The organism is Lentimicrobium sp. S6, assembly GCF_013166635.1.
GTDB lineage: Bacteria > Bacteroidota > Bacteroidia > Bacteroidales > UBA12170 > UBA12170.
Genome location: NZ_JABKBZ010000038.1, coordinates 1 through 51918 on the forward strand (window position 1 = coordinate 1; position 51918 = coordinate 51918).

General features: G+C 34.5%; 41 protein-coding genes and 1 tRNA gene. 21 read left to right on the forward strand and 21 right to left on the reverse strand.

Annotated elements, in window-relative coordinates:
- Positions 1–153 precede the first annotated feature (153 nt).
- Positions 154–1650 (reverse strand): polysaccharide biosynthesis C-terminal domain-containing protein, encoded by a 1497-nt coding sequence (locus tag HNS40_RS23725; protein ID WP_172281502.1) that lies wholly within the window; start codon positions 1648–1650, stop codon positions 154–156.
- Between the two features lie 97 nt (positions 1651–1747).
- Between HNS40_RS23725 and HNS40_RS13050 the strand changes: the two genes are divergently transcribed.
- Entirely contained in the window at positions 1748–2746 is a 999-nt protein-coding gene (locus HNS40_RS13050) for an NAD(P)H-dependent glycerol-3-phosphate dehydrogenase (protein WP_172281504.1), read from the forward strand.
- 8 nt (positions 2747–2754) lie between these two features.
- On the opposite strand, the gene HNS40_RS13055 is transcribed toward HNS40_RS13050, so the two are convergent.
- The 6 genes from HNS40_RS13055 to HNS40_RS13080 form a co-directional block, all read right to left on the reverse strand.
- Positions 2755–4050, reverse strand: coding sequence for a glycosyltransferase family 4 protein (locus HNS40_RS13055; RefSeq protein ID WP_172281506.1), 1296 nt, complete (start codon positions 4048–4050; stop codon positions 2755–2757).
- The gene (locus HNS40_RS13060) at positions 4051–6537 is read right to left on the reverse strand and encodes a YfhO family protein (protein WP_172281508.1); all 2487 of its coding nucleotides are present in this window, start codon (positions 6535–6537) and stop codon (positions 4051–4053) included.
- A 4-nt stretch (positions 6538–6541) separates the two neighbouring features.
- The gene (locus tag HNS40_RS13065; RefSeq protein ID WP_172281510.1) at positions 6542–6811 is read right to left on the reverse strand and encodes a DUF4834 domain-containing protein; all 270 of its coding nucleotides are present in this window, start codon (positions 6809–6811) and stop codon (positions 6542–6544) included.
- 99 nt (positions 6812–6910) lie between these two features.
- Entirely contained in the window at positions 6911–8413 is a 1503-nt protein-coding gene (locus tag HNS40_RS13070; protein ID WP_172281512.1) for a DNRLRE domain-containing protein, read from the reverse strand.
- A gap of 152 nt (positions 8414–8565) precedes the next feature.
- Positions 8566–9999, reverse strand: a complete 1434-nt coding sequence (gene hydG / locus HNS40_RS13075) for a [FeFe] hydrogenase H-cluster radical SAM maturase HydG (RefSeq protein ID WP_172281514.1) — start codon at positions 9997–9999, stop codon at positions 8566–8568.
- A gap of 126 nt (positions 10000–10125) precedes the next feature.
- A complete protein-coding gene (locus HNS40_RS13080) occupies positions 10126–11682 on the reverse strand; it encodes a response regulator (RefSeq protein ID WP_172281516.1) in 1557 nt (518 codons plus the stop codon).
- A gap of 232 nt (positions 11683–11914) precedes the next feature.
- On the opposite strand from HNS40_RS13080, the gene HNS40_RS13085 reads away from it, so the two are divergent.
- The 5 genes from HNS40_RS13085 to HNS40_RS13105 are packed head-to-tail and all read left to right on the forward strand — an operon-like array spanning position 11915 to position 15788.
- A complete protein-coding gene (locus HNS40_RS13085; protein WP_172281518.1) occupies positions 11915–12784 on the forward strand; it encodes a DMT family transporter in 870 nt (289 codons plus the stop codon).
- Positions 12785–12786: 2 nt separating this feature from the next.
- Positions 12787–14067 carry a S28 family serine protease gene (locus HNS40_RS13090; protein WP_172281520.1) on the forward strand — a complete coding sequence of 427 codons (1281 nt, stop codon included), beginning with the start codon at positions 12787–12789 and terminating at the stop codon, positions 14065–14067.
- Positions 14060–14470, forward strand: a complete 411-nt coding sequence (locus HNS40_RS13095; protein ID WP_172281522.1) for a thioesterase family protein — start codon at positions 14060–14062, stop codon at positions 14468–14470. Before HNS40_RS13090 ends, HNS40_RS13095 begins: the two co-directional genes overlap by 8 nt.
- Positions 14460–14951, forward strand: a complete 492-nt coding sequence (locus HNS40_RS13100; RefSeq protein WP_172281524.1) for an HAD family hydrolase — start codon at positions 14460–14462, stop codon at positions 14949–14951. The genes HNS40_RS13095 and HNS40_RS13100 overlap by 11 nt, the downstream gene beginning before the upstream one ends.
- Before the next feature lie 3 nt (positions 14952–14954).
- Positions 14955–15788 (forward strand): hypothetical protein, encoded by an 834-nt coding sequence (locus tag HNS40_RS13105; protein WP_172281526.1) that lies wholly within the window; start codon positions 14955–14957, stop codon positions 15786–15788.
- 334 nt (positions 15789–16122) lie between these two features.
- Here HNS40_RS13105 and HNS40_RS13110 read toward each other — a convergent pair whose 3' ends face one another.
- The 4 genes from HNS40_RS13110 to HNS40_RS13125 form a co-directional block, all read right to left on the reverse strand.
- Complete coding sequence (locus HNS40_RS13110) at positions 16123–17103, reverse strand: chorismate synthase (RefSeq protein WP_172281528.1); 981 nt, start codon at positions 17101–17103, stop codon at positions 16123–16125.
- A gap of 176 nt (positions 17104–17279) precedes the next feature.
- Positions 17280–17792, reverse strand: coding sequence for a hypothetical protein (locus HNS40_RS13115; RefSeq protein WP_172281530.1), 513 nt, complete (start codon positions 17790–17792; stop codon positions 17280–17282).
- Positions 17793–18133: 341 nt separating this feature from the next.
- Positions 18134–18271 (reverse strand): hypothetical protein, encoded by a 138-nt coding sequence (locus HNS40_RS13120; protein ID WP_172281532.1) that lies wholly within the window; start codon positions 18269–18271, stop codon positions 18134–18136.
- Positions 18272–18622: 351 nt separating this feature from the next.
- Positions 18623–19960, reverse strand: coding sequence for an RHS repeat domain-containing protein (locus HNS40_RS13125; protein WP_172281534.1), 1338 nt, complete (start codon positions 19958–19960; stop codon positions 18623–18625).
- A 1011-nt stretch (positions 19961–20971) separates the two neighbouring features.
- On the opposite strand from HNS40_RS13125, the gene HNS40_RS13130 reads away from it, so the two are divergent.
- From HNS40_RS13130 to HNS40_RS13150, 5 genes are all read left to right on the forward strand, one after another.
- Complete coding sequence (locus HNS40_RS13130; RefSeq protein ID WP_172281537.1) at positions 20972–21601, forward strand: NAD(P)H-dependent oxidoreductase; 630 nt, start codon at positions 20972–20974, stop codon at positions 21599–21601.
- Between the two features lie 146 nt (positions 21602–21747).
- Positions 21748–22965 carry a dicarboxylate/amino acid:cation symporter gene (locus tag HNS40_RS13135; RefSeq protein WP_172281539.1) on the forward strand — a complete coding sequence of 406 codons (1218 nt, stop codon included), beginning with the start codon at positions 21748–21750 and terminating at the stop codon, positions 22963–22965.
- A 290-nt stretch (positions 22966–23255) separates the two neighbouring features.
- Positions 23256–24155 (forward strand): anti-sigma factor, encoded by a 900-nt coding sequence (locus tag HNS40_RS13140; RefSeq protein WP_172281541.1) that lies wholly within the window; start codon positions 23256–23258, stop codon positions 24153–24155.
- Between the two features lie 504 nt (positions 24156–24659).
- Positions 24660–25238 carry a hypothetical protein gene (locus HNS40_RS13145; protein WP_172281544.1) on the forward strand — a complete coding sequence of 193 codons (579 nt, stop codon included), beginning with the start codon at positions 24660–24662 and terminating at the stop codon, positions 25236–25238.
- A gap of 31 nt (positions 25239–25269) precedes the next feature.
- Positions 25270–26919 (forward strand): flotillin family protein, encoded by a 1650-nt coding sequence (locus HNS40_RS13150; RefSeq protein ID WP_172281546.1) that lies wholly within the window; start codon positions 25270–25272, stop codon positions 26917–26919.
- Between the two features lie 134 nt (positions 26920–27053).
- Here HNS40_RS13150 and HNS40_RS13155 read toward each other — a convergent pair whose 3' ends face one another.
- Positions 27054–27536, reverse strand: coding sequence for an Lrp/AsnC family transcriptional regulator (locus HNS40_RS13155; RefSeq protein WP_216663689.1), 483 nt, complete (start codon positions 27534–27536; stop codon positions 27054–27056).
- A 155-nt stretch (positions 27537–27691) separates the two neighbouring features.
- Between HNS40_RS13155 and HNS40_RS13160 the strand changes: the two genes are divergently transcribed.
- Both HNS40_RS13160 and HNS40_RS13165 read left to right on the forward strand, forming a co-directional pair.
- Positions 27692–28900, forward strand: a complete 1209-nt coding sequence (locus HNS40_RS13160; RefSeq protein ID WP_172281548.1) for an aminotransferase class I/II-fold pyridoxal phosphate-dependent enzyme — start codon at positions 27692–27694, stop codon at positions 28898–28900.
- A 131-nt stretch (positions 28901–29031) separates the two neighbouring features.
- Positions 29032–29949, forward strand: coding sequence for a DMT family transporter (locus HNS40_RS13165; RefSeq protein ID WP_172281550.1), 918 nt, complete (start codon positions 29032–29034; stop codon positions 29947–29949).
- Here HNS40_RS13165 and HNS40_RS13170 read toward each other — a convergent pair.
- The 5 genes from HNS40_RS13170 to HNS40_RS13190 form a co-directional block, all read right to left on the reverse strand.
- Positions 29946–30809, reverse strand: a complete 864-nt coding sequence (locus HNS40_RS13170) for a transglutaminase-like domain-containing protein (protein ID WP_172281553.1) — start codon at positions 30807–30809, stop codon at positions 29946–29948. The two genes, HNS40_RS13165 and HNS40_RS13170, sit on opposite strands and share 4 nt — an antisense overlap.
- 100 nt (positions 30810–30909) lie before the next feature.
- Positions 30910–32268: a sigma-54 dependent transcriptional regulator gene (locus HNS40_RS13175; protein WP_172281555.1), complete on the reverse strand. Its 1359-nt coding sequence runs from the start codon at positions 32266–32268 to the stop codon at positions 30910–30912.
- The gene (locus tag HNS40_RS13180; protein ID WP_172281557.1) at positions 32261–33394 is read right to left on the reverse strand and encodes a sensor histidine kinase; all 1134 of its coding nucleotides are present in this window, start codon (positions 33392–33394) and stop codon (positions 32261–32263) included. Before HNS40_RS13180 ends, HNS40_RS13175 begins: the two co-directional genes overlap by 8 nt.
- Positions 33395–33624: 230 nt before the next feature.
- Positions 33625–34965, reverse strand: coding sequence for an NADP-specific glutamate dehydrogenase (gdhA, locus tag HNS40_RS13185; protein ID WP_172281560.1), 1341 nt, complete (start codon positions 34963–34965; stop codon positions 33625–33627).
- A gap of 25 nt (positions 34966–34990) precedes the next feature.
- Positions 34991–35248 carry a hypothetical protein gene (locus HNS40_RS13190; RefSeq protein WP_172281563.1) on the reverse strand — a complete coding sequence of 86 codons (258 nt, stop codon included), beginning with the start codon at positions 35246–35248 and terminating at the stop codon, positions 34991–34993.
- A gap of 601 nt (positions 35249–35849) precedes the next feature.
- Here HNS40_RS13190 and HNS40_RS13195 point away from each other — a divergent pair.
- From HNS40_RS13195 to HNS40_RS13215, 5 genes are all read left to right on the forward strand, one after another.
- A tRNA-Ser gene (locus HNS40_RS13195) sits at positions 35850–35937 on the forward strand.
- Between the two features lie 118 nt (positions 35938–36055).
- Positions 36056–37522: a GWxTD domain-containing protein gene (locus HNS40_RS13200; protein ID WP_172281565.1), complete on the forward strand. Its 1467-nt coding sequence runs from the start codon at positions 36056–36058 to the stop codon at positions 37520–37522.
- Between the two features lie 24 nt (positions 37523–37546).
- Positions 37547–38566 (forward strand): glycosyltransferase family 2 protein, encoded by a 1020-nt coding sequence (locus HNS40_RS13205; RefSeq protein ID WP_172281567.1) that lies wholly within the window; start codon positions 37547–37549, stop codon positions 38564–38566.
- 26 nt (positions 38567–38592) lie between these two features.
- A complete protein-coding gene (locus HNS40_RS13210; RefSeq protein WP_172281569.1) occupies positions 38593–39006 on the forward strand; it encodes a hypothetical protein in 414 nt (137 codons plus the stop codon).
- A gap of 118 nt (positions 39007–39124) precedes the next feature.
- Complete coding sequence (locus HNS40_RS13215) at positions 39125–40591, forward strand: C1 family peptidase (protein ID WP_172281572.1); 1467 nt, start codon at positions 39125–39127, stop codon at positions 40589–40591.
- A gap of 7 nt (positions 40592–40598) precedes the next feature.
- Here the strand turns inward: HNS40_RS13215 and HNS40_RS13220 are convergent, their stop codons facing one another.
- The 4 genes from HNS40_RS13220 to HNS40_RS13235 all read right to left on the reverse strand — a co-directional run bounded on the left by HNS40_RS13220 (position 40599) and on the right by HNS40_RS13235 (position 44697).
- Positions 40599–41810, reverse strand: coding sequence for a hybrid sensor histidine kinase/response regulator (locus HNS40_RS13220; RefSeq protein WP_172281574.1), 1212 nt, complete (start codon positions 41808–41810; stop codon positions 40599–40601).
- A 107-nt stretch (positions 41811–41917) separates the two neighbouring features.
- Positions 41918–43231 (reverse strand): 30S ribosomal protein S12 methylthiotransferase RimO, encoded by a 1314-nt coding sequence (gene rimO, locus HNS40_RS13225; RefSeq protein WP_172281577.1) that lies wholly within the window; start codon positions 43229–43231, stop codon positions 41918–41920.
- Positions 43232–43237: 6 nt separating this feature from the next.
- A complete protein-coding gene (locus HNS40_RS13230) occupies positions 43238–43651 on the reverse strand; it encodes a tetratricopeptide repeat protein (RefSeq protein WP_172281580.1) in 414 nt (137 codons plus the stop codon).
- Positions 43651–44697, reverse strand: a complete 1047-nt coding sequence (locus tag HNS40_RS13235) for an endonuclease/exonuclease/phosphatase family protein (RefSeq protein ID WP_253916349.1) — start codon at positions 44695–44697, stop codon at positions 43651–43653. Before HNS40_RS13235 ends, HNS40_RS13230 begins: the two co-directional genes overlap by 1 nt.
- Before the next feature lie 127 nt (positions 44698–44824).
- On the opposite strand from HNS40_RS13235, the gene HNS40_RS13240 reads away from it, so the two are divergent.
- The 3 genes from HNS40_RS13240 (at position 44825) to HNS40_RS13250 (ending at position 51219) form a co-directional block, all read left to right on the forward strand.
- Positions 44825–47350: a TonB-dependent receptor plug domain-containing protein gene (locus HNS40_RS13240; protein ID WP_172281582.1), complete on the forward strand. Its 2526-nt coding sequence runs from the start codon at positions 44825–44827 to the stop codon at positions 47348–47350.
- Positions 47351–47373: 23 nt separating this feature from the next.
- A complete protein-coding gene (locus HNS40_RS13245; RefSeq protein WP_172281584.1) occupies positions 47374–49896 on the forward strand; it encodes a DUF5689 domain-containing protein in 2523 nt (840 codons plus the stop codon).
- Between the two features lie 180 nt (positions 49897–50076).
- Positions 50077–51219 carry a Fic family protein gene (locus tag HNS40_RS13250; protein WP_172281585.1) on the forward strand — a complete coding sequence of 381 codons (1143 nt, stop codon included), beginning with the start codon at positions 50077–50079 and terminating at the stop codon, positions 51217–51219.
- Positions 51220–51918: the final 699 nt, after the last annotated feature.

Genomic DNA, 51918 nt, shown 5'->3' on the forward strand with positions numbered 1-51918 from the left:
TTTATTTAATCCGAAAACTAATTTCAACTATCTGTAAAACAAGTATGTAAACACCAATATGTAAGGAACGTTGCTGTAATTGCGAGTGCAAAAGTACTGCTTTATTTCGCTTTTCCTAATGTTAATTTCGCATTGTTTGATATTTACGGTGATTTACTTAGGTTGTTTTACCTTGTTTTTGATGGTGCTATATATCTTGTTAAGCCATTGGTTGATGTCTGATGATACTTGAAACCAAATGATTGGAACAAGAAACAGTATAGAAGCAATCGTAGATCGTGAAATGATGTCAATGATGAAATTATTTTGTTTTGGTAGTAATAATTGTATTACATAAACAATAATAATGATGATAATTGGAATAATTGTCTTCCAGGTATAGGGACTATAGCCTAAATTCAACTTCACAAATACCACTTTTATTATCATATATATTGTCTTAGATAAAAATGTAGCTAAAGCAGCGCCTATTATTCCATATTGTGGAATAAGAATAAGATTGCTTATTACTACAAGAATAACAAAAATAAATATAAAATGTGATGAGTATCTATAGTATTTTGAATTGAAAAGTATGAGATTGACCACTCCAGTTGATAATTCAAGGACATTAGAAAGGCCAATAAAAAAAATGACATATAAACCAGGTCGGTAATTCTCACCTATTATAAAGAGAATATTTTCTTGATTTATCATTAATCCTAGGAAAACCCATGAGGCAATTGTAAGTAGCGTAATACTACTTTTCTTATAAATTGAATCTATATTTTCATTATCGTTAATTTTAAATGATTCCGCAATGACTATGCCGCTAATTCTTGTTAAAGGTCTTGCTGGTATTTTGATCAGTGTTCCAAAAAAGAAAGTAATAGTATATATACCTACATCGGAAAGGGTCATGTATTTTTGTATCATTAATACATCGATGTTTAATACTAAGATACCTGAGAAACTAGTTAACATTCCAAAAAGTGCAACGCTTCCTATTTGTTTCCTTAATACAGGGTTTAGAAATTTGAAATCAGGAATGAGTTTGAGCTCATTTTGCTTCCATAGGGTATAGAACATTATTAGTGGTGGTATTGCAAAAGCAAATATATAATATTGGACAAGGTTTGAGAATGGGAATATATTAAGTATATATAGGATCAGTGCAATTAGGATAAATATCTTTTGTATCACTTCTTTCAGAAATGCTCCTTTTAATGCATTGTATAAAGAGCGATAATAGGCATCGGTAATATTGTAGAGAAGAATAAAGAGGGATAATGGAATGATCCAAATAAAATATTTGCTTAGGAGAGGGGACGCCATAAAATCTTTAACCATGAATAGTTTTTCATAGAAATGAAAAAGGAACATAATAATAAACCACCCCACCATTGAAATAATTAGGAATAGGCCAAGAAAACCATGGTGATTGGTTTTGGGATTTCGAAAATAGGGGAACATTCGTACTGCAACAATAGAAAAGCCTAATCCTGCAAATTGCGCAACCAAGGTAGCATAAGATACAAGGACTCTTAACAAACCAATATCTTCTTCAAGTAAGAATTTTGGCATTAAGTATCCAGTGGTGATGAATCCTAAAATTACTCCTAGGTAAGAAAGGACTAGACCATATATGCTTTGTTTTTGAATTATTCCCACTTCTTATTTTTTGGCTAAAGTAAAAATAAATGTTTAAGCATTGATCACTGCATTTTCTATTAATTCTTTATATTTGCTGATTAACTAAAATTAAATAATGGAGAATAGGACAAAAGTCTGCATTATAGGAGGAGGAACCATGGGAACTTCTTTGGGTAATGCATTGGCAATGAAGCCAGAATTAGAAGTGACCATTATATCTATTGAAGAAGATGTTGTTGACTCTATTAATAAGGACCAACTAAATACCAAATACTTTCCTAATACTAAACTTACTTGGAGATTACGAGCCACTTTAGATGTTAAAGTATTATCCAATTTTGAATTTGTTTTTTTGGCCATACCTTCTTCGGTCATATTTGAGTTTATTGAACAACATAAAGGATTGTTTCATCCGGAAGTAGTATTAATTAATTTGGCAAAAGGTTTAAGTAAAGATGAACATTATACTATTGCAGAAAGCTTAATCTCAAGAACGGATTATAGAATTGCGACTTGGAAAGGACCTACATTCGCTCGAGAACTAATTAATAACATGCCAACTGCTTTTACGGTAGGGGCTGCAGATATTACTTTGTTTCCAATTTTCAGAGACTTAGTAAAAGGTACATGTATTCATTTGGATTATTCTACAGATATAAGAGGAGTAGAGTTGCTAAGTGTATTGAAGAATATCTATGCTATTGCTTTAGGTATTGTTGATGCTCAATATGATTCTCCAAATCTTCGTTTTTTGTTTCTGACAAAGGCTTTCAATGAAATGAGAGCTATTCTTTTAAAATTTGGTGGCAGAAAAAAAACAATATTTAAATATTGTGGATATGGTGATTTTGGTTTGACTGCTTTGAATGATTTAAGTAGAAACAGAACTTTAGGTCTTTTAATTGGTAAGGGTTTTTATAGTGAAAGCAATTCGAATCTGGTTTTAGAAGGGAAGATGGCTGTTGATGTATTTTGTAAAATGATTGCTGAAGGAAATTTTGAAGAGGAGTATCGTATTATTAAAGAATTAAGGATAGTTTTATCTGGGAAATACGATATAGCAAACTTTATTCACGAAATATTATCAGAGACGGAAGAGCTTCCTATAGATTAGAGAAATACTTATAAGCTTAAGATTATTTTAGATAAATTTTGACTTAGGTTCTGGCGGCTGTAGCTTTCTATATTTTGACTTTGGAAAGGAGTTTGATTTAAAAAGTATTCCTTATATAGAGAATCAATTTTATTCTTCATTCCATCGGAATCATCATAGCCAAATAGCTCACCAGCTTTTGTCTGCTTTAGAATATCATCAATATCCCCATTTTTTGGACCATGGGCTAGTATTGGCTTCATGGCTGCCAAATATTCAAAGAATTTACCTGTTAGTATTCCTTTGGAATCTTTAGTGTTGGGGATGAGTAATAGTAAGATATCAGCAGATTGCATATGTTGGATAGCTGCGTCATGGGTTACTTGTCCTACTATATTTACATCTTTGCTCCAACTTCTATTTCTTAATGCTTCTAATATGGGTGGTGAAACTTTGCCTACGAGTTTTAATTCTAAAGGAATTCCGTTTTGTAGACTCCTCTCAAAAGCATCGAAAAAAGGAGTAGGCTCATATATTTCTGCCATAGTTCCCACATATGCGATAGTCAGTGTCTCGTTTTTTTTATAAAGGCTCATTTTGAAGTCACTTTCATCATAACCATTTGGGATAATATGGATTTTATCTAATGTGATCTTCTCCGATTTATGGGCGAAAATATTTTTCAAACCTGAGCTAACCGTGACAATTTTGTCACATTCAGTTAGTACTTTTTTCTCAAGATTGGCATCCATTTTCTTAACAAATGGAATATGCAATAAATCTTTATAATAATAAATATCAGTCCACGGATCTCTCATATCGCAAATCCACTTGAGGTCGTATTTCTTTTTCAGTTTCAAACCAATTAGATGAGTAGAGTGGGGAGGCCCCGTGGTAATGATTATGTCAATATTTTCTTCTTTGATTAAAAGTTCTGCTTTATTTAAAGCGTATCTATTCCATCCTTTACGAGGATCGGGAATAAAGAAGTTTCCTCTAATAAAGCGAGAGATGGTTTGCATGGTTGTCTTTTTGTTCACATTGGCAAAACCAGCATAAGGTACATTTTTCTTTCCTGCAAAGAAGGAAAAGATATTCAATGGCTCAAAAGAATTGGTTTTAATGATTCTCTGATTTTCTTTGATTTCTAGGTTAAGAGATTCGTCTATTTGAGCGTATGAAGCCTGTTTCTCATCAACTGTGATAATGATGGGTTCAATATTAAAGTCATGAAGGTATTTGGTGAATTTCAACCAACGCTGAACACCTGCGCCTCCTGCAGGTGGCCAATAATATGTGAATATCAACACCTTCTTTTTGGGCATTTATTCTTCTTTTTTGGTTTTACAATATTTAATCTCTTTTCCAATGATGGCAAGGAAAGCAAGAATAAGAAGAATAGAGCCCACTAATGCTATTTTCTCTCCAGTATAATAACTTTCTGGAAGAAATTTAAATTCAACTTTATGTTTCCCGGCTGGAATTATCAAGGCTCTTAAGGTGTAGTTAGCCCTGAAATGAGGTGACAATTCACCGTCGATATATGCATTCCAACCTTTATCATAATATATTTCACTAAAAATAGTTAATTGCTCAGTTGTTGAATTAGATTCGTAGACGAGATGGTTTGGCTTGTAGTTTAATAATTTAATGGTATTACCAGCAAAAGAAGACGATTTGTAATCACCGATTTTAGATTGGTATCTCTTATCAATGATGGCTGTGGTTTTGGTATTGATGCTAGCTAATTTGTCAATTTCTTCATTGGCATTATCAGCCCATTCAATATGTTCTACAAACCATGCATTACCATTGGCGTAAGGATTTGGGATAGGTTGCGCTTGGGGATTGTAGATGATATACTTGGTATTAAGCATATTTAATGTGGGTACATTTTGTAGGGCTTTATTTACTTCGGTAAAACCTCCTGCACTTTGTAATGTGGAAATAATATCATTGACTTCTTTTTGCAATCGTAAATCGATTAAATCTTGGTATCTACCCAGTTTAGCGGAATGATATCCTCCAATTGATTTGTGAAAATAACTTGTCGCTCCATCGTTGAATGGGTTTCCTAAATTCAAGACACGATAATCTAGACTCTTGTCGGCTAGTATTGCTTTGTCAGCTGTGGAAGCAACATAAGGAGTGTCTATTTTTCTTGATCTTTCAAAATGGCTATCATTGATATATCTTCTATTTATGGTAAACATATCGGCCAGCAAGAGTACAGCGAAAATGGCTAAGAAAATGGTTTTATTTATTTTCTCCAAAGAATAAACATAAAGGGCAGAAGCTATTAAAAGAATGAAAATAAAACTTCGCATTACATCAGCTTTGAAAATACTAATCCTTGCCATTTCAATATTTGCAACTAATTCTGCAGCTCTTGGATTGTCGCCAAATGCATCGATTTCCATTTGACTTAAGAAACTGAAAAATACAGTTGGAAGAATATAGAATATTAATAATAATCCTCCTGTTGCTCCAAATGCTATAAAGAATTGCTTCTGCTTTTCTTGAATAATTCTTGGCTTTAATATGATTTCCTTCACTGCCAAGATTGCCAAAATAGGAATGGTGAGTTCTGCGAGTATTAAGATCATGCTTACAGCTCTGAATTTATTATATAGAGGAAAATAGTCGAGGAAGAAACTGGTTAAAGGCATGAAATTCTTTCCCCAAGCTAAGGTCAGGCTGAATATTGTTCCTGTCAGTAAAGCCCATTTCATCCATCCCTTTACATAAAATAATCCCAATACAAATAGAAAGATAATAATAGCTCCGGCATAAGTTGGCCCAGACATGATGGGTTGATCGCCCCAGTATGAGGAGATTCTGTTTTGGGAAACCACTTGTCTCATTTGTGGCTCCATAAGCTCCATAGCTTTTTTATTTGCTGCTAATGCGCCAGAACCACCACCTTTAACATTTGGGATTAATAAACTCCAGCTTTCCCCAATACCATAACTCCATTGTGTGGCATAATCTTTATCTAATCCACTCGTTTGAATATTTCCATCTTTTACCAATTCTGATTTTCCTCGCATAGATTGGGCAGAATATTCTGAAGTGACCAGAAGGTTAGTGATATTTGGCATAACAGCCAAAATGGCTGCAATAATTAATACTGCAGTAGCTTTGAAAAATTGAGGAAGCTCGTTTCTTTTAATATGGTCTATAAGTATAAATACTCCAACGATTATAAGGAAAAGTAAGAGATAGTATGTAATCTGGAGATGATTTACAGAAATTTCAAGAGCAGCAAATAGTGCAGTTAATATTCCTCCGAGTAAGTACTTCCCGCGATAGGTCAAAATAATGGAGCCTAGAAGTGGCGCCATATAAGCTAATGCCAGTGCTTTGGTATTGTGGCCGGCTTGAATAATAATGATGAAATAGGAGGAGAAAGCAAAGGCAAAGGAACCAATTAAGGCCAGCCATGGATCAACTCGAAGTATAAGTAGAAGGATAAAGAAACCTATAAAGTAAAGAAATAGGAAATTGACAGGACGGGGAAGTCCTAGTTGCAATATTTGATGAATATGCTTTATCCAATTGTTAGGATATTTAGTAGAAATCTGATAAGCAGGCATTCCTCCAAACATGGAATTAGTCCAAAGTGCTTCTTCACCAGTTTCAGCTCTATGATCTTTTATTTCTTTCGAAACTCCTTTATAAACTTTTATATCATGCTGACTCAATTGCTTCCCCTCTAATATAGGGTTCATAAATATGAAGCTAATGATAACAAAAGATATAATAGCTACTAAATATGGTAATGCTTTCTTGAATAGGTTTTGATTATTCATAGATTTATGGCTTATTGGTTTCTTCTTTTACTTCTTCAAAATCTACATAATCTCCCAATTCTTCTTTGGCTGGATTATTTGTTGTTTCTTGTTTTTGACTTGAAGTATTGGAATTAAAATCTTGCTGATTGAAATTGTTATTGGCTTGATTCATATTCTGTTCCATGTTTTTTTGCACTTTTCTGAAGAAGTATTTCATAATATATGGAGCCAAGAACCTCACTATATAAGGAGTGATAAATATAATGAGTAAAATAATAAATAAGGTATTCATGTTTAAATAATTTTTTGCGAATTTACTGAATACCCACTAATCCCCAAAATTGGAGAGCTAATTATTGTTAAATGATGTAAAACAATCGATAAATTGTATTTATTGAATGATAACTTTCTGGTGTGAAATATATCCATAACTAATAAAACTGAATAGGTAAACTCCTTGAGGATATTTAGTCATGTCATATTCTATTATTTCATCTGCATTGGTGAATTCATCAATCAAACTCCCATTCATATTATAGATTTTGATATCAAAGTTGATCTCAGTCTTAGAATCAATTTGTAATTTATTAGTAGCAGGGTTTGGGTAAATAATAAAACTATCTTTAAAGTCAATATTGCTAGTGTTATTGACTTGAGGGTCATTTGTTTCTTCATAAAGCTCACAAAACACTTTTAATTGAGGCCTAAGTTCAGGATTGCTATGATCAGATGAGCAAAAATTCATCATTCGGTAGTATTCTTCTGTTTCTAATTTTAATAAAAAACCAAAACTCTTTTTTGGCATTGCCACCATGTCCTCAACTAATTCAGTAACATCAATATTTGGATAGTTTTGAGTGGGAAAATCGGAGTAGGGTATGGTGACTTTGTTCTTGTCTGTATATTCAGGATGGGTATTCCAAGTGACTTTATTTTCTTCCCAAGGCGAAATTACTCGATGAAGAATGCAAGCATTTGATCCAGATAAAGTAGAATGCTGACCAAATTCTTTATTTACATGATCCCAGGCATAGAGTGATAAGATGGCTTTTTTAATTTTTGCATTTGAAGGTAATTTTTTCAAATCAAAGTCAATAAGGTTTCTTACTACTCCAGGTGTTCCTCCAAAAGTCCATGCATTGGCTGCAATTTGAGGATTGTCCCCATAGTTGTTATTAATCTCACTAATTAATCCATGAAGAATGGCGTCTTTTCCTTCTCTTGACCCAGGTTGAAAAACAAAGCAGGTATCTGAGGTTGGGTTGGTTTCTTTGTATTGAATGATTAATTGAGGATGTTTTTTACTATTTTCGTGGTCACTGGAACAAAAACTCATCATTCTATAATAGCTTTCTTCTTTTAGTTTGATAAGGAAACCATAGTTGTTATAGTTTATTTGCTTTTTTACCATATTTGTGACATCAATTCTAAGGTAATCTTGATTTGGATAAGTAGAAGCTGGAATATAAACTTTTCCAATGTCAGCAATAGAAGGTTGGGTATTCCAAGTTACTTCTTGCTCATTCCAGTCTGATGTAACTTGATAGAGGAAACATTCATTGGATCCACTAATAGTGGAATGTGGTCCAAAACCATTTTCTGCAGCCCAAGCATATAAAGATAGGTGAGCACTAATGATGATGGCATCCTCAGGGATTTCAGAATAATCAAACCGAATGATACTTCGAACAATACCAGAAGTTCCTTGATAGGTCCAAGTATTAATATTAAAACTGGGTGTGTTTCCCCAGTTTTTATTCATTTCACTTTCAAGTCCATGAATTATGGCATCTTGACCAACTCGAGCATTGGGTTGTAGAATTAGTGTTGTTTGTGCAGAAACAATAAGAGGTAATAACCAAACGATGATTAATGAGAATATAGCATTTTTCATATCGGTATGATTTTCATACAAATATATAATATTTTGCAAGTTATTGCAATTTAATTTATCAGTAAAAGGACAATGGGCCCTTTTTGAATGGTTGATTCATAAAAAAAGCCTAGAAAAATCTAGGCTATTGCATGATGTATTTTTCTCACGAACTAAAAATACAGGTCGCGTTCACCTTTTTTAATTCTTTCAATTCTATCTTTTATTTCATCTACTTTTTGGAATTCTTTCAATTCCTCTAACTGTTTCTCAATAACTTTCCAACCTTTTATAGCAGTAGATTCTTTTCCATAATCTTCAATATATTCAGCTAAAGTGAGTATCGCATTGGCAGAACAATATCTTTTAATGAATCCTGGAACTGAAAATTCCATAAAATGTTCACCAGTTCTTCCTAACCTATAACACGCAGTACAGAAGCTAGGTAAGAAGCTATCGTCTAACAATTCGTCAATAACTTCTGCTAAACTTCTGTCATCGTTAATTTTGAACTGTTCTTTGTTTAAGTCTTGGGCTTGGTTTTGAGTTTCATCCTGTGAGTAGTTGCCCAATTCAATTTTTGTTCCTCCATCAATTTGAGAAACACCATAGTGTAAAACTTCTTTTCTGATTTTTTCGTTCTCCCGAGCGGTCAAAATCATTCCAGTATAAGGAACAGCTAAACGTAGGATGGCCACCAAACGAGTAAATTCTTCGTCACTAACGATATATTTGTCATCCTTGTTTATCATGGATGCATCTTGTAGACGTGGGAAACTAATAGTATGGGGGCCCACATTATAACAAGCTTCTAGGTGATTGGTATGGCGAACCATAGATAATACTTCGAATTTCCAATCGTGAAGTCCAAATAAAGCGCCAATTCCAACATCATCAATTCCTGCTTCCATAGCTCTATCGAGAGAAGTTAGCCTATTGGCATAGTGTTTTTTATGACCGCCTAAATGGTATTTTTTATATGCTTCGGGGTGATATGTTTCTTGGAAAACCTGATAAGTTCCGATACCGGAGTCTTTGACAGTTTTGAAACCTTCAATATCAAGAGGAGCTGCATTTATATTAACTCGTCTGATCTCTCCATTACCTTTTTTTACTCCATAAACTAAATCTACTGTATGGGCAATGTATTCTGGCGTGTAATGAGGATGCTCCCCATAAACCAAAATCAATCGTTTTTGTCCATTATCCTCTAAAGCTTCTACTTCTTTGATGATTTCTTCGTCGGTAAGTGTTTTTCTAATAGCGTCTTTATTGCTTGCTTTAAAACCACAATATTCGCAATTGTTTACGCATTTATTACCAATATAAAGTGGTGCAAAAAGAACGATTCTATTACCATAGACATTCTTTTTTAGCGTTCGAGCACCTTGTTTGATTTCTTCAATCAAAACCGGATCGTCTGCATTTACCAAAATTGCTGTCTCTGCCATATTTAGCCTTTGTTTGCTCAATGACTTGGCAATGACTCTTCTGACTTCTTCAGCTGTGCTTTTTGTAGTTGATAGTAACCCTTCAATTTCATCAACATCAATAAAAGGCTGCATGGAAACATCCTCTAATTTATATTTTTCTGGCTTGAACTTCATGTTATAATGATGCTTGTTAAATAAATAACAAAATTACACTAAACTTTGGTTGTGGCACATTATTTAACGGAGTTTTGTCACATTCAATGGTAATTTATTCTTTATAAAAATAATATAGGTATTCAATTACCTGAATATGAGATGCAGTATGTTTTCTAGGTCGGCAACTTTAAAGGGTTTGCTAATGTATTCATTCATTCCGGCCTCTATAAATCGTTCTCTATCACCTTTCATGGCAGCTGCTGTCATCGCCACTATTGGAATGGGATTGGAGATTGAGTCCTCTTTTTCGTGCTTTCTGATCATGGCGGTTGTTTCTATGCCATCCAATTCTGGCATATGAACGTCCATTAGTATCAAATCGTAATGTTTTTCTAAGTATTTTTGATAGGCTTCGATTCCATTTATGGCCAAATCGGTTTGATGACCAAACTTTGTCAAAGTCATTTTCGCTACTTTCCGATTGATTTCATTATCATCCACCACAAGAATGATTTTGCGCTCTAGTTTGCTTTTATATTGAGGCTTCTTGATAGCTTTCTTTTTAGGAGCTTCAGAGGATGGTGTATTCAGAATCAGGTTGAAGGAAAAAGTAGAGCCCATATTGGTTTGACTTTTTACTTGTATTTTTCCACCCATCATTTTTACTAAGTTTTTAGAGATGGCTAATCCTAAACCTGTTCCACCATATTTCCGAGTTGAAGAAGCATCGGTCTGAGAAAATGACTTGAATAGTTTTTTCTGATTATCAATGGATATTCCAATGCCGGTATCTATGACTTCAAAAAGAATACAATGCTTCCCATCATTACAGTTTTCTTCTTTTATCTCTAAAGTTATTCCTCCTTCTTGAGTGAATTTTATGGCATTATTTACCAAATTAATGATGATTTGTTTGATCCTTAAAATATCTCCATTCATCATATTAGGGATATTGTCATCAATTTTTAATTCAAGTTTCAAGCTTTTTTCTTTGGCTCGAATTTCAAGAGGTTTAAGAACAGATTCAATTTCCTCTCTTAAATTAAAATTGATAAATTCTAATTCTACTTGTCCAGCTTCTATCTTTGAAAAATCTAGGATGTCATTTATAATTTCCAATAAATTATCAGAGGAAGTTTTGATAATATCTAATAAATCATTTTGTTTTTTTGTAATTTGAGTGTCTTTAAGAAATTCCACCACGGTGATGATTCCATTCATAGGTGTTCTAATTTCGTGGCTCATGTTGGCCAGAAATTCACCTTTGGTTTTATTGGCGACTTCGGCATATTCCTTGGCAATGGCTAATTCCTTATTGTTTTCAATCAATTGTAGATGATTCTTCACTCGAGAAAGTAATTCCATTTTTCCGAAGGGCTTTTTTATAAAATCAACTGCGCCTGCGTCGAAAGCTTGGGCTAATACTTCTTCAGAATGATCAGCAGTAAGGAAGATTACTGGGGTTTCACTATTGGTTTTGTCTTTTTTTATTTCTGTACAGACTTCTAAACCATTCATTCCAGGCATTACATAGTCCAATAAAATAATATCAAATTTTTGGCTACGAATTTTTGTTAATGCTGATTTACCATCTTTGGCGGTAGCTACTTTATAGGTTTGGGTTTTTCTTAATATTCCTTTGAGTAGATCCAAATTGGCATCAGAATCATCAACAATTAATATTTTGCTAATTGAGTTCATGTTTTTTCTTGTAGTTCAAATATAATCAATTTTATTTAAGATTGCTAATCTTTGATGTTTTTGAATTATCGTATGTATTTAATTTGATTCTACTCTTAAGTATTTGGCTGGTTTTTCTCTTTTGAAGCCTATTATCTAATAGCTATTTTAATCTGAAGAGTTATATGAATCAATGATTTTAACTTAAGAGCACATGAGATTAAATGATATATTCGTAGCCTAAAAAAACTGTATGAAATCATTTAAATATAGCTTGGTTTTAATCCTTGTTTCTGCCATTTGGGGATTCTCTTTTGTTGCACAAAGGTCGGGGATGGATTATGTAGGCCCCTATACTTTTAATGGAGTGAGGTTTCTTTTGGGAAGTTTGTCATTGCTTCCGCTTTATTTTCTACAAAAAGATAGGAAACGATTAAAAATAGAAGAGTTTAAGAAAATTAGCCTAGCAGGATTGATATTAGGCGTGGCGTTATTTATAGCTGCTAGCCTTCAGCAAATAGGTATGCAATTTACAAGTGCTGCAAATGGTGGTTTTATTACGAGTTTATATGTGGTTTTAGTACCCATATTCTATTTGTTTCTGAAGAGAAAAGTTGGTTTGCATATTTGGTTCGGTGCTATTTTAGCAGTTGTTGGTTTGTATTTTCTAAGTGTAAAAGAAGGACTTTCTATTAATTGGGGTGATAGTTTGGTTTTAATAAGTGCGGTATTCTGGGCTATTCATGTGATGATGATTGGTTATTTTGCACCAAAGTATGCTATTCTCTTACTTTCCATTATTCAATTTACCATTACGGCTATTTTAAGCTTAAGTGTAGCTTTTGTAATGGAAGATGTCATTTGGACACAAATTCTAAGTGGATACATCCCTATTATATATGGTGGTATTTTTGCAGTAGGAATAGCCTATACATTACAGGTTTTTGCACAAAAGAAAGTGGCTTCGGAACAAGCGGCAATTATTCTTAGCTTTGAGTCGGCATTTGCCATGCTCGGGGGATGGCTTTTGTTGAATGAACAACACGGATGGAGATCCTTAATGGGAGCAGGGTTAATGATGATTGGAATTGTAATTTCGCAGATAAATTGGAAAAAATCATAAATATGAAGACAAGATTATTAGGTTTAGTTTTATTGTTTTTAGCAAGTGGCCATTTTGTTGTGGCTCAGAACAAATCAAAAGTGGAGCTCTTTTTAGCTTCTATTGATGGTGTTGATTATGAAAAAACCTCAGCTGATTCTATTTCCCCTGAAACTTACACCTTATATATAGATCAATATATCGATCATCAAGATGCAAAAGCGGGTCAGTTTACACAAAAATTATATTTGACTCATTTAAACGATAGCCTACCTACAGTAATGGTGACCGAAGGCTATGGAGCTGGAGGAAATTTTTATTCGGAGCCAGCAAGGATAATTGGTGCCAATCAAATCATTGTTGAGCATCGTTATTTTGGTGAAAGTGCACCTGATTCTATGAATTGGGCACAACTAAATACCGCTAATGCAGCAGCCGATCATCACCATGTTTATAATACTTTTTCAAAGTTTTATAAAAACCATTGGATAAGTACTGGGATTTCTAAAGGAGGACAAACCAGTATTTTTTATAAATACTATTACCCAGAGGATATGCATATTAGTATGCCTTATGTGGCTCCTTTAAATTTAGAGCAGGAAGATGTGCGCATCAATTGGTTTTTGCGTCATGTGGCCACACCAGAAGAGGATGCCATTATATTGAATTATCAAAGGTTGATGTTACAGAATTTCGATAAAATATTTCCAAAATTTAAAGCAGGGGCCGATAAGAATGAGCAAAAGTTTGCTATAAACGATACGGCAGCTTATGAGTTTATGGTTTTAGAGTTTCCTTTTTCTTATTTTCAATGGGGAAGTCTTGAATTAGAAGATATACCAAAAAAATATAGTAGACCCAAAAAAATGATGAAACCCATGTTCGATTTGGGTTTAGTGAGTTTTTATTTTGAATCTACTTTAGATGAACTCATGCCATTTATGGTTCAGGCTTATCGTGAATTGGGTTATTACGATTATGATTTGGACTCTTTACAACCTTATCTACGAAAAGTGGAAAACTCTAGTAATATTGCTTTTGTTCCCGAAGAATTAAGGTTTGAATATGATGCGGAAATTATGAATGAAGTATACGATTTTATCCATAATGAAGGTAATAGGATGATTTATGTCTATGGTGAATTAGACCCATGGAGCAGTACTTCGGTAAATCCAGATTCAAGAGTAGATGCCATTAAACTGGTTTTATCTGGTGGATCCCATTCAACACGTATCCGTCATTTTACTGAAGAGCAGCAAAAGATGATCAAAGAACAACTCGAAAAATGGTTGCAAAATGACTGATTTTATAATGAAATATATGGTGTCCATTTCAGATATTAATTATGGTGGTCATATGGGGAATGATAAGTCTTTGGCATTGTTTCACGAAGCTAGAATCGGCTACTTAAAAAGCTTAGGATATTCGGAGATGAATATTGGTGAGGGATTGGGGATTATTATGAAAGATGCGCATGTGGATTATTTAGCTGAAGTTTTTCATGGCGATGAGCTGATGGTGAAAGTTAGTTTGGGTGAGCAAAAAGGGCCTTTATTCCATTTGAACTATGAAGTAAATAGAGTTTCTGATGCGAAAATGGTATTCACTGGACGAACAGGGATTTTAGCTTTTGATTACGAAAAAAGAAAAGTAGTGAGGACTCCACAGGTGTTTTTCCATAAAATAAAAGAACATTATGGCTATTAAAGCGCTTGTTTTTGATTGGGGAGACACCATTATGCGTGATCTTCCTTTTGAAGGAGCCATGAAAGATTGGCCATTGGTATCTTTGGTTTCTGGAGCTGAAGAAATTTTGAAGCAATTGCAGAAGAAGTATACAATTGTGATGGCCAGTAATGCTGATGATTCTAGTTCACAAGATATTGTTGAGGCCTTAAAAAGGGTAGGAGTGTCCCAATATTTTCATCGTGTTTTTTCCTCAAGCGATATTGGTTACGAAAAACCGCATCATAAATTCTTTCAATATATCCAACAAGAATTAAAATTGGAGGAGTCTGAATTGGTAATGATTGGCAATAGTTGTGAAAAAGATATTGAAGGAGCAAAATCGGTGTCTTGGAAAACTATTTGGTTCAAAGAGAATAATAAAAGTAAACAAGAATGTGAGCAAGCCGATGCCACAGTATATCATATGAGTGCCCTATTAGAAATTATAGAAAACATATAAACCATGAGTGAATTTAAAGAATTTTACCAAACATTTTTAGATAAATTAGAAGAAGCCAGAAAAGCGCAAGATTCTGTTACCTTTCAAAAGCTAATGCATGTAGTTGAGCCCAACTGGCAGCAAGAAGATCAAGAAATATTTGCCGATTATTGTCAGACCAAGGCTGGCTTATATGCGCTTTTTGGAGAGAACCTAGATATGGATGATTGGATGAGCAAGGCACTTCAGTTTTCGAATAGCGAAATGCATACACATATTTACTTCAAATGGCTGTCATTGTATTTCCATCAGTTAAGGGCTTTAACTAAAGAATCTAAGATAAAAGGAAACTTTAGTTCTATTTTCAATGTTTCGGAGCAAGCCATTAAATTAGAAAAGGATTATTATACTAAGCTAGCATTTGAATCCATGAGAATCCTCAGTTTGGCTGCACTTGGAAAACACGATGAGGTAAAACAAGAGATTCAGTCTTTAAATTTAAAAGATGTTCCAAGTAAATTGGTGAATGACTCCACTAAACTTCAGTATTTCTATGCTAATATTTATAAGCTATTGGTGGCCACATTAGAAATTAGGGATGCTAAACTTTTGGAGAAAATTCTAAAAATGATCACTATTGATGATGCTTTAATGGCTTCGAGTGCTCCGCTGTTTAGAAAGTTCAATACTGTTGTAATGGATTTAGCAGATATGAGACCAGAAATGGCTGCCGATTTCAATTATTTTTATCAAATGCGAAAGCAATGGTCGGGATTCTTGCCTAACTTTAGTCTATTTACTATGATGATTGAAGAGGAGAATGTGAAGGGGTTAGATTTCTTTTTCGATTCTTTGTAGGAGGTAGTTAATAGATAACAGTTAACCGATAATGGTGAATAGGTGACAGTTAACAGTGCATGAGTTGTAAATTGCTTTTGGTAAGTTGAAGTTCATTGAGCCTGCAGAAATAACCAGTATTAAAGCTTCAGTTACCATTTAACGACTAGTAGATATCAGTTACTAATTTTGAGGTTCAGAAGTTTAGAGGTTTAGAGTACTGTATAGCTAAATCATAAATATGTATAGCAAAATCGAAGTTTACAACCAACTTTAGTCATTCTATGAACTTTGTATTCTAGGCGCTTCAACTACTTTATACTTTAGTCACTTCAAGTACTTTATGAACTCTTAATTATTTTCTAGCTTTATGGCGAAGATGTAAATCGGCTAATGCAATAGCGCTTACTGCCTCTACTATCACTGGCATTCTTAGGGCGATACAGGCATCGTGTCTACCTTTTACATTGAGGTTTTGTACTTTGTTTTCTTTGAGGTTGAAAGTTTGTTGACCTTTGGTGATGCTACTTGTGGGTTTCACGGCTACTCGTATCACCATTTCATTACCATTGGTGATTCCTCCGTTGATTCCTCCTGCATGATTGGTTTCGGTGGTGCCCTCTTTGTCGATAATCATATCGTTATTTTCGCTACCCGTCATTCTGGCTGCCTGAAAACCACTTCCTATTTCCATTCCTTTAACAGCTGGTATAGCGAATAGTGCATGACCCAAAACGGCTTCGGCTTTATCAAAGAAAGGCTCTCCAATTCCTATGTCTAGATTTTGGATTCTACATTCAATGATACCCCCAACAGAGTCATGGTTTGCAATAGCTTTATTTAAAGCTGCATCTATGTCTGCTTGTCCACCCACTTCAATTACCTGTGCATCAAAATTAACTCCTGCTAATACCTTTTTAGCAATAACACCAGCAGCTACCAAACCGGTAGTCACTCTTCCCGAAAAATGACCTCCTCCTCTATAGTCATTAAAGCCTCTATACTTTTTAAATGCGGTAAAGTCGGCATGGCCTGGGCGCGGACTATTTCTGATATTCTGGTAATCGCCAGAGCGAGTGTTTTTGTTTTCGAAGATGATGGTGATGGGGCTTCCTGTGGTTTTGCCTTCAAAAATTCCAGATAATATTTGAGGTTGATCGGCTTCAACACGAGGAGTGGTTCCTTTTTTTCCAGCTTTTCTTCTTTCAATATCTTTTACAAAATCTTCTTCAGTAATTGAAATTCCACTTGGGCATCCATCTATAATAATGCCTACAGCAGGTCCGTGAGATTCTCCAAATATGGAAATACGATATAGGGTTCCAAAACTATTCATAGTAATAGGTAGTGATTTAAGTTTGCGCAAACCTAAAAAATAATACTACAAGTAGATTCTTAAATTCCTCATAAAACAGCTTAATTTATATTTGGTACAGGGAATTAATTTTGTTTTTAAAATGATTCTAGATAGGCTTTTGGTTTAATGTTTTTTTGAATTTGTTTAATTAAAAATTAAGCTTTCTTTCTCCCACGTAAATACAATACCAATCCAATTAAAGCCAGTATAATAGAAAAACCAGGTAAGGCATCCGCTTCTGAACTAAGGTTTTCATAAATCTCAATGTCTATATAATCACCTCTTTTTATTTGAACTTGAATTTCTATGGTTTCGTCCACGGTAGGACTGTGACTATAGGAGGTGCCATCGTGAGTAACTCTCTTTCCTCCAATTTCTCTTTCTGTGATAGAAACTAATTCTTCATCGAATAAAACCAATTTTTGTCTGTCAAGAATTTTAATATCAGCCTCAAAATGTGGTGGTTCATAGGTGCCAGTCATTTCTTCATCTACTCCCCAAAACTTAATTTCGTAGGTTTGGTTGGCCAAAACAGCTACATCCATTTTTTCAATATTACTGGAGGATGCTCTTTTTGAAAATATTTCTTTTTCATTTTTTTGGTTGGCAGAATAGAAAAAGCCAATGATTCCAATTACCAATAATGCAATGCCTATGTATTTTTTCATTTTCAAGATTTTAGAGTAATAAAAATACATAAGAACCGGGATAAAAAGTTATAGGATTTTTATTAGATGAACTCTTTTCTAGATTTATAGCTTTTGAACTGATATTTGCTCTAAAAATGTAAATTGTTATTAAATAGGTTAGCCAGAAACAATAATATGTTTCTAGCTATTATCGAAGTGATTAGTATTAAACAATCAACTATAGATTAGAATTGGTAATTGCTGAAATTGAAAACTAAATCATCTTCGACTAATGTGCTGGTATATGTTGTAACATCTTTTTAGATTGGTTTTTTTTGCATATGTTTTTTAACAAACCAATACATCCTATTTTTTTATATTTATTTACGTACTTTTAATTCTACATCACGTATTCTTTCAGCATGTTCATTTATCCGTTGTTCTTGATTTGCTAAAAGTTTACTTAGGAGTTTTAACTCACCTTTTTGTGTTTCTATTTTAATTGATAAATCTTTCATTACCTCAATTAATGTATCCAGTTTCTTTAGTTTTATATTTTTATTCTACTTCTATATATTTAATAAATTGAGATGCAAATATGGAGCAGAATATGTCTGAAATCAAGTTTCTTGATTAGCTTAAGGATTATGATTTTAAAGATTGGACTAATTCTCATGAGAATAAAATCAAGCAATAGCGTTTTTATCAGTTGCTATTGCTGAAATTCCTTTAGGCTGATTGAGAGAAATAAGCTTATACTTATATACTTTGATTAATCGACTTAGTTATAATATTTATTTGCTCTGGAGCCAGTTCCATATGTTTTATTAATAATAGGCATTCTTCAATAGTTTGTTCTTTTGCAGAACCTAAGGCTGCAATTTGCCAACGTATTTATAGCGTTTTAAAGAAACTTCTGTTTCTGTTCTGCCAGAACGATAAGAAGTAGTTCCAAAAGGATGATACTCCTCATAAGAGATAATAGCCGCAGTATCATCAAGTTCAAGAGCTGCAGAGCCTAAATGATTATCATATTGGTAGCGGATGCTAGGTGCTGAGTTCTGGATACTGGTTGCATTCTCCATCGTTTTAGTTTCTATGGAAACTATCTTTTTCTGGTCATCAGAAACATGCAAAGTTTCTCTTTCAAAATCTAAGGTACCTGCTACCGATTTACGATAAACTTCGAAACCTCCTAAATAGACTCGTTCTTCTACGATTCCACCAGTTTTCTCAATTACCTTTCTTACTCTTTCGCCTCCGACATCGTAGACATAGTATGCAGTTCCACCACCTCCTAGGTCTACTTCTTTAAGCTCGTCTTTGTAATCCCAGAGCATGGAAGCAAGATGTGGCATAGAAAGCATATTACCATGTGCATCGTAGGTATATTCGGTTACATTTTCTGTATGTACTAATAGTCGATTCGTATTATTGGCAAAATCATAATAATAATCACGAGTCCAGTTTCCATTGGATTTCATTTCCATCATATTGCCCAACTCATCATACTCGTATTGCTGTGTAAAGTTTTGCATGGCATTACTAGCAGTGTTGGGTAAAGCAATATTATCTACAAAATCTGTGTTTGAGGGCATTTGCAAACTTGTTAGCTCTCTTCCTGTAGCCGTTTTTAACCTATATAGTGCATCGTAAGTATATGCTCCTGTTGGTGCAATAACAGAATTATTATAATAATGCGTTTGCTGGGCATTATCTGTAATTTGAGTGATATTACCCACAGGGTCGTAGGTATAATTAATATCTTGTAAGATATCTATTCCAGTATTACGAGTTGTTAATAACCTATTTAACCTGAATGTCTCCTTGTCGTACTCATACTTGGTTTTACTGCCATTGCCATAATAAATCTCGGTTCTTTGGCCTTTTTCGTTATAATTGATATTGGTTACCGCAAGAACACTAGTTGTGCCTTTTACTTGGGCATGTACTGTCTCCAATAAACCTGCTTTATTATAAGTATAGGATTCCACAGTAGCATCTGGCTTAGTTATTTGCATAGGACGGTTCCCCGACGAACCTCGTTGTCGGGATTTGATTCGACTAAGCACTCCATTCTGTAGTGCAGTCTCACATAACATAGCGTCGTAAACAAAAGCCTGATTATAGGAGTGGTTCGCATCGAGAGATGGAGAATTGTCCCAGTCTATGGTATTTTTATAATTGGTTAGCATCTGCGTGGTCAAAGATAAATTTTTATTCAACACTTTTTTGGAAAAAGTGTTCAAAAACATCCGCTGAATATTATTGCCTACTCCAATGATATTTCTTCGGAAAACGGAGAACTCCTTCTTTTAGCTTCCTCCTGCGTCGGAATCTAACGTTCGTCAGACATGCTCCGTTTTTTATCCTGCTAAATATCATTTCCGCTTAACGGCAATACTATTAGGCGGAGTAGACTTTCTTTGAAAGTCTTTAAAAATGCGACCTGATACTTTACTGCTTTTCTTAGGGAAAGATGCGGCGTGAGTTTTATTTGTTACCTTCTCAACTTCTAAATTTACTCGTTCTTCTATATGCTGAAAATCTCTCAAATGCTCGTGTTTATTGCCAATCAAAGATAGTTGATTCTATGGAAACCTCCCCCAGGAAACAAAGAAAAGAGACCCTTTTTCAAAAGTCTCTTTTCTCATAAGCGCCATATCGTACACTACCCATATGGTACACTACTACATGTTATTCACTTTTCAAATAAAAAATGGAATGGTTTAAATCATCTTTTGTTAGAAATTTCACTAATTTATTAATTGAATCATATTCAAAACTAGATGAACTATAGGTGTCCAACATAGTCTTTGTAATAAAAATGTGATTTGAAATAATGCCTTTTTGATCTAATATTATTTCACAATTCGAGTTTAAACTGGATTCATTAATTTCAAAAATATTCATAATATATGTTCTTTTATGTGATTCAAACTTTCCAGTGCCAAAAACTAAATAATACAAATTATTATTTATACTTGCTCTCCTGTTAAAATTCCCAAAAATATAATATAGGTTTATTCGAAGTATTAACTTTGCCAGACTAAGTAAAGTCTATCCATTAACTGAGTGGTTGAAATATAAAGCTCAAATACGAGGCTTGTGAAATCATAAAAATCAAGGAGCCCCGACAGAAATCGTCGGGATGACTGTTTTATGGTGAGCATATAAAAGTAGTTGACTTTATAGATTAACACTAAATAAAAAATGAAATGAGTAACACCATAGACGCATTAAACTGGCGATATGCCGTTAAGAAGTTCGATACTAAAAAAATTTCTGCTGAAAAATTAGATATTATACTAGAAGCTTTGCGCTTAACACCATCCTCTCTTGGTCTTCAGGCTTGGAAATTTCTTTTAGTTGAAAACCCAGAAGTTCGTAAACAACTACTTCCAGCTACTTTTAATCAGGAGCAAGTGATAGATGCTTCTCACCTTATTGTATTGGCCAGAAATACAAAATTAGAGGAGGGCGATGTGAAAAAATGGACTGAGTATTTGGCTCAAGAAAGAAATATGCCTCAAGACAAAAAAGATGGTTTTCATCAAATGATTATGGGTTATTTGAGTTCACAAGACGACGAGAATAAAAGCATCTGGTTAGCTAAGCAATTGTATATTGCATTAGGGAACCTCATGACTGTTTGTGCTTTAGAAGGAATCGATTCTTGTCCTATGGAAGGATTAAATCCGGCTCAGTATGATGAGATTCTAGGTTTAGAAGAAAAAGGATTAAAAACGGTGGTGGTTTGTCCAATCGGTTATCGTTCTGCCGATGACCCTTATCAGCATGAAGCTAAAGTGCGATACCCAGAAGAAGAATTATTTCTTAGAATATAATTCTGATTAAAGAATTTTTTAAAGACTGCCTTAGCCCGAGGTGGTCTTTTTTGTTTAACAGAGTTCATAATTATTATTTTGTTGGCACAAGGATTTCATTAATTTTGATCAATAAACAAATTTATCACAACGATAATAAATCTACAATGAAAAAACTATTAAAAAGCATGGGATTTCAAATCCTTGCAGCCATGGTGATTGGTGTTTTGGTGGGTATGTATATGGGAGAAGATGCCTCCATGTTTGCACCGCTCGGAACTTTATTTATTCAATTGATTAAAATGTTGGTGGTGCCCTTGGTAGCCTTATCTATTATTAGTGGTGCAGCTGCTCTTGGAGCCACTCGTTCCGCAGGAAAGATTGGAATTTCAACCTTGGCTTATATTTTTATCTCTACCTTTTTTAGTGTGGTGATTTCCGTGGCCTTGGGTCTGATATTTAAACCAGGGGAGGGTGTTGATATTTCTAGTGCCGCTGCTATGATGGAGACCACAACTCAGTTGACCAAATCCACTGCTCCTGGCTTTTGGGAAACCATAATAGGAATAGTTCCTGATAACATCTTTGAAGCATTAGGTTCTGGAAACATCCTCCAGATTATCTTCTTTGGTTTGTTTATGGGTATTGGTTTATCTACCATGCCAGCAAAAAGAAAAGACCCCATTATCAATTCCATCAACTATCTTTTAGAAGCCATGATTTGGATGATTAAGGTGGTGATGTACACAGCACCAATTGGTGTATTTGGTTTAATGGCCGATTCTGTAGGTTCTTTTGGTTTCGAATTAATATTAAGTGTTTTGAATTTGGTTTGGGTATTCCTTATTGGCATCCTTCTAATAGGGATAGTTTTTTATCCATTAACCATCAAGATATTCACCAAGCAAAATATCATGGAATTCTTTAAAGCCATGACTAAACCACAATTGGTGGCCTTTTCAACTGCTTCTTCTTTAGCAACACTGCCATTAAATATGGAAACTTGTGAGAAAGAATTTGGTGTAACAAAAGAAACCACAGCTTTTGTTTTGCCTTTGGGAGCTACTATAAATATGGCAGGAAATGCCATGTATTATGCTTTAGTGGCCTTGTTTTTTTCTCAGGTTTATGGTATCGATTTAACCATGGCACAGTATACTGCTATCATTCTTACCTCTACGGTGGGAGCTGTAGGACAAGCAGGAGTTCCAGGACCAACCTTATTAGTGGTTGCGGTTCTAGTTGCTGCCGATATTCCAATTGATGGCCTCCCCATTCTTTATGCTTTAGATAGGGTTTTCGATATGATTAGAACCACCTTGAATATCACCGGTGATGCAGCAGCTGCTATTATTGTTGATAAATTCAATCAAGTAAAAGAGTAATTTATATATTTAGATATTCTTTGAAGAAAGCTTTAGGATTCGTCTTAAAGCTTTTTTTTAGGTGTTATTTGTTGATAATGCGTGTTTTATCTTGTTTTGAAACCTGTGATTAATGGTTCTAGTATTTCTTAAAATCAATCTCATTTTTAGCTTTTCTGTAAGGAATTATTCTTTTCTGAGTCTACTTCCTCAAATAGCTCGAATTAGTAGTTCTACTCTTAATATGAGCGCAGTAGTAAAGCTGAAATGGACTTAAAAGAAATAGTAAGCAACATTAAAACACAAACACAATGATTAAAGTAAAATCTATTATTCTATTGGCCTTAATGGCATTAGTTTTTGTAACAAGCTGTAAGAAAGATGAGGAGGCTCCAGTAAGTACCAATGGGAATTTAAATATTGAAATCTCTGGCCTTGAAGATTTGGGTAGTGATTATGCCTATGAAGGTTGGATTATAGTAGATGGTAAAGCCATTTCGTCTGGAGTATTTGAAGTAGATGCTACAGGTATGATGAGTAAAACGAGTTTTGAAGTGGCCTTAAGTGATTTAAATGCAGCTTCAACCTATGTTTTAACTATCGAACCCAACCGAGATACCGATCCTAATCCAAGTAGTGTTCATGTTTTAGCAGGTGACATTGATGGAGGTTCTGCTTCCTTAAGTGTGGCGCATGGCGCGGCCCTTGGCAATGACTTCTCAAGTTCAACTGGAGCCTATATTCTGGCAACTCCAACCGATGGAGGTTCCGAAACAGATGAAAATAGCGGAGTATGGTGGTTAGATCCTTCAGCAGGACCAGCAGCAAGTCTTGATTTACCAGTTTTACCTGCCGGTTGGGCTTATGAAGGATGGGCTGTTGTAGATGGAATTCCAATTAGTACAGGTAGATTTTTATCAACTTCTGGTGCAGACCAATCCGATATTTATAGCGGACAGAGTGCAGATGCGCCTCCATTTCCTGGAGAAGACTTATTGATGAATGCGCCAAATGGCGTATCTTTTCCAACAGATTTAGCAGGAAAAACGGTGGTGATTTCTGTGGAACCACAACCTGATAATAGTGCGGCTCCATTTTTATTAAAACCTTTGGTTGGTGCTGTTCCTAGTGATGCTACTGATCGTACATTATATCAGATGTCGAATAATGCTGCCAATACCAATCCTTCTGGTATGGCAAAGAAAAAATAACCGAATCGAACAGAGGTTAATATTTAAGTTTTGATTTTGAATGGACAAGTCAGAGGTTTACTCCTTTGGCTTGTTTCTTTTTTATAAATGCAATCAATAATAGATTACAATTGATAGGCGCAAATATGAAAAAAACGTTCGACTACAATCCTGTCTTATACAAACTCCATTTTTAAAAACTAAATTCTTCACTTCATTTCGCCAGGGCTCAATACCTGCATTGCATTTCGTTCAGAGAGACCATGTATTATGATATATCAGACAGGAAGAAGGGCTTTGGTTTTGCCATTGAAAAAACCAAAACCCGTCTTCCTTCCCTATAGCCTAAATACTTGTCACTTCGATATGTAGTGAGGAGTCTTTTATAATTATTATGAGGCTATTTATTCCGCCAGATTAATTTTTTAAATAGTACCTGAAGATATCTAAATATTTTATAAATTGCTAGCTCATTAAAAAGCATGTGGACATTTTTTCCATTTTAAATATAAAATACCAATTCTTATGGGTGAATTTTTTAGCGACTTAACTACCATCGAAAAGATTTATTGGATGGTAACCATTGTTTCTTCTGTGTTTTTTTTGATACAAATGATTTCTGTATTTGTTTTAGGAGATATGGATGCAGATATCGATGGAGATGTAGATTTTGATGTGGAAACAGATACAGGAATTCCTTTTCAGTTCTTTACATTTAGAAACTTAGTTGGTTTTATGACCGTTTTTGGATGGTCGGGTTTAGGAAGTATTGCAAACGGAAACTCTAACCTAACTACGATTCTTATTTCTGTTATTGGTGGACTTTTAATGATGGTCTTAATGACATTCTTATTTTATTCCATTAGCAAACTAACAGCTAGTGGAAACTTGAATATGAAAAATGCTGTGGGTAAAACTGCAAGTATTTATATCCCAATAAAAGCTAAACGAGAAAGTATTGGTAAAGTTCAAGTGAAAATTCAAGGATCTTTAAGAGAACTCGATGCCGTAACTGATGATGAAGAGGATTTAAAGACTGGAATGGTAGTTACTGTGACTAAAGTCTTTGATGGAAATCTACTTCTGGTTACAAAAAGCAAATAAACAGATAGACTAATATAAAAAATCAAAAATTATGGGTACCAGTTATTTTTTAGTGGCAGCAATAGTCGTTATTGTCACCATATTCACATTACTTGTTTCGTTATTTAAAAGGTATAAACGTTGTCCTTCCGACCGTATTTTGGTTGTTTATGGAAAGATAGGAAAATCTACTGCTTTAGGTGGAAAATCTGCAAAAACCATTCATGGTGGAGCAGCATTTGTATGGCCTGTTCTGCAGAGTTATGAATTTCTCGATCTAACTCCTATCTCCATTGAAGTAAACCTGACCAGTGCTTTAAGTAGACAAAATATCCGAGTTGACGTTCCTTCTCGTTTCACAGTTGGTATTTCAACAGAGCCGGGTATTATGAATAATGCAGCAGAGCGTTTGTTGGGTCTTAGTCAGGATCAAATTCATGATTTAGCTAAAGATATCATATTTGGTCAGTTACGTTTGGTAGTAGCTACCATGGATATTGAAGAGATTAATAATAACCGCGATAAGTTTTTGGCTGCTGTAAGTTCCAATGTGGAGGCTGAATTGAAAAAAATTGGTTTGAAATTAATCAATGTGAATGTAACCGACATTAAAGATGAGTCTGGTTATATTATTGCCTTGGGTAAAGAAGCTGCTGCTCATGCTATTAATGAAGCTAAGAAAAGTGTAGCTGAAAAATCTAGAGATGGATCTATTGGTGAAGCCAATGCGGTTAGAGAACAAAGAATAAAAGTTGCCGATGCCAATGCCGATGCCAATGTGGGAGAAGCTATTGCCATGCAGAAAGAGCGTATTAATGTGGCAGATGCTACCGCCGAAGCAAAAGTGGGGGAGGCTGAAGCCAATAGAAAAGAGCGTACACTTACTGCTGATGCAATTGCTAAAGCTAAAATTGGGGAAGCTGAAGCCAATAGAAATGAGCGAATTAAAACTTCTGAAGCCAATGCTACTGCCGTTGAGGGAGAAAACTTAGCTAAAGTTACCATTGCCAATTCCGATGCCGAAAGAAGAACAAAAGAAGCGGAAGCTGAAAGGCTTGCTATTGCTGCTGAAAAAGTAAAAACAGCACAGGCTTTGGAGGAGTCTTATTCTGCTGAAAGAAAGGCTGAAGAATCAAGAGCTTTAAGAGATAAAGCAAGCCAAGAAGCCGATATTATTATTCCTGCTGAAATTGATAGGCAAAGAATAGTCATTGAAGCGGAAGCTATGGCTGAAGAAATTAGAAGAAAAGCAAAAGGGGAAGCCGATGCTATCTATTTAAAAATGGCTGCTGAAGCTAAAGGTAATTATGAGATTCTGACTAAGCAAGCAGAAGGGTTTAAAGCCATTGTGGGTGCTGCAAATCAAAGTAGTAGTGATGCGGTAATGCTAATGATAGCTGATAAGCTTCCAGAATTAGTTGAGAAGCAAGTGGAAGCGATTAAGAATATTAAAATCGATAAAGTCACAGTTTGGGATAGTATGAGCTCCGGTAAAGATGGGAATTCACCATCTACAGCAAATTTCCTTTCAGGAATGTTAGGTTCTCTTCCTCCATTCGATGAGATTTTCCAAATGGCAGGTATGGAACTACCTGATTATTTAAAGGGAAGCAAAAAGGAGGAGCCTAAAAAGGAAGAACTTCCCAAAGTAAAGGAAGAAACCATCTCCGATGCTGATATCATTGAAGATAAGCCAGAGTAAGAAGTTTTATAAGATGAGTGAGCACCTAATTGATTGTTTTAAATCTATTAGGTGCTTTTTTGTTTATTACTTGTTGTTGATTAACAAAAAAAAACTTGAATTACTCCATCAGCTAAAAAGTCATGAAGTGAAGCTCAGGATTGTATCTCAATAGGCAATCCCCTATTAAAACCCTCCTCTAAAGAAAGAAAGGTTTCTGTACTCGTCACTTCTATTATTGATTGTATTTTCTCTACCAGAATTTTCTTCAAATGTTCATTGCTATGGGCGTAAATTTTCAGCATATAGGAGTATTTACCAGTAATGGAATGGCATTCTACCACTTCAGGGATATTTAATATCATATCGAAAACTTGGTGGTGAGTTTGTCCTGAAGTTAGGTTAACCTGTATACCCACAAAAGCCAAGGAATGGTACCCAAGACCTTGAGGAGAAAGAGCAAACTTAGAACCAGTGATGACACCAGCGTCTTTTAGTTTTTTCAACCTTTGATGAATAGCGGCACCCGAAATTTTAAGTTTCCGAGCTATTAAAGTGATTGGAGTCCTTGCGTTTTCCATCAAAATGTCTAAAATCTGCTTATCCATGGAATCAATTTGAAACTTAATTTTACTCATTCTATGATTTTATTTAATAAATTCTATAATATTGAGGGATATGCTTTCAATATGTAAGCAAAAATAGCATAAATGCTTAAATAAATTAGATATATTGACATTATTGCTTACATAATTTACTTTTGTTCCATAGAAACAATAAAAAAATTAATGATATGAGCACAAAGAAATTTGATCCAGCAACTAATATACAAAGACAAGAAGTATTTGGTGAGTTCGGAGGTGTAAACCCTTCCATAACTGATAGTAGTACTTTTACTTTTATGACTGCCAAAACCATGTTAGATACATTTCACGGTGAGGCCGAAGGTTGTTTCCTTTATTCTCGTCATTGGAACCCAACAAATTTAAATTTAGCACAAGCTTTAGCTGCTATGGAAGGCACAGAAAGTGCATGGGTAACTGGTTCTGGCATGGGAGCTATCACCACAGTGTTATTACAATTATGTAGTGCTGGTGACCATATTGTTACTAGTGTGACTACTTATGGTGGAACTTACGCTTTCTTAAAAAACTATCTTCCTAAATTTAATATTGATGTTACTTTCGTAAATATTTCGGATTTAGAGGCTGTTGAAGCAGCCATCCGACCAAATACCAAGTTAGTTTATACTGAGAGTATGACTAATCCAATGCTTCAGATTTCTGATATGCCAAAATTATCTGAAATAGCTCATAAGCATGGTGCTAAATTAGTAGTTGATAATACTTTTACACCAATGATTTTTGCTCCTTATCAATTAGGAGCGGATATTGTTTGTTATTCTATGACAAAATTCATCAATGGTAAAAATGACTGTGTTGCAGGTGCTATTTGTGCAAGCGGAGATTTTATAAATGCTATAAGTGATGTAAATGATGGAACTGCCATGTTATTAGGTCCTGTATTAGATCCTATGCGCTCTTCGAGCATTCTTAAAAATCTGCATACTCTGCATATTAGAATGATGCAGCATAGTAAGAATGCAATGTTCTTAGCTAAAAAGTTTAAAGAAATTGGCTTGAGATTCAATTATCCTGGTATGACTGAACATCAAGATCATGATTTGATGAATAGCATGAGAAATGAAGATTTCGGTTATGGAGGAATGATTGCTATTGATATGGAAACTGCCGAAAGAGCTGCTGACCTTATGGAATGCATGCAAATTAGAGGTGTTGGTTACCACGCGGTAAGCCTTGGTTATTTCAAAACTCTATTTAGTAACTCTGGTAAATCAACTAGTAGTGAAGTTCCAGAAGATGTTCAATTATCAATGGGAATGTCTCCAGGTTTAGTTCGTTTTTCTGTTGGTTTAGATCACGATATTGAAACTACTTTCAATGTTATTTTATCTTGCCTAAAAGACAAGAATTTAATCTAACCGGTTAATGTCAAAACAGAAGCTCTATTTCAAAACTTGAAGTAGAGCTTTTTTTGTACCCAGCACCCAGTATCCTACAACCATCACCCACCGTCCGAAAAAAAATCTACCTTTGCCGCAACACAATAACCATGAAATTACAAGATACTACCAAGGGATATTTATTTGCATTTATTGCAGTTTTTGCAACCTCCAATGTTTATATTTTCAGTAAAGCGGCACTAGGGGAGGTTAGTTTAGCTGTTTTTGGTTTTTATTGGTTTCTATTTGGACTTATTTGGAACTCTATATTTGCAGCCAAAACAGGGAAGTTAAAACTAATTAAGAATCTAAAAAATCGTGATTTCATAATCCTATTGATTTTGGGTTTGTTAGAAATTTCAGGAACTACTTTTTTCTTTCTCTCTATTTCTACTTTTTCGAATCCTGCCATTGTCTCTTTCTTAGGAAATATCAATCCTGTTATTGTAACAGTATTGGGTTTTATCATTTTGAGAGAAAGATATAATAAGCCTGAAATATTCGGTATTTTTTTAATTATTGTGGGTGCTTTTATAATTAGCTATCAGGGCGGTACAACTTTGTCTTCAATGTTTGTAGAAGGAGCGGAGTATATTTTGTACAGCTCGTTTTTTTATGGAATTAGCGCTATTATAACTAAGAAAAATGTGAAAAAATTAGGGCCTTCGATTCTGGCTTTAAGTAGAAATGTTTTCCTTTTTATTTTTTCATTCTCTGTATTGATGATACAAGGATTAAATTGGGGATTAACTTGGTTTGCGCTTTGGAATATTTTTATTGGGAGTATTCTAGGACCATTTTTAACCATCACCGCAGGTTGTCAAGCTTATAAATATTTAGAAGTGAGTAGGGTAAGTATTTTAGGTAGTACCAAAGGAATTATCGTATTGATAGGCGCTTATGTTTATTTTGGAAAATTTCCAGAAATTTATCAAGTAGCTGGAGGTGTCATATCCATTGTCGGAGTCATCCTCATTTCTGTTGGGAAAATTCTGTTAAAGAAAAAATCTTATAAAGTTAATGCCTAACCAAATTTAGACATCAAGCGTCTAAAATCTTCCGATTGATTTATATCACCAGAAAGCTCATAAGATTGCATGAGCTCATTCATTAACCTCTTTATAGTGGCTTTATTATTACAAGGCTCAAAGTATTCTTTATTGGGTTCCAAATCTAATTGACCTAAGAAAGTATCAATGTCTTCTTTAGTAAACACAATTCCATTATTAAATGGATTAATATAGAATAAAGGTTTTGATTCGCTGTGCAACTGACCAGAGTTTAAATAAGCCAGAATGAAATTCTCAGGAAGGTTAACTCCAAAAACAGGAAGTTCAAGGCTTTGAGCAACTTCTAAATAAAGTATACTTAATATCACAGAATTACCTTGTCTATTTTCCAGAAGGTCTTTTAATAAGCTATTTTGGGGATGGCTGATATTGGTTTTATTTCCTTTGAAATTATATATTTTGTAGAATACATGATTCAGGATATGAATCTTTTCAAGAGGTGTAAACTCTTCGTTAAGTTCTAGCCAAACGTCTTTTTTTAGTCTGTCAATTTGGTTTTGGATATCATGAGTACTTAAATTCGGATAGTGATACTGGCTTAGTATAACTGCTGCATCAATCAATTTTTGGTCCGATTTTTTCTTCCAGCTTAATAATGAAGTCTCCGTTTTATTGTATTGGATTTTATTAAGTAGTGTGCTAATACGATTCTCCGCAAGTTGGTCGATCTTTCCTTCAGCCGCATCCCTTAAATAAGGAAGAGCTTTGGGACCTATTTCTATTACTCTATTTTCTATTTCAGAAAACACCTCTGGATCTGGATCATCCAAAAGATGTAATAAGGCCTTTAACATTGTTTCGTCGGTTGTGCTGCTCATTTTCTATAATGTGATATGTACAAATGTAGGATGTCGAGCCCTTGATTTTTGTAAAAGCTATTGAAACTTATTAAACAGAAAATGTTAATTGTTTTTTAAATTATTCCTGAATTAAATTTAAGCTGTTTTCAATGGTTTTGAGTCTTTCTCTCAGTGTCTTACGATCTATACCTAGTATTTCTGAAGCTTTGGTTTTATTCCCACCAACGTATGCTAGAATCATCTGGATATGTTCTGTTTCCACCTCTTTTAAGCTTTTATTTAAATTATTATGACTTTGAATAGAGTGTCGCATCATTACAGGAAGATCTGGGACATCGATTTTCGAGCCATCGCTCATGACTACCAAACGATGAACAATATTTTCTAATTCGCGGACATTTCCTGGCCAGTCATAATTATTCAATATCTGAAGCACTCTGTCGGTAAATCTGGGGTTTTTTAGACCATTTTCTTTGGCGTATTTTAGTGAGAAATATCTGATTAGAATGTTGATATCACCGTCGCGTTCTCTTAAGGGAGGTATGCTAATAGGGATAATGTTTAGGCGATAGTATAAATCCTCTCTAAAAAGTTTCTTTTTCACCAATTGGAATAAATCTACATTAGCTGCAGCAATCACTCTTACATTTATTTTTTGTGCGTGATTGGAGCCAATCATATTGATTTCTTTTTCTTGTAATACTCTCAGGAGCTTGGCTTGCATACTCATGCTTGTATTATGAATCTCATCAAGAAAAATACTACCACCATCAGCTGCTTGAAAGAAGCCTCCACGGGTTTCTGTTGCTCCGGTGAATGCTCCTTTTAAATATCCAAATAATTCACTTTCTAATAATGCTTCAGGGATTCCTCCGCAATTAACAGGTATAAATGGAGCAGTAGATTCTTTGCTGTTATAGTGAATAGCGCGAGCTACTAATTCTTTCCCTGTTCCGGTTTCTCCATTAAGTAGTATGGTTGTTTTTATTCTGGAGGCTTTGAGTAAATCTTTGAAAATGGCTTGCATAGCCTTTGAATTACCAATGATGCCATCGATTTGAATTTGATAATGATTTTCTTCTTCTTTTTCTTTTTGGTTTTCTACAGTTAGCAATGATTTCTCTACTGCATTAATCAACTCATCTCTTGTAAAAGACTTTATTAAATAATCGTTGGCTCCTAATTTAACCGTTTCAACTGCGTTTTTAATCGATGGGTACCCTGTTATTACTAGGATGCCAGTGTTTTTGTAGTTTTCTTTCAGATGCTTAATCAATTCAATTCCATTTATCTGAGGCATCTGCAAGTCAGTAATTACTAAATCTATTTCGGTGGATTCTAAGACTTTGGTGGCATCAATAACAGAAGAAACGGTAATAATATTATATCCGCAGGATTTTAGATTACGTCTGAGAAGCTCTAGCATTTCTAGTGAATCGTCAACAGCTAGTATTTGATATTTGTTTTTTCTATTCATGATGGTTCGTTTTAAAAGGAAAATATAATTCGAAACGAGATCCTACCCCAAGATGACTTTCTACATTGATTCTGCCATTTAATGATTTAACAATACCATGTACAACAGATAAGCCAAGTCCTGTGCTTGTACTTACTTCTTTGGTAGTAAAAAAGGGGTCGAATACTTTCTGCAAATGATTTTCTGCTATTCCAGTGCCATTGTCTTGAACGATTAGGTAGATTCCTGTTTTATCATAAGTAGTCTGAAGTAACAGCTGTCCTCCATTTGGCATGGCATGAATAGCATTTACCATTAGGTTGACAATCACCTGCTTGATTTGTGTCTCGTTGGCCTGTATGTTTGGCAAGTCGTCGGACATTAACTTTACAATTTTAATATCCTCTTTTTTGCAGCGGGTTTCAAGTAAATATAGTCCATTGGCAATGGTTTCATTAATATTCATCATTTCACTTTCGCTCTCATGCTCATCATATTTTGAAAATAGCATAAGCTTCCTAATGACTTCACGTGAATGCAATGAAGCTTGTATTATTTTTGAAATATCATTTGCTAATTGCTTATTCCCTGGGTTTTCGCTTTCAATAAGTTGGGCAAATCCTAAAATACTCCCCAAAGGCTCATTCAATTCGTGTGCTATTCCTGCTATCAATTCTCCTAATGTAGCTAGGCGATCGGAATGACGTAGTTTTTGCTCTAAAAGCTTTTTTTCTTCTTTGTTCTCAAAGCGTTCTATATTAGATGATATTTCTTGGGCAAGTGTATTAATAAGTGAACGTTCCTCAGATAAGAAAGGTCCTTCTTGTTCATTTGGTTTTGCTTCAGTATATGAAACCTTCAGGAATCCTCTTTTTATCTCATTTACAATGAGTGGAGCTTCTTGAAAACTAATTCCTTCTGAAAATTGGTTGGATTTATATTTTTTTTGGTCAAATAGGATACAAACCTCAGTGATTTCAGGAAATTGCCATGCTTTTTTGATGATAGGAATAGCTTCTTCAAGACTTTCGTGTAGCGGTCTGGTGGCCTTTTTTATAGATAATTGTGCAATATCATATAGGCATTCCAATTCTTTTATTCTTTCTTGGAGCTTAAATTCTAGTTGATGCTGCTTGTCCTTTGTCATAATTAATCATCTTTGAAATAAAAAAAGGGTTTGGGAGGACCTTACACCTACCCAAACCCAAAGCTAATGAAATGAAATTGATCTTTAGTGAGTGTTTTTCTGAACTTTCTTTGTTTTAACTATCTTTTTCACCTTTTTAAATTTCTTCAAAATAGGAGTGCAAAAAGATATACTAATATGATTTACAGAACTTGTGAATTCGAAAACACCCAACTTTATTTTTTCAATGCTCATACTAGTCCTTGATCTAGCATGGCATCTGCTATTTTTACAAAAGCAGCAATATTTGCTCCTTTTTGATAATTGATTTTTCCGGTTTCTAATTCTCCATATTTAAGACAATTTTTATGTATTAACTTAATAATTTCTTGAAGCTTCAAATCGATCTCTGATTCTGTTAAGGAGTCTGATATAGCATTACAAGTCGATTCTATTCCAGAAACAATCATACTTCCTGCACTGGAGGCTTTTGAAGGTGCATATAGTATTCCTGAATGGTGTATGGTCTTAATTGCTTCTTTGGTGCATGGCATATTGGTTCCTTCAGCAAGCAATAGATACTCATTTTCTATTAGCATATCTGCATCCTCAGTTAATAACTCGTTTTGAATAGAGCAAGGAAGTGCAATATCAGCTTTGATGCTCCATGGTTTTTCATTTGGATAGAAATCGAAATTATATTTTTCGGCAAATGGTTCTACGCTATCATACTTATAAAGCTGAAGAATAAAATCTAATTTGTCATCAGTGATTCCATTTGGCATATATACAAATCCATCTGGTCCACTGATACTAATTACTTTTGCACCTAAATCATTGGCTTTTTTAGCAGCACCCCATGCTATATTTCCAAACCCTGATATGGCAACTCTTTTTCCTTTTATATTTAGACCTTTATTCAAAAGCATTTCTTGTGCAAAGTAGACTAATCCAAAACCTGTAGCTTCAGGTTTTATTGTTTTTTGACTCCAGTCTTGTCCATGTCCAATTAAAATACCGTTAAATTGTTTTCTTAATTTTTTATATTGGCCAATAAGATAGCCTACTTCCCTTGTTCCAATTCCAATATCATCAGTACATATATCTGTATCTGAACCTAGATATCGAAATATTTCTGACATAAAAGCATAACAAAAACGCATGATCTCTTTGTCAGATTTCCCAAAAGGACTAAAATCGGAACCTGCTTTACTTCCGCCAAAATTCAAAGTGGAAATACTGTTTTTTAGCACTTGTTCAAAGGCCAAAAACTTCAAAGAATCGAGGCCAACAGAGGAGTGAAAACGTATTCCTCCTTTATATGGACCTAAGCTGGAGTTCATTTCTACTCTATAGCCTCGATTTACTTGTACTACTCCCTTATCATCTTCCCAAATTATTTTGAATATCAATACTCTTTCAGGATCTGTTAATCTTTCAAAGATTAAATGGTTTTGATATTTTTTATTCTCTGCTATAAAGGGAATGATATTCTCTGCTACTTCGTACACAGCTTGATGAAATACACTTTCGTTGGGATTGCGTTTAATCAGCTCAAAAATAAATGCATCTATTTTTTGTTGATACTTCATAGCTCTAGTACAAGGGAGGATTTAATTAAATGGCAAACTCTTCACAATGCCAGATTACTGAATCTTCAGCATGCAATAAACAGTTACAACGTTCAGAGCAATTTTTGCATAATCCACTGTATGCTTTGTCACATACCTCTTTTTGTTCATTTAAAATTTGTGTAGCCTTTTTTACAGGTTCTAATTCGAATTCTTCGCATTCGAGGATGTTTCCAATGGAGTTCTTGATGAATTGACAATCATTTTCGTGACGGCAAGAAGAGCAAATACTATTAGTGTTCATGATATCTATTTTTTATGGTTTGATATTTATTTTGATTTAGCCTAATGAATATTCGTGCCAATCATCTTATTAAATTTATAATTAAGTGAGACACATAATAAGAAAATGAATAAGATGTAGACAATGAGGTGATTACGGTTGTGTGGTTTGTTTATTTTTGAAACTAAGAGAAAATCGTAAAAAGATATCTTTTGTGGGGGAAATTGTATCAATGGGGTGATTCTCCCCGATTTTGTATATTTAACAAATGTCCGTTTATTTTTAATTATTGGATTTAATTATTTCAAAAATAGGATCGGAAATAAAAAAATAAAGTCCATCATTATACTTTTTATGTGTTTGTCCGATGAGAAATTAGAAGGAATGATGTGGATATAATGGCCTAAAAAGAGCTCGATTTTTACTTTTTCAAAAAAAACAAGTGATTATTAGTTTGAAAAAGGAGTGAATTAAGCCGCAAATTAGCATCAATTTTGGCTGTTTTTTAGAAAAATAAAAATATTTTCAATCTTAAATTATTGAGAAATAAATCGATATAAAAAAAAGTAAAAAAAAATAAACTAGGGTGCACCAAAATGGGAAAAAAGTGTACATTTGCAGCGGAGAATTGGCAGAGTGGTCGAATGCGGCGGTCTTGAAAACCGTTGTACCGCAAGGTACCGGGGGTTCGAATCCCTCATTCTCCGCCAAGCTTAAAGCCTTTTACAGAAATGTGAAAGGCTTTTTTATTGTTAACGTTTTTTGTTTGCTGCTCCACACATATATTTCGTAAGTTTGTACTCACAAATATGCACAAACATAAAGATCATGAGAAAGTCTATATTTACTGTATTATTCCTATTGCCATTATCATTCTTGATGGCACAGAATTTAAATGCAAGTTTGAACTTTGCTAAATTTTACAACCCTGAATTAGGTTCCTATGTTGAAACCTACTTATCGGTGGATATGAATGGCCTTAAGCTGGTGAAAAATGAAGAGGGTAACTATTATTCTCAAGTGAATCTTTTGTTAATGTTTAAGCGAAATGATAGTATTGTGGATTTTAGTAAAACGATTTTAACTAGTCCTGTGGTTGAAGATACAAATGACTTAAACTTGAATTTTTTAGATCAGCAGCGTTTTTTCTTAAGCAACGGAGTTTACAGCTTAGATATTGAATTTGCAGATGCTAATCTAGACATGGAGCCTAATAAAGCAAGAGGTAGTATTGATCTTGAATTCAATGCCGAAAAAATTCAAATGAGTGATGTGCAATTTATAGAGTCTTATACTAAGAGTACTGAATGGAAGATCAATACCAAAAATGGTTACGATATGGTTCCTCATGTTTCCAATTATTATGGAGACCATGAGGAAAAACTGACTTTCTATACCGAGATTTATCATGCTAAAGAAATATTAGGGGAAGGGGAGAAATTCTTAATGACCGCATATATTTCAGAAACAAATGCCTCAACGGTATCAAATGAACTGGTGATTAGAAAAAGAATGGATGCAGAAACGGTTAATGTTCTTCTAAATAAATTTGATATTTCTAACTTGAATAGTGGAAATTATAATTTGGTTATTGAACTGAGGAACAAAAATAATGAGATTCTAGATGCAAGAAAAACATTATTTCAAGTGAATAATACGCTACAAACATTTGATGAGCAATTGCTAGCTATGATTTCAGGAGAGAATTCGTTTGTGAATAAATTTAGCGATGATTCACTAACAAGCTTAATTAGTTGTGTTTATCCCATAGCAAGCCCTTCAGAAAGAGCCTTTATCAAGAATTCACTTCCTACGGCTAGTGAAGATGAAAAAAGAAGATTTTTAAACTATTTCTGGAAATCCAAGGATGCTTATGACCCTGAAAATGCTTGGAAAACATATCAAATTGAAGTAATTAAAACCAATAATAGTTTTGGAAATAAATACGTTCCAGGTTATGCTACTGATATGGGGAGGGTGTATTTACAGTATGGTCCTCCAAATACCATAGCCGATCAAGAATATGAAAGCGGTGGCGGAAGACATGAAGGTGCTGTTCCTTATCAAATTTGGCATTATTACGAAATTGGGAACCAGAGAAATGGTAAATTTGTTTTCTATAATCCTCATCTTATTCATAAAGGATACACTTTGTTGCATTCAAACGTAGTTGGAGAAATTAGCAATACACATTGGCAATCCTATTTACATCGAGATCAATTGCAAAATATTGATGCTCCCGATAATGATAGATACGAAGGTCGCTCTGGTGAATTATATAATAACCCAAGATAGAGACCACTCAAAAACAAACCTTTTATGTTAAAAGTTGCAGTGGTTATTCTGAATTGGAATGGCAAAAGTTTCCTTCAGAAATTCCTTCCCTCTGTCCTGAAAAATATTCCATACTATGCGGAATTATTTGTAGCTGATAATCACTCATCAGATGACTCTGTAGAATTCTTAAAGGAAAACTATCCTCAAGTTCATTTAGTGATAAACAGTGAAAATGGAGGGTATGCAAAAGGTTATAATGAGGGACTAAAGCAAATAGATGCTCAATATTACGTCCTGTTAAATAGTGATATTGAAGTCGGCCCCAATTGGATAGAGCCTATTGTTCAATTGATGGATGGTGATGCCCAGATAGCAGCTTGTCAACCTAAGATTTTATCCTTTCATCAGAAACAAGAATTTGAATATGCTGGTGCTGGAGGAGGTTATATTGATAAATATGGCTATCCATTTTGTAGAGGACGTATATTTCAAGAGATAGAAGAGGATCACCAACAATTTGATGATTCGATAGAGGTTTTTTGGGCCAGTGGAGCCTGCATGTTTGTGCGTGCAGAACATTATCATGAATTGGGAGGTTTGGACGATGATTTCTTTGCACATATGGAGGAAATCGATTTTTGTTGGCGTGCTAAGAATGCTGGGTATAAGATTTTTTATGAAGGAAAATCGGTAGTTTATCATGTTGGTGGTGGCACATTGCATAAAAGTAATCCTAAAAAAACATATCTTAACTTTAGAAATAATTTTTATCTCTTGTATAAAAATCTAGAGGGTAAAAGACTTATCCCTGTTTTTTTCTGGCGTTTGGTTTTGGATGGAGTCGCAGGGATAAAATTTTTCATTGATGGAGATTATAAAGACACCTATGCCATTCTTAAAGCTCATCTTAAGTTTTACTGTTCACTCCCGTCTTTATATCAAAAGAGGAGGGATCTGAATCAAAATAGGGTTTCGATGATGTATCAGAGAAATATAGTATACGAGCACTTTGTGAAAAAGATCAAAAAATTCAACTCTCTGCAGAAAGACCGTTTTAGTTAAGCCATTTTTTCCGATTTTTGTAATCCATGAAAAGAGGACATCTACAAACTTACCCCATAAAAATTTTACTAGCTTTTGGTGAAGCCATTAGTGGCAATGAAAAGTTTTTCCATTTCTTGATGGAAAATAAGTACCCAGAACTTGGTGTTTTGGCCAAGTCGATTAGAGGAGGGGAGGAAAGTGTAAAATGGTTGTTGAAAAATGGCTATCCACAATTTGCAGTTTTCGATAGTGCCATCCATAACGATAAAAAAGCCATTATGTGGCTGTATAAATATAATTTTAAGTTTCTGATTCGTTTAGCTGATGCCTCTCGCGGTACTCCTATAGCACTTAAGTGGTTCGAGAAAAATGATTTAAAAGTTTTCGTAGTGATAGCCAAAAAGATAGAGTCTTTTGTTAGTCAGCAAACTTTTGATGTTCATAAGAGGAGGTTTTAACTCATTTTGTTTCTGGTTTACTGCGTTTTTTTTTTATACTCATAATCTGGTTTTTGATTTTCCTTCCTCATCAATTTTATTATTTTAGTATCTTTGGAAATCACTTAAAGAAAAACGCATGATTAAGAAAAATACTTTTATTTTGGCATTCCTAGTTTTTTTTAGCCTAGGAAGCATTGCCCAAGTAGGGTTGAATCCTACAAATCCAGAATTTACTAAAGCTATTCAAAATCAGCATATAAAAGCAGAAAGTGAAATAGAGGCAGGTGGTATTCCTTTTCCTGTTAAGTTAGGGTATGCAGCATTCTCGTCAAATTCCTCTAAAGATTTTCCGAGTTCCTATGATTTAAGAGGATTGGGAGTGTTACCTCCTGTAAAAACCCAGTCATCTGGCGGGTGCTGGGCTTATTCATCTATGTCTACAGTGGAATCTAGAATGTTAGTTTTGGAGCAAGGATTGTATAATTTGTCTGATAATAATCTCAAATATTGTCATGAGTTTTTCCCTGGGCGTTCCACAAATGGTAATGCATGGATGGCGACAGCCTATTTTGCTCGTCAATCTGGGCCTTTACTAGAGGAGCAGGATCCTCATCCCGGGGGCACATCAGAACCTGGGGTGAATTGTCCTGTGGGAGAAGCTCCCGCTTTTTTAGTGAGAGAATCTAGGTATCCACCTGGTGATATGAATTCCATTAAGCAGTTGATTATGGACAATGGTTCGGTATGGTCTTTGATATATTATAATGCGACATATTTTAATGATGCTGAAAATACTTACTATTATGGTGGAACCCATGAAGTAAATCATGTATTTAACATAGTAGGTTGGGATGATAATAAAGTCACTGATGGTGGCGTTGGTGCATGGATATGCCAAAATACTTATGGAACTTCTTGGGGTGAGGATGGTTTTGTTTACACAAGCTATAATGACAGTCAGTTTTTGATTTATAATGCTTATTTCCCCAGTTTTGAGATCTATAGTGAGGATAGTCGAGTATTATTGTATGATGAGTTAGGGAATTATTCTAGCTATGGTTATGGAAGTGAAGACGGGTATGCTTTAGTGAAATATGAAGTTACAGAGAATCTGTTCATCGATAAGCTTGGTACTTATGCTATGGCTTATGGAACAGGTATTGAAATGGAGATATATTCAGATTTTGATGCTGTTTCTGGTGTTTTAAGTAATCAGATTGGGCAAGTCTCAGCTAAAACAACTGAACATCCTGGTCTATATACTTATGCTTTAGATGAGCCTATTTCTGTACTTATGGGGAGCGAATTATATATCAAAGTAAAATACAATACCCCTTCTTATGATTGGCCAATACCAGTGGAGATGTATTTAGAAACCTATTCTGACCCATATATAGAATCCGGAGTAGCTTGGATTAGTGGTTCAGGCAATGATGGAGATTGGTTATCAGTTGGTGAGGATACTGACTATAAAATAGACTTATGCATAAATGTGTATGGAACTTATAATCCAAACGCAGTTCCTTTATCTAATCATATCATTATGGTAATGATGATGGGATTGTTGGCGGTTTTTAGCGTTAGAATTCTTTTAAAGAAGTAGAAGATATTTATTTATTAAGAGGGAGCTTGACCATAAAACAAGCTCCTCCTTTTTTGCTGACCTCTACAGATATAGAACCACCATAGCTTTCGGCAGTACTCTTACAAAATCGAAGACCAATCCCAGTACCGGTTGGGGCCTTTGAATCGTCTTTACATTCTTTGGGTTTGGTGGTAAAGAAAGGGTCGAAAATACGAGCTAATAATTCAGGTGGAATTCCAGGGCCATTATCACTGACTTTAAAATAGGCCATTTGGTCTATGATTCCAGTTTCAATATCAATCTCTTTATTTTCATATTGATATAAAGCATCCATAGCATTTTTAACTAGGTTTTGAAATAGCTGAGATATTTCTGCAGTGATTACTTTAATAGGAAGAGGTTCTATAGATAAGTTGATTTCTTTTTTTACTTGATTTTTGAACTCTAAATCAACATTTAAGAAATCAATTTCCTGTTCAATAATTCTATTGAGATCAGTTATTTCAATCTCCTCATTATGGTCGGTTCGGCTCTTTTTTAGCATGGATTTTAAATCCTTTAATAGCGCCTCTAATTTTTCCTTGTTCAGCTTGTTCAGCTCCCATATTTCTTGGAGTTCATCATTTATACTGTCTTGTAAGTCACTTTGAGAAATTTCTTGTTCTATGCCGTCCTTCATCATATCTATAACATCCATACCATTAGCTACACTGGTAATAGGACCTCTAACATTATGAATAACACCTTGCATAAATTGAGCCAGAATACTTTCTCGCTCTTTAATGATAAGCTCTTGAGTTCTTTGCTCCACCATGTCTTCCAGTTCGTGGTTGTATTGCTCAATTTTATCACGGTCAAGTTTGGCTTGAAGGTGGTTGGTTACCCTGCCAATAACCTCAATGTCTTCGAATGGTTTGGTGATATAGTCTACGGCACCTAATTCAAAACCTCTGATTTTATCTTTAATATCGTGCTTGGCACTTAAGAAAATGATAGGTATATGTTTTAAATCAGGGTTGGCTTTTAATTTTTCACAAATACTAAAGCCATCCTCATCAGGGAGCATGATATCTAATAGGATGATATCTGGAGTTTTCTTGGCAAGTAGCTCAAAAGTCTCTTTACCATTCGTTGTTAATGCAAATGAATAGCCCTGATTTTTGAGAATGTTTCCTAAAACTTGTATGTTTTGTGGGACATCGTCTACTAGTAAGACAAGAGAGTTTTTGGTTGCCATGATATTAATCTAATATTTGCTAGGGTTCTTTATTAAGGTTCTTCAAATTAAAGAACATATAAATTTAAGAAATATTATATAAACTCCAAGAAAATGATTTAAAATAATTAAACTATTTGTGCATATAAGTCAAAAGAATCAACTTGTGTGATTTTTGCTTGATAGAATTTCCCTACTTGTAAATCACAACTATCATATTCTATTAAAACTTCATTATCTACTTCTGGAGAGTCAAATTCTGTTCTACCCACGTAGTGCTCGTCCTCTATCCGATCTATAATTACCTTGTAAGTCTTTCCTAGCTTATTTTGATTGATTTCTAGGCTGATACCTTGCTGAAGTTGCATGAGTTCTTCTTTTCTCTCTAGTTTCACCGCCTCCGGTACGTCATCCTTGAGATCGTAGGCCGTAGTGTTTTCCTCGGGAGAATAGGTAAATACACCCATTCTATCGAACCTTGAATCTTTTACGAATTCTTTTAATTCTTGGAACTCCTCTTCTGTTTCACCTGGGAAACCAACGATAAGGGTCGTTCTAATGGCTACACCAGGAACGGTTTCTCTCATCTTATTTACTAATCCTCTAGTGGTTTCTGAATTATGATTTCTCTTCATGTCTCTAAGTACTCTATCGTTAATGTGTTGAAGAGGAATATCCACATAGTTTGCTATTTTCTTTTCAGAATTCATGAGTTCTAAAACATCAAGAGGGAAGTTGTTAGGGTAGGTATAGTGGAGTCTTATCCATTCTATGCCTTTAATCTTAACCAATTCGCGAAGCAACTCTGCTAAGGCTAGTCTTTTATAGATATCTATTCCATAAGAAACTAGGTCTTGAGCAATTAAAATCAACTCCTTAACCCCTTTTGCAGCTATAGAACGGGCTTCTTTTACCAAGATATCCATATCAATACTTTTGTGTTTTCCTCTAATTTTAGGAATGGCACAAAAGGCACAGGTTCTATTACAGCCTTCAGATATTTTTAAATAGGCATAATGAGAAGGGGTAGTTAATTCTCTTTCACCTACCAACTCATCTCTATATTCTACACCAATGCCCTCCGTGATTTTCTTGATGTCGGCATCGGTAGCTCCATAATATCCATCCACTTCTGTAATTTCTGAAGGGAGCTCGTTTTTATATCTTTCCGAAAGGCAGCCCATCACATATACCTTGTCCAGATGACCAGCTCTCTTGGCGTCAACAGCATTTAGTATCATATCAATGCTTTCTTCCTTGGCATCTGCAATAAATCCACAGGTATTGATGATAACAGCATCGTAATCTTCATTATCCTGCTCATGCATCACTTGAATTTTATTGGCTTTAAGCTGGGCCATTAGATGTTCTGAATCCACTAGGTTTTTGGAACATCCCATGGTTATTACATTTATCTTCTTAGGTATTTGTTTGGTCTTCATCTTCGATTATTTACAATGTTTTAATAAATCGGCTAGGTTAGGGCGACCTAAATCCTGAGCTTTTTGGTAATCTTCACAGCTTTTATCTCTCTCGTTTAAATAAAACCAAGCTCTTCCTCTGTTAAAATAGGCGTCATCATATTTGGGGTTATTTTCAATAGCTTTTGTGAAATATTCAATAGCAGTATTATAATCCCGAAAATTCATATAACAATTTCCACAAGAATACAATAAAAGCGCATCGTTTGGAACATATTCCAATCCTTTTTGAAACTCAATTAAGGCAGCTTCTGAATCACTATTAATTAAGTGTTTTCTTCCTATTTCATAATGTTTTTCTGCTTTCTCTTGAGGAGGAGTACAGGAGTTCAATAGAATTAAAAAAATAATATTAAAATATAGAAATGTTCTTATCTTCATTATTTTACTTCTCTTACTAAGTACATATATACTGGAAAGTGATCACTATATCCACCTTGGAACTTATTTCCTACAAAGGAACGTTTAGGATAACCTTTATATTTTCCTTCTTGATTGATCATATAGGGTTTCTTAAAGATTTCAGACTTGAAATAGGTCCATGTACTACGATCTTCAGCAACTAAGGCTGGTGTCATAATGATTTGATCAAATAAATTCCAAGAATCTCTATAAGCCAATGAACCAATACCCTTTTTATATTTGGTCATAAATGGATTATAAAAATATCCTTCAGATAATTTTGATTTGTCATCTGTTGCTTTTAGGTGTTTTGCTACGCTAATATCAACAGGATCATCATTTAAATCGCCCATAATCATCACTTTTGCATTTGGATTGAGAGCCAATAAAGAATCCGCCAACGAGCGACTTAAATCTGCTGCGGCTACACGTTTTGGTCTAGAACGTTTTTCTCCACCACCTCTACTTGGCCAGTGATTGACTTGAAAGTGAACTTCTTCGCCTTTTAATAAACCAGTAACCACCAATTGATCTCTAGATTTAAAATTAGTATCAGCCATCATAAATGGAGCAGAATAGCTATTTGTGAGTTCAAAATAATCAGGATTATAAACCAAGGCCACGTCAATTCCTCTTCTATCAGGTGAGTTATAATGCACAACTTGATAGTTTCTATCTTTTAAAGCATCTGTTTTTACTAAATCTTCTACAACAAATCTGTTTTCTATTTCAGAAATACCAAAAATAGCTAATCCATCAGGAGTTTTGTCTGTAGCTATCTCTGATAGTACTCTAGCCATCTGATCTAGTTTGTAATAATATCTCTCTGCATTCCATTTTTTAGCACCATTGGGTAGGAAGTCACCTTCTGCAACGCCTTCTGAATCAATGGTGTCGAAGAGGTTTTCTAGATTGTAATAACCTATGGCGACAATTTCGTATTGCTGTGCTTTAGATTCGAAAGAAGTTAATGAAATACTAAAGACCATGAAAATAGTCAGGAGCTTAGAAATAATATGTTTCATATTTTTTATGTTTACTAAATTTTGGGCAAATTTAATTGATTCTTTCAACGAAAATAACTTTCAAGTGTTATTAATTTAATTATTTTTGTTGCCCCCAATTTATAGGGTAATCAAAAATCAAAAAAATATGCGTGAAATAAAATGGATTTTACTATTCCTGTTCATTTCAGCCTTATCTTTTGCACAAGTAGATACTAAAGTGGATACTTTAAAAATGGAAATGAAAGAGGATAATTCCTCTGCTTCTGTTGTGGTGATAAGTCAAGCTGAGTTGGATGGAGATGAAGAGTCGACAGATATTTCGGGGATTTTACAGTCTTCCAAAGATATTTTTGTATCGACTGCGGGCTACACATTAGGTGCAGCAAGATTCAGAATCAGAGGGTATGATTCTGATAATGCTAGTGTTAATATGAATGGAGTAAGTTTGAACGACATGGAGTCAGGAAGAGTATATTGGTCTTCGTGGGGCGGTTTAAACGATGCTTTAAGGAACAGTGAAGTCCTTAATGGGATTACTTCTGCTCAGTTTTCCTATGGTGGCGTTGGTGGAGCTACCAATATGGAAGCACGTGCTTCAAGTTACTCTCCCACTACTAAATTAACTTATTCATTCTTGAATAAATCGTATAATCAACGATTGATGTTTACTTATGCTACAGGAATGCAGGAAAATGGTTGGGCTTTCACTTTCAGTGGCTCTCGACGTTGGGCTCAGGAAGGATATGTTCAAGGTAATTCTTATGATGCTTATGCTTATTTCCTATCTGTAGAGAAAAAAATTAATAATAAGCATTCCATTGGATTTATTGGCTATGGTGCTCCTAGTAAAAGAGGAAAAGGCTCTGCATCTGTACAAGAAGCTTACGATTTAAGTGGTAATAATTATTATAATCCAAATTGGGGTTATCAGAACGGCGAGAAAAGAAATGCTCGTATGTCTAATTTTCATAAACCCATGCTGATTTTAAGTCATTACTGGACCATTGATGAAGATACAAAGCTTACCACATCAGCTTCATATATGTTTGGTAGAGGTGGTGGAACTGCTTTAAACTGGGTTTCGGGTAACGATCCTCGTCCAGATTATTATAGGAATCTTCCAAGCTACTATGCCGAAACGGATCCTGCTCATGCAGCCTATTTGACCGATCAATGGGAGAATAATGAGGCATTTAGACAATTAGATTGGGATTATTTCTATCAAGCCAACTCCGATGAATTTGCAAATATTGAGAATGCAAATGGAATTGAAGGAAATACAGTTTATGGAAAAAGATCTAATTATATTATAGAAGACAGAAGAAGTGACAGTAAGAAAATGAATCTGACTTCTACTTATAATTCTAGAATCAATGAAGATATGATTTTCTCTGGAGGTATCGATTTAACCAATTATAAAGGAGATCGCTATACTGTTGTAGACGATTTATTGGGTGGCGATTTTTATTTGGACGTTAATAAATTTGCGGAAAGAGATTTTTCTGATCCTAGTTTTGCACAATCTGATTTAAATAATCCAAATAATGTGGTTAAAGTTGGTGATATCTTTGGATATAATTACACCGCCAATATCAATAAATATATGGCATGGGCACAAATGGCTTTTGAATATCAAAAAGTGGATTATTATGTGGGTGCCAATGTTTCTTACGATCAGTTTTGGAGAACAGGTCATATGCGTAATGGTTTGTTTCCAGAGGATTCTTATGGAGATTCTAAAAAGAATAACTTCTTAAACTATGGTGCTAAAGGTGGGGTGACCTATAAAGTATCGGGTCGACATTATTTAAGTGCCAATGCATTATACCAAACCCGAGCGCCTCAGTTCCGTAATTCTTATCTTTCTGATAGAACCAGAGACCAAGTGGTTGATAATTTAACCAATGAAAAAATCTCTTCTGCTGATTTGAATTATGTGGTTAAGATGCCTGGCTTTAATGCTAGAGTTTCTGCTTACTATACTAAGTTTGCCGATAAAACATGGAGTAGAAGTTTTTATCATGAAGATTTGAAAAACTTTGTGAACTATAATATGACTGGTTTAGATGAGCGTAATATGGGACTTGAATTAGGAGCCCAATATGAAATTATCACAGACCTTAAAATTAATGTAGTGGCTGCAGTGGGTGAAAATATTTATGATTCTCGTGCACAGTCGACCATTACTTTAGATAATAGTAGAGCAGTTTTGAGTAACCGTACTGTATATCTTAAGAATTATTATGTTGGAGGAAGCCCTCAGACAGCATTATCTGGTGGATTAAATTATAAAACACCTTTCTTTATGTATATTGGCTTTGATGTGAACTATTTTGATAGGGCTTATTTACCTATCAATCCAGATAGAAGAACAGCGGAAGCGGTTGCGGGTATTGAACCCACATATCCTACTTATGATATGATTCTGGATCAAGAAAGATTACCCAGTGCGGTAACTCTTGATGCAAATATTGGTAAATCTTGGAGAATAGATTATAAATATTTTATCAATATCAATTTCTCTGTTAATAATATCTTGAATAATCAAGAGGTGATAACAGGTGGATATGAGCAATTTAGATACGATACAGAAGATATCAATAAGTTCGCCAATAAGTATTATTATATGTATGGAACTACCTATTATTTAAATGTTAGTTTCAGATTTTAATGAAAAAGGAAAAAATTAGAGAAATGAAAAATATATTATTAAAGATTTCAAGTATTGCTATTGTTCTGCTATTATTAGTGGGAATGAATAGCTGTGTAAAAGACGAGTTTGATACTCCACCATCACAAAATATCCCAGTAGGTGATATGGTGACGGTAGCTGATTTATTGGCCTCTGCTACTAGTGCTCCTCAAAAAGTTACTGAAGATAAATCCTTATATGGTGTCATAACCATGGGGGAGCAAAATGGTAACTTATATAAGGAAGCTTATATGCGTGATGCTACTGGAGGAATTAAATTAAGCTTATTATCATCTACTAGTCTTGCGGTTGGTGATTCTGTTCGTATTTATATGAACGGAGCTAGGTATTATAATGATAATGACCAAATTACTATTGACTCATTAGAAACCACCTATAATTTGATTAAAATTTCGGCTGGTAAAACTGTTAAACCTATTGATGTTACTATTTCTGACATTAATACAGGCGCTTATATTGGTCAATTGATAAAATTAAGTGGGGTGCAGTTTATAAATGGGGAGTTAGGTAAAACATATGCTGATGCTCAGGCTCTTGTTACTGAAAACCGTACAATAGAAGATTGTACAAGCTCAACTATTGTTAGAACAAGTGGCTATTCAAACTTTGCTGGTGATTTAATTCCTGAAGGTAATGGGACTTTAATAGCTATTGCTTCAAGTTATAGAGGAACTTCTCAACTATATATTAGAGATGTTGAAGAGGTAGTGATGAATGGTGAAAGATGTGGCGATGAGCCTGGTGGTAGTTGGGAAGTTAATTCTTCAATTAAAGCAGTAAAAGATTTATATCAAGGTTCAAGATTGCAAATAGAGGATGAATTAGTATTTGAAGCCACTGTTACCGCTAATGACCAGTTTGGTAATTACTATAAAACACTTGTAATTCAGGATTCGGAAAGAGGTGTTGAAGTTAAAATAAACGATTACGATTTATTTTTAACTTATACTGTAGGACAAAAATTATTAGTGAGTTGTAAAAATTTATACCTTGATGCTTATGGTGGGGTTGTTCAATTAGGTAGTGTTTATGATGATAATGGTGAAGAGAAATTCGGCGGAATCGATCCAGCTTTCCTTTCTTCTCATGTTCAGCTTGCCGATGGAGGTGTAGCTTTATCTCCAACAGTATTAGAAATAAATAATCTTACTGAGGATTATTTAGGAATGTTGATTGAATTACAAAATGTTCAATTTGTAGATGCTGATTTGAATGAAACATATGCTGATATGGCAAATAATTATTCAGCAAATAGAACTTTAACAAATTGTGATGGAATTCAAACCATTGTAAGAACTAGTTCTTATGCTGATTTTGGTGGTAGTCAAATTGCTCAAGGCAATGGTTCTTTTATTGGTATTCTTAGTGCATATAATGGAAGTTATCAATTCCTTATTCGTGATGTAAATGATCTTGATATGAATGGTCAGCGTTGCGATGTAGGCGGCGGCGGTGGCGGAGTTGAACCTGTCGACGAAATCAATGAAACTTTTGAAGGTGCTGTTGATTATTCTGATATCGCAATAGATGGTTGGACTACTTTAAATGTTCAAGGAGATAGAAACTGGCAAGGTAAAACTTATAATACTGATAAATATGCACAAGCAACAGGTTATAATTCTGGATTAGATGTTATGGAAACTTGGTTGATTACTCCTCCTGTTACTAATATTGGAACTAAAAAGTTAAGCCTAAAAACAGCAAAGGCCTTTTGGGCTCATACATCAGGAAGTCCATTAACAGTATTGGTTTCTGAAGATTTCGATGGAGAAAACTTTGAGACAGCCAACTGGACAGAGATTAATCCTGTATTAGCTGGAGAGTCTGATGCTGATAATGCTTGGATTGAATCAGGTGATTATGATCTTACTGCCTTTAGTGGTAATGCCGCTATTGCTTTTAAATATTTAGGTAGTGGTACAGAATCTACTTCTTACCGCCTTGACGATATCGTTGTGAGCACCGAAGGTGGCTCTGGCGGTGGCGGAGGTGGTGGAGGCGGTGGAAGCACCGTTGACATGATCGATGAGCAATTTAACTCTGCAGTTAACTACGAAGATATCAACCTCGAAGGTTGGGTAAATGTAAATGTAGAAGGCGACCGCATGTGGCAAGGTAAAGAATATGATACTGAAAAATATGCACAATCAACTGGATATAACTCAGGTGTGGATTATATGGAATGTTGGTTGATTACTCCTATGATTTCTGATATCGGTTCTAAGTCGCTTAGCTTAAAAACAGCGATGGCCTATTGGGCACACTCTGGTGAACCATTAATGATTATGGTTTCTACTGATTATGATGGTGAAAATTATGCAAGTGCTACATGGACAGAGATTGATGTGACTACAGCATCTTCTTCTGATTCTGATCACGCTTGGATAGATTCTGGAGCAGTTTCTTTATCTGCATTTAGCGGTGATGCTGCCATTGCTTTCAAATATGTTGGAAGCAATACAGAATCAACTTCTATTCGTTTAGATGATATCTTGGTACAATAATCACTAAGTTTAAAATTTTAAAACCCCATGCTTTCGAGTATGGGGTTTTTTTATTTGTTGTTACCGCCAAACAAAAAAAACAACTGTGCGGAGATTAATAGTTTTAATCAGAGCATATTTTGTGGAGAAAGTTTCTTTTGCGGAGAATATGAAGTATATTTGTCGCATAAATTGCGGAGAATGAAGATTTTTATACACGAAAAAGAAAACTGGACTGATTTCATTTGGGATAATAAGAAAGTGATGATTAAACTAGGTGAAGCTAGAAATCAACAAGGACGACTTTTGGGCAAAATGGAGTCGCTGGGCTTTGATTTGCAAAATGAAGCAGTATTGAATACGCTTACTTTAGATGTTATAAAATCATCTGAAATCGAGGGTGATTTTTTAGAAATAGAACAAGTGCGTTCTTCAATCGCTCGTAGGCTTGGGCTCAACATTGCAGGTGCTGTAGAATCGGAGCGCTATATTGAAGGGATAGTTGAAATGATGCTTGACGCTACACAAAAATACGATTTGGCTTTGACTAAAGACAGGTTGTTTGGTTGGCACGCAGCTCTCTTCCCAACAGGATGGAGTAAGCTTTATAAAATCACAGTTGCCGATTGGAGAAAAGACACGACTGGCCCTATGCAAGTTGTATCAGGACCTATGGGTAAAGAGAAAGTTCACTATCAAGCTCCAAGTTCTGACAGAATAGAATCTGAAATGAAAACATTTTTAAATTGGTTTGAAAATGAACATGGAATAGATTTGGTTTTAAAAGCAGCTATTGCTCATTTATGGTTTGTAACAATTCATCCATTCGACGATGGAAACGGAAGAATCACAAGAGCAATAACAGATATGACATTAGCACGTTCTGATAAAAGTATTAGGCGGTTTTACAGTATGTCAGCGCAAATAAGAATGGAGAGGAAACAGTATTATGAGAAACTTGAAAAAGCACAAAAAGAAAATTCAGATATAACAGAATGGATTTTGTGGTTTTTGCAATGTTTAATTAATGCTATTGAGTCTACAGAAGAAACATTATCGAAAATACTTAATAAAGCAGAATTTTGGAAATTGAATTCAGCCACAATTCTTAATAACAGGCAACAAAAAATAATAAACAGATTGCTTGACGGATTTGATGGAAAGTTGACAAGCTCGAAATGGGGAAGAATTAACAAGTGTTCACAGGATACAGCTCTTCGAGATATTCAAGATTTGATAAAGAAGGATATATTACAAAAAGAAGCAAGTGGTGGACGCAGCACAAATTATGAATTGAAAGAAATGCCAGACGGTATCATGCGGAAAAAAATATTGCTTAGATAGTGCTAAATTTGACAAAATCATATTTGAATTTGTCAAAAGCAGTTATGGACTATTTTATCTTGAAATAAGGCGGTGGTGTATACGGCAATAGGTAGTGGGCTATATTATCATATAGGGTCTTCGAAACTTAAAGAGGAACCAGATGGGCCATTGATGTTCAAGCAAGTCCATTAAATAAATTATTATGCATAGATTTTATAAGAGATTAAGCAATTGGTCAACGATATTGATAGTTTTCTTATTTGTGTTAATTTTCTTTTTTGAAGATGAATTTTCAGCTCAAATCACAAATATACTATACGGTGCCTTTATAGTTTCTTGGATAGCTTTGCCTTTTGCTGAGATTATGAAGTATAAAAACAAATGAAAATGAAAAAACATATCATACACTTAGGTATTTATCTTGCTTATAATATTCATCAAGTTATAAATATAATTTTTGCTTTCTCTCTAGTTTTTCTTGTTCCAGCTCGCTCGGATTTGCAATCCGAGTGTATATTATACTCAAAACATTTATACTTTTGTTTGATGTTAGACAGTTAGGAGAATAATGAGCTCAAATGACTATTATTGGGTCACATTAAAAACTATGGGGAATCCTTATCTTAGCTGACAAAAATTAAGTTTTGGAATTAACAATATTACAAGAGTTTTTACCCGCATTTATCTTAGATTATTTTGAGGTAAAAGAGTTTTACA

Coding starts and splice junctions, on each gene's coding strand:
- HNS40_RS13090 (WP_172281520.1), top strand. CDS start 12,787: ATGAAGACAAGATTATTAGGTTTAGTTTTATTGTTTTTAGCAAGTGGC.
- HNS40_RS13190 (WP_172281563.1), bottom strand. CDS start 35,248: ATGAACACTAATAGTATTTGCTCTTCTTGCCGTCACGAAAATGATTGT.
- HNS40_RS13115 (WP_172281530.1), bottom strand. CDS start 17,792: ATGAAAAAATACATAGGCATTGCATTATTGGTAATTGGAATCATTGGC.
- HNS40_RS13120 (WP_172281532.1), bottom strand. CDS start 18,271: ATGAAAGATTTATCAATTAAAATAGAAACACAAAAAGGTGAGTTAAAA.
- HNS40_RS13095 (WP_172281522.1), top strand. CDS start 14,060: ATGACTGATTTTATAATGAAATATATGGTGTCCATTTCAGATATTAAT.
- HNS40_RS13110 (WP_172281528.1), bottom strand. CDS start 17,103: ATGAATAGTTTTGGAACCCTATATCGTATTTCCATATTTGGAGAATCT.
- HNS40_RS13135 (WP_172281539.1), top strand. CDS start 21,748: ATGAAAAAACTATTAAAAAGCATGGGATTTCAAATCCTTGCAGCCATG.
- HNS40_RS13050 (WP_172281504.1), top strand. CDS start 1,748: ATGGAGAATAGGACAAAAGTCTGCATTATAGGAGGAGGAACCATGGGA.
- HNS40_RS13205 (WP_172281567.1), top strand. CDS start 37,547: ATGTTAAAAGTTGCAGTGGTTATTCTGAATTGGAATGGCAAAAGTTTC.
- hydG (WP_172281514.1), bottom strand. CDS start 9,999: ATGAAGTTCAAGCCAGAAAAATATAAATTAGAGGATGTTTCCATGCAG.
- HNS40_RS13140 (WP_172281541.1), top strand. CDS start 23,256: ATGATTAAAGTAAAATCTATTATTCTATTGGCCTTAATGGCATTAGTT.
- HNS40_RS13080 (WP_172281516.1), bottom strand. CDS start 11,682: ATGAACTCAATTAGCAAAATATTAATTGTTGATGATTCTGATGCCAAT.
- HNS40_RS13160 (WP_172281548.1), top strand. CDS start 27,692: ATGAGCACAAAGAAATTTGATCCAGCAACTAATATACAAAGACAAGAA.
- HNS40_RS13175 (WP_172281555.1), bottom strand. CDS start 32,268: ATGAATAGAAAAAACAAATATCAAATACTAGCTGTTGACGATTCACTA.
- HNS40_RS13055 (WP_172281506.1), bottom strand. CDS start 4,050: ATGCCCAAAAAGAAGGTGTTGATATTCACATATTATTGGCCACCTGCA.
- HNS40_RS13070 (WP_172281512.1), bottom strand. CDS start 8,413: ATGAAAAATGCTATATTCTCATTAATCATCGTTTGGTTATTACCTCTT.
- HNS40_RS13165 (WP_172281550.1), top strand. CDS start 29,032: ATGAAATTACAAGATACTACCAAGGGATATTTATTTGCATTTATTGCA.
- HNS40_RS13210 (WP_172281569.1), top strand. CDS start 38,593: ATGAAAAGAGGACATCTACAAACTTACCCCATAAAAATTTTACTAGCT.
- HNS40_RS13155 (WP_216663689.1), bottom strand. CDS start 27,536: ATGAGTAAAATTAAGTTTCAAATTGATTCCATGGATAAGCAGATTTTA.
- HNS40_RS13130 (WP_172281537.1), top strand. CDS start 20,972: ATGAGTAACACCATAGACGCATTAAACTGGCGATATGCCGTTAAGAAG.
- HNS40_RS13235 (WP_253916349.1), bottom strand. CDS start 44,697: ATGAAACATATTATTTCTAAGCTCCTGACTATTTTCATGGTCTTTAGT.
- HNS40_RS13060 (WP_172281508.1), bottom strand. CDS start 6,537: ATGAATAATCAAAACCTATTCAAGAAAGCATTACCATATTTAGTAGCT.
- HNS40_RS13230 (WP_172281580.1), bottom strand. CDS start 43,651: ATGAAGATAAGAACATTTCTATATTTTAATATTATTTTTTTAATTCTA.
- HNS40_RS13240 (WP_172281582.1), top strand. CDS start 44,825: ATGCGTGAAATAAAATGGATTTTACTATTCCTGTTCATTTCAGCCTTA.
- rimO (WP_172281577.1), bottom strand. CDS start 43,231: ATGAAGACCAAACAAATACCTAAGAAGATAAATGTAATAACCATGGGA.
- HNS40_RS13065 (WP_172281510.1), bottom strand. CDS start 6,811: ATGAATACCTTATTTATTATTTTACTCATTATATTTATCACTCCTTAT.
- HNS40_RS13085 (WP_172281518.1), top strand. CDS start 11,915: ATGAAATCATTTAAATATAGCTTGGTTTTAATCCTTGTTTCTGCCATT.
- HNS40_RS13150 (WP_172281546.1), top strand. CDS start 25,270: ATGGGTACCAGTTATTTTTTAGTGGCAGCAATAGTCGTTATTGTCACC.
- HNS40_RS13100 (WP_172281524.1), top strand. CDS start 14,460: ATGGCTATTAAAGCGCTTGTTTTTGATTGGGGAGACACCATTATGCGT.
- HNS40_RS13145 (WP_172281544.1), top strand. CDS start 24,660: ATGGGTGAATTTTTTAGCGACTTAACTACCATCGAAAAGATTTATTGG.
- HNS40_RS13245 (WP_172281584.1), top strand. CDS start 47,374: ATGAAAAATATATTATTAAAGATTTCAAGTATTGCTATTGTTCTGCTA.
- HNS40_RS13180 (WP_172281557.1), bottom strand. CDS start 33,394: ATGACAAAGGACAAGCAGCATCAACTAGAATTTAAGCTCCAAGAAAGA.
- HNS40_RS13215 (WP_172281572.1), top strand. CDS start 39,125: ATGATTAAGAAAAATACTTTTATTTTGGCATTCCTAGTTTTTTTTAGC.
- HNS40_RS13200 (WP_172281565.1), top strand. CDS start 36,056: ATGAGAAAGTCTATATTTACTGTATTATTCCTATTGCCATTATCATTC.
- HNS40_RS13250 (WP_172281585.1), top strand. CDS start 50,077: ATGAAGATTTTTATACACGAAAAAGAAAACTGGACTGATTTCATTTGG.
- gdhA (WP_172281560.1), bottom strand. CDS start 34,965: ATGAAGTATCAACAAAAAATAGATGCATTTATTTTTGAGCTGATTAAA.
- HNS40_RS13220 (WP_172281574.1), bottom strand. CDS start 41,810: ATGGCAACCAAAAACTCTCTTGTCTTACTAGTAGACGATGTCCCACAA.
- HNS40_RS13105 (WP_172281526.1), top strand. CDS start 14,955: ATGAGTGAATTTAAAGAATTTTACCAAACATTTTTAGATAAATTAGAA.
- HNS40_RS13170 (WP_172281553.1), bottom strand. CDS start 30,809: ATGAGCAGCACAACCGACGAAACAATGTTAAAGGCCTTATTACATCTT.